This window comes from Kitasatospora sp. NPDC088264 (genome assembly GCF_040685715.1).
GTDB lineage: Bacteria > Actinomycetota > Actinomycetes > Streptomycetales > Streptomycetaceae > Kitasatospora.
The window spans coordinates 1-56,976 of record NZ_JBFBIR010000049.1 but is presented as its reverse complement, the minus strand read 5'-3'; the positions used below and the strand labels follow the sequence as shown (position 1 = coordinate 56,976).

The following is a 56,976-nucleotide window of genomic DNA, read 5'->3' as shown; positions in this document are numbered from 1 at the left end:
TCTCCGTACGCCCGGCGCGGGGAGCGCGCCGGGTGGTGCTCAGGTGGTGCGGGTGCGGGCCGGGTGGGGTCCGGCCCTGGAGGTCAGTGGCTCAGTAGCCCTGGCCCTGCTGCTGGTAGCCGCCCTGCTGGCCCCCCGCGTTGTAGGCGCTGTTGCCGGGCTCGCCGTACGGGCCCGGGCGCTGCGGCTGCATCGGGCGGACCGGCGCCATGGCCGGGCGCAGCTGGGCGCCGCCGAAGCCCTGGTCACCGCCCTGGCCCTGGAAGCCGGGGCCGGCCGGGCCGGGGCCGCCGAAGGACTGCTGGCCGCCGAAGCTCTGCGGACCGGCCTGCGGCTGGCCGCCCGGCTGCCCGGGGCCGAACGCGCCCGGACCGCCGATCGGCTGCGCGCCGAAGGACTGCTGGCCGCCCTGGCCGCCGATGAAGGTGTTCTGGCCGCCGAAGCTCTGGCCGCCGGTCGGCTGGTAGCCGCCGCTGGCGGTCTGCGCGAAGGCCGGTGCGGCGGGCTGCGGCCGCTGGTACTGCTGGGGGGCGCCGTAGCCGGGGACGGGCGGCTGGGGCGCGGAGGCGTACGCCGGCGCCGGCTGCGCGGGGATGTACGCCGTGGCGGGACCGGCGGAGGGGCCGCTGCTCGGGCCGGGGCCCAGGGCGAGGCGGGCGGGCGGCAGCGCGGGGAGGTTGCTGCCGGCGCTCTCGTACCCGTTGCCGTACCGGTTCTCGTAGGACGGGCCGGCGCCGGCCCCGTAACCGGACGACATGGCCGGCGGCAGGGCCGCCGGCACGTTGATGGGTGCGATCTGGGGGACGCCGCGCTCAGCCACGAGGCTGTCGTAGATCGGCGTGCCGGAGGAGAAGGACGGAGAGGGGTAGCCGACTCCGTCGTAGGAGCGGGGCGAGGTCATGGGGCATACGGTAAGCCCACAACGCGCCTGCTGAGGAGAGCGGGAGGGGGAGCAGTTCGACTGTTTACACAGTCTTCGCTCGCGCAAAGGTTTCGAAAGTAGGAAGAACGGACATACCGGCGTTCAGTTCCGGACAACCTTGGCGTGCCGTCAGTGATCGAACAGTACCCGGACGGCGGCGCGGCGAACCCTTGCGGTGACCGGGCGGTGGACGGTTCGGGGCCCGCCGGAGAAACTTTTGCGGACAGGGCGTGCGCCGGCGCATTCGAGCCCCCGCCGACGGTCCGACGAGGGCTCGTGAATGTTTCGGGAATAAAGTCCCCGTCAGCGGCCTCGGGCCCGTGGTCAGCTCGCCTGCAACGCCTGCGCCTGCGCCGGGAGACCCGGCCGGCCCGAGACCTCCGAGGTGCAGAAGGAGCAGCGGGTCGCCGCGGCCGGAATCGGGCTCAGGCACTCCGGGCAGTCGACCTTCACGACCGGCGCCGGCTTGGCCGACTCGAAGCGCGCCTGCAGCTTGCCGACCGGCAGCACCACGGCGAAGTAGATCACCGCGGCGACCAGCACGAACCCGATCAGCGCGTTGACGAAGACCCCGTACGGGAACCGGGCGCCGGCCACCTCGAAGGTCTTCTGGGTGAAGTCGCCGACGGCGCCGGTGGCGACCCCGATGAGCGGGGTGAGGAAGGCGGTGACGAACCCGGTGACCACGGCGGTGAAGGCCGCGCCGATCACGATGCCGACTGCGAGGTCCACCACGTTGCCGCGCAGCAGGAAGCTGCGGAATCCCTTGAACACCGGGTGACTCCAAATCCGTACGGGGAAGGGGGAGATGAGGCAGCGTGACGGGCGCCCCGGCCGGACATCCTGCCGACCGGGCCGGGCCGAGGTCCAACCGCGTTCACCCGATCCGCGTAACGGGCCGCAGGACTCGCCGGCCGGTTCCGGGCGGAGCCCGGGCGCTCCGCGTACGGGTCGATCCGGCCGCCGCCGGGCCGGAGGGGTCAGAGCGGCCGCACCCGCAGCGCGCGCTCGTAGAACTCGACCATGTGCGCGGACACCTGGGACAGCGTGAACGAGGCCAGGAACCGCGCCCGCGCGGCCTTCGCCCGCACCCGCGCCGCCGCCCGGTCGTCCAGCGTGTCGACGACCGCCGCCGCCAGTTCGGCCGGCCGCTCCGGTGCCACCAGCCGGGCGTAGTCCTCCGAGCCGACCGTCTCGCGCAACGCCGGCACGTCCGCGCAGACCAGCGGCACCCCGACGCCCATCGCCTCGATCGCCGTGCCGCCCTGGCCCGCCCAGCGGGACGGCACGGCGAGCACGTCGGCAGCGGCCATCAGATCGGCCACGTCCTCGCGCGGCCCGAGCAGGCGGACGCTCCCGGCGGACTCGGCGAGCGCCCGCAGCCGTGCGCTCTCCGGGCCCGCCGCGCCGGCGAGCAGCAGGACGGCCCCCGGCTGCGCGCGCCGGACCGCCGGCCAGGCCGCCAACAGCACGTCCAGGCCCTTCCGGTGGTGCTGGCCGGCGGCGGCCAGCACCACCGGCACGTCCTGCGCCAGCTCCAGGGCACCGCGCACGGCGGCCCGCCGCTCCGGGGTGGCCGTGCCCAGCAGCTCCGGGTCGAGCCCGCGCGGCACCACGTCGATCCGCCGCCGGGGGATGCGCAGCCGCCGCGCCATCGTGCCGGCCACGTGCCGGGTGAGCGCGTGGAAGCGGCGGGCGCCCTGGGCGGTGGCCGCGTCCAGGGCCTGCGCGGTGCGCATCCGCCAGGGGCTCGCCCCGTGCGCCGCCGACTGCTCCGGTCCGTACGCGGGGTCGAGCAGGCTGGAAACCACCGGGGTGCGGGCGGCCAGGGCGGCGGCCCGGCCGAGCACGTCCGAGGCGTGGCGGGCGGTGTGGACGAGATCGGGCCGGCGTTCGCGGATCAGCCGGCGCAGCGCGGCGGCGGTGGCGGCCCCGGTCGGTCGGCCGACGCCGAACACGGCGGCGCCCGCCGCGGTCAGCTCTGGCTGCCAGCCGCCGGGGGAGTCGTAGAGGTAGGCGACGTCCAACGTGACGCCGGCGCGCACCAGTTGGGGAGCCATCGAGACCAGGGCGCGCTCCGCCCCGCCGGCCCGGTTCACACTGTCGACCACCAGAAGCACCTGCACCGGCCACCCCCGCCCGCTGCGGGCGCGTCCGTTCTCCCGTGCCGGACGCCCCCTGACTGGTGATCAGCATCGCAGGTGGCCGTCAGGCCCGCCAGCCGTACGGCGGCCGGGGTCGGACGCCGGGGTGCGGCGAGGCGAGGCGGGGCGAGGCAGGGCGAGAGGGGGCGGAACAGGGCGCACGACGGGAGCAACCGGCGCACGGCCGCAGTCGAGCAGCGCACATCAGGTGTATTCACGCGGGCGCACGGGCCACCACCAGGTTGCGCGAAGGGGCTGTACGGCGCGGGGCGCTGTGCCAAGGTCGGTCCATGCCCGACCATACGTCGGCCGACCCGGCCGGAACCCGTCCCCGCGTCCTGCACCTGATCAGTGATCCACGCCGCGGCGGCGCCCAGAACTTCGCCCGTGACCTCCACCGGGAACTGCGCCGCCGGGGCCAGGCCTCCGCGCTGTGCGCCCTCGCCCCGCACCCGGCCGCCGGGCCCGCCCTCCCCGGGCCCCGCGCCGCGGACCGCACCGGAGTTCGCGCCGGCGCCGGTCCGGGCGCCCGCCCCGACGGGCTCGACCGGCAGCCCGACCCGCACCCCGGCGCCTGCGCCGACGAGGAGGACTTACGCGCCGCCGTCCTCGGCTCCGGCCGTCTGCGCCCCGGCACCCTGCGGGCGCTGCGCGCGGCCGCCCGCGGCGCCGACGTGGTCCTCGCCCACGGCTCCGACACCCTGGCGGCCTGCGCCCTCGCCCTGGCCGGCACCCGCACCCCCTTCGTCTACGTCTCCGTCGGCCACCCCCGCTACTGGACGGCGAACCGGCTGCGCCGGGTGCGCGGCGGCGCGCTGATGCACCGCGCGGCAGCCGTCACCACGCTCACCGACGAGGCCCGCGCCGTCCTGGAGGGGCAGTTCCGGCTGCCCGACGGCAAGGTCCACGTGATCTCCAACTCCCGGGCCGCCGAGAGCTATCCGCCCGCCGACGGCCGGGCCGACCGGCGCGCCGCCCGGCACGCGCTCGGCCTGCCCGCCGACGTCCTGCTGGTCGCCTGGATCGGCGCGATCTCCCCGGAGAAGCGGCTCGACCTCGCCCTCGACGTCCTGGACCGGCTGCCGGACGTCCGGCTGGCCATCGCCGGGGACGGCCCGCTGCGCGAGACGCTGGCCCGCCACCCGGCCGCCGCCCGCGCTCACTTTCTCGGCGCCCTGCCCGACCCGGCGCCGCTCTACCGGGCCGCCGACGCGCTGCTGCTCACCAGCGACAGCGAGGGCGTGCCCGGCGCGCTGATCGAGGCCGCGCTGGCCGGCGTGCCCGCCGTCGCCACCGACGTCGGGTGGGTGCGCGAGGTGGTCCGGGACGGTGCCACCGGCGCGCTCGTCGCCCCCGGGGACCCGCTCGCCCTCGCCGAGGCGCTGGCCAAGGTGCTGGCGTGCAACCGTGCGGGCCTCGGCGCGGCCGCCCGGGCGCACGCGTTGGAGCACTTCGAGCTCGGCGCCGTGGTGGACGCCTGGCAGGGGCTGGTCGCCGAGGTGTGGGCGGGGGGTGGCCCGGGGGTGCGCACCGGTCCGTGACAGACCCGCGGCGGCGGGCCGGGCCGGGCGTCGAGTCGCGCGCCGGGCCGGGCGCCGGGCTGGGCGTCGGGCTGGGCCGATCGGGCGAATCCGGGCCAGCGCGCCCGGCCGAACTCGACGGTAACGAACCGCCGCCAGCACACTGCCCGGTGTGAACTCGAAGTCGCTGCTGCGGTCCACCGTCCTGTTCGCCATCGCCGCCGGGATCGCCGTATCCCCCCTCCAGGCCGGCGCGGTGAGTCACCAACCCCCCTCCGAGGGATCCCAGTTCGTCAAGCTCGACCATCCGCAGCCGGTGCGCGAGAGCGTCCGCACGGAGGCGGCCGAGTTCTTCTGGTACGACTGCGTCCACTCCCAGCAGCTCGAACAGCCCTTGCAGGCCTGGGCCGAGAAGCACCGCGCGGACGTCGCCCTGCGGCGCGTCCCGGCGATCTGGCCGGGCAGCCCGGACGAGGGCGCCCAGCGCGGCCACGCGCGCCTGTACTACACGCTCGAGCGCCTGGGCCTGGTCGAGCGCCTGCAGAGCAGCGTCTTCCGCTCGGTGCACACCGACCAGACCGACCTCACCACCGAGGCCACCGCCACCGACTGGGCGGTGCGCCACGGCGTGGACGCGCAGCTCTTCCGCCGGACGTACCGCTCCGACGAGGTGGCGCGGTCGGTCGACGAGGCCGCCGTCGAGTTCGTCCGCTACGGCGTCAACGAGCTGCCGACGGTGGTCGTCCAGGGCGAGTACCGGACTTCGCCGAGCAAGGCCGGCGGCGTCGAGGCGATGCCCGAGGTGCTGGACTACCTGGTCCAGCAGGAGCAGTTGCGCGGGCACTGAGCCCGCCGCGGGCCGGGACCGAACAGCCCTCCGGCGGCCCGCTCCGCCGGGCGGTCAGTCCCGGCGCAGCAGGTACGTCACGAAGCCGAGCGTCCCCCGGTAGCCGTGCAGCCACTCCCGCCGGTGCCGGTCCGCGGCCTCCCGGGCGGCCGCCGCGTCGGGGTCGTCCGGGTGCTCCAGCGCCCACTCGGCCAGCGTGCCCGTCCACGCGAACTCGTAGTCGTCCCACTCCTGCCGGCTGCTCACGTACCCGGACACCGGTGTCCAGCCGTCCGCCAGCACCCGGTCGGTGGTGGTCGCCAGGTCCGCGTAGTCGTCCTGGGCCGCGCCCAGCCCGTCCAGGGCCGCCCGGGACGGCTCCCGCTCCCAGAAGCCCTCGCCGACCAGCACCCGCCCGCCCGGGGCCAGGTGCTCGCGGGCCGCCGCCAGCGTCGGCAGCAGCCCGCCGAAGGCGTGGGTGGCACCCACGCACAGCACCAGGTCGAAGGGCTCGACCGAGCTGAACTGCCGTGCGTCCACGTGGTGCAGGCCGATCCGGCGCACCACGCCGAGCGCGGTCGCCGCCTCCCTGGCCCGGGTCAGCGCCGCCGCGTCCAGATCCACCCCCACCGCCCGCCAGCGCGGACGCGCCGCCAGCGCCCGGACCAGCCACGCCCCCTCGCCGCAGCCGAGGTCCAGCGCCCGGCCGTCCGCCGCTCCGGCGGTCGCGCGCTCCAGCAGCAGGGCCACCGACTCGTCCGTCAGCGGCGCCGCGATCGGGTGGTGGGCATGGGCGAGACGGGAGATCCTCTGACGGTCCATCCGAGCAGTATGGAGCCGACCGGACTGCCGCGCCCGCGAATTCGGGCCCCGGCACGCTCAGGCCCGTGAGTACGTCCGGCCCTTCCACGCCGCGCCCCGGCCCCGCCAGTGCTGCACCGCCGAGTCCACCGTCATCAGCAGGTACAGCCCCGCCGTGAAGGGCAGCAGCAGCACGGCCGGCGCCGGCTGCCGGTAGTACCGCACCATCGGCAGGTAGGTGCCCGCCATCAGCGCCCAGGCCGCCCCGCCCGCCACCGCCACCGCCGGCGCCCCCGCGACCAGCCCGGCCGCCGCGGCCACCGGCGGCACCAGGTACACCAGCCCCAGCCCCAGCACCGTCCCGAGCAGCAGCAGCGGCGAATGCCGCAACTGGGCGTACGCGCTGCGCGACACCATCCGCCACAACTGCTCCAGCCGCGGGTACGGCCGGACGCTGTCCACCGCCCCGGCCAGCCCCAGCCAGGTCCGCCCGCCCGAGGACTTCACCGCCCGCGCCAGCGACACGTCGTCGATCACCGCGCCCCGGATCGCGGCCACCCCGCCGGCCCGCTCCAGCGCCTCCCGCCGCACCAGCGAGCAGCCGCCCGCCGCGGCCGCCGTCCGCCCACCGGGCCGGTTGCTCCGGCGGAACGGGTACAGCTGCGCGAAGAAGTAGACGAAGGCCGGCACGATCAGCCGCTCCCAGCCGGTCTCCACCCGCAGCCGGGCCATCTGCGACACCAGGTCCAGCCCGTTGCTCTCCGCCGCGGCCACCAGCTCCGCCAGCGAGTCCGGCCCGTGCGCGATGTCCGCGTCCGTCAGCAGCAGGTACTCGACGTCCGGACCGGCCAGCTCCACCCCGTGCCGCAGCGCCCACAACTTGCCCGTCCACCCCGGGGGCAGCGGGGGAGGAGTCGTGACGGTCAGCTCCAGCCCGTCCATCGTCCGCAGCTCCGCCGCCACCGCGCCCGTGCCGTCCGAACTGTGGTCGTCCACCAGGATCACCCGCGCCCGCCCCGGGTACTTCTGCGCCAGCAGCGTCGGCAGGCTCACCGGCAGCACCTGCGCCTCGTCCCGGGCCGGCACCACCACCACCGCCCGCGGCCAGCGCACCGGCGGACGGCGCGGCGGAAGCCGTACGTCGGTGCGCCAGAACAGCCCGTGGCAGCACGCCAACCAGAGCCAGACCAGCAGGGAGAACGCGGCGATCCACAACAGGACGGTCACTCCCGCAGTTTGCCGCAGAACCGGCCGGATCGGGCGGATCGACTAAAGTCTTGCCCCGTGAAGATCGCACTGATGGACTCCGGAATCGGCCTGCTGGCCGCCGCCGCCGCCCTTCGGAAGCTGCGCCCGGACGTCGATCTGGTGCTCTCCTCCGACCCGGCCTCGATGCCCTGGGGGCCGCGCACGCCCGAGGAGGTCACCGACCTCGCCCGAGGCTGCTCGCTCGCCGCCGCGGAGCTCGAACCGGACGCGCTGGTCATCGCCTGCAACACCGCCTCCGTGCACGCGCTCGCCACCCTCCGGGCCGAACTCGAACCCGGGCTGCCCGTCGTCGGCACCGTCCCGGCGATCAAGCCCGCCGCCGCCCTCGGCGGCTCCGTCGCCATCTGGGCCACCCCGGCCACCACCGGCAGCGCCTACCAGCGCGGCCTGATCCGCGACTTCGGCGGCACCGCGGACGTGACCGAGGTCGCCTGCCCCGGCCTCGCCGACGCCATCGAACACGGCGACGACGCCGGCATCACCGACGCCATCGCCGACGCCGCCGCCCGCACCCCCGCCGGCACCGCGGCGATCGTCCTCGGCTGCACGCACTACGAACTGGTCGACGACCGCATCCGTGCCGCCGTCGCCCCCACCGCCTCCCCGGCGCTCACCCTGCACGGCTCCGCCGACGCCGTCGCCGCCCAGGCCCTGCGCCGCGTCACCGACCCCACCCGTACCGGCGCCGGTACCATCACCGTGCTCCACGCCGGCGCCCCCGCCGCCCTCCCCCCGGCCGCACTCCTCTACCCCCAAGGGCGCACCCTCGCCGCCCTGATGCGCAGCACGCTGCCGGCGTGACCGCCACCCTCACCGCCGACGGGCCAAGTTTCGCCCGCCGGCGGTCCGCCCTTCAGCCCGAGCGGAAGGCCACCGCAGCTGATCCCCATCCGGGGCAGCCGCGGGCAGGTTCTCTGTCATGAGTTGAGGGGCAAATCTTTGCCCTCCAACTTCCGGGGGTTGGTCGAGGAGCCCCGTGGTGGCCGGCTGCCCCTGGATCGCCGCCCCGGCTGCGGCGGCTGATGCGGGAGGTCGGCCTGACCGACGTTCTGTGCCCGTGGGGCAAGAGTTTGCCCCACGGGCGGGTGGTTGGCCGCTGAGGCGGGGCCAAATTTCGCCCCCCAGGCGTACCGTGCCGATCGCCGGCGGGGCTCATTTTTGCCCCCGAATGTCTTTGAGTGCCCCTGCGTCCCCCTTGCGTGCCCCGGCCGGTCAGGCGACGGCTTGGCGGCGCCAGCGGCGGTAGGCGGGTTCGAGGCCGGAGAGGATGGTGTCGAAGCGGCGGGTGCTGGTGGTGGAGTCGACCTGGAGGCGGCTGATCTGGAGCGGGTGGGAGGGGATGCGGGGGCCGAGCCGGTGGTCGGAGAGGAAGCCGAGGCGGTAGCCGAGTTCCTGGAGGACGGTTTCGGCACGCGGGTCGTGCCCGCCGTCCGGGTAGGCGAAGGCGGTGGGGGGTTCGCCGAGCCAGCGGGTGAGGGCTTCGTGGGCGCCGGTGATCTCGGCGCGGACGGTGGCGTCGTCGCAGCGGCCGAGGCAGGGGTGCCCCTGGGTGTGGTTGCCGATGGCGACGCCGCCGTCGCGCAGGGCGAGCAGGTCGGCGGGGGTGAGCTGCTCCTGGCGGGGTGGGCGGCGGTCGGCGCTGACCCGGAGCTCGTGCAGGCTGCGCCGCCGGTCGGGGTCGGGCATGGCCTTGAGCCGGGGGAGCAACTGGGAGGGGTGCCCGCAGTCGAGCGAGCGGGCACGGCCGCCGTGCCGGGCGAGGAAGTCGGCCTCGTGCCACCAGAAGGGGCGTTCGGTGCCGATGAGCTCGGAGATGACGAAGGCGGTGGCGGGGATGCCGCGGGCGTCGAGGGCGGGCAGGGCGTGGGTGAGGACGCTGCGGTCGGCGTCGTCGAAGGTGACCAGGACGCTGCGGGGCGGCAGTGGCCGCTGTTCGGTGGCGGCTTGGAGGACGGCGGTGAGCGAGACCGGGGTGGCGAGTCTTCGGAGCCGGTCGAGCTGGGCGCCGAAGGACCGGTGGTCGGTGACGCCGTGGTAGGCGAGGACGGCGAGGCGTTGTGCGGCGCGGGCGCGGAACAGGGGTTGGACGGGGGCGAACCGCAGCCATTCGCCCCGCGCGTCTGCCCGGCCCCGGTCGGCGGTCGGGTGGCGGCGGGTGGCCGTCGGCAGCGGGCGCACGAACGGGACGGGCCTGGTGGGGGCCATGGAGATCGACGTGGTGGACTGGGACTGCGGCACGGTTCCCCCTCGGTCGCCGAGCGGCGTGGCGGTACCGCCGGAGGACGGAGCCCGGCCTCCGACCCCAGGAGGAGGCGGCTCCGCCTCCTGGGTATTCCGGTCCGCGGTGGGGGCTCGCACCCTTCCCGCGAACGGCTCCTGGATCGCTCAATGCCATTGAGACCGCTGCACCGAGCGGATGGTTGTACCGGGGGGACGAGGATTTTTCGTGGACTGATGTGGACTGATTGTGGAGCCGGAATGCACGACCGGGGCCGGGCCGCGGGGGGCTCGGGCGAGGTCGGCGGGCCGGTCGCACCGGGTGGTCGAACGTTCACTCCCCGCGGGCTGCCTCCGGCGTTCGCCGGGGGTACCTTGGGCTCATGGCAGATGCGGACCGTGATCCCTTCCACCTGCACGGCGCGACCAGGATGGCCCGTGCGTGGAGTGGTGGCGCCCTGGTCACCCACCAGCTTCCGCTGGCGATGGTGGGTTTGGCCTGCCTCGCGCTGGGCATTGTGGTGGCGGTGATCGTTCCGGACAGTGACGGTCCGGCCTGGGCGATGGCGGTGGCGGGCTGTCTGGCCGCGGGAGTGCTGCTGCTCGGCCGGATCGCGTTCGGGCTGCTGCGGTACCGGCGCCGCGCTGCGCTCTGACCGCCTCGGCGGCCGGCCGGCCTTCGGTGGACGGTTGTACTTCGATTGCCCTCGGCATTCCAAGCGGCAGATCGAGCAGCAGATCGAGCAATATTGGTCAGATCGACCGAATTTCGGCCTGTCGGACAATCCTCTGCCCACTTCTTTCACCATTCCCGGGCGACTGCTTCCGAGGCGCCCCTACTGTGAATGCGTTCTTGCGGCTCGACGGTGCCGTGGAGGGGAAGAGATGGGCGGCAGCGCCACGTCCGATCCGGGCGGAGAGCCGGGCGGAGGACCCGGCGGGAAGCCGGACGGCGCACCGCGCACCACCGTGTCCGCCGGATGAGGCGCGGCGGGGACCTCGCCCTCGCCGCCCTGGCGGGGATCGTCGCGCTCCCGTTGGCCCTGGTGATCGCCGCCCTGCTGCGCTGCACGGCGCGCGGCCCGGTGCTCCTGCGGCTGTCCCGGGCCGGACGGCACGGCCGGGAGTTCCAGGTCCTCCGCTTCCGGACCAGCCGGGGAGGGCGGCTCGGCGCCCTGCTCCGCCGGACCGGCCTGGACGAGTTGCCCCGGCTGTGGAACGTCGCCCGCGGCGAGATGGGGGTGATCGGCCCCCGGCCCGTCCGCCCCGACCAGGCGGTCCGCTACTCCCGCCGCGAGCGCTGCCGGCTCGACGTCCGGCCCGGACTGACCGGCTGGGCCCAACTCCAGGCCCGCCACCCGCTCGCCCGGCCGGACTGGGCCGAACTCGACCTCTGGTACGTGGAGCACCGCTCGCTCCGGCTCGACCTGCGGATCCTCGGGCTGACCGTGCTGGCCCTGCTGCGCCCGGAGGGCGGTCTCGCGCGATGAGCCTGCGCGCCGCGGGCCGCCCGTCGGTGGCGTCGGCCCGGGGCCCCGCCGGACAGGGCCTAGGCTGCGGCGCATGGCCATTCCCCCGTTCCTCGCCGATCTCCGAGCCCTGGTGGGCACCCGTCCGCTCTGGCTGACCGCCGTCGTCGCCGTCGTCCTGGACGACCGCGGCCGGGTGCTGCTGGCCCGACGGGCCGACGACGGGAGGTGGGCGCCGGTCGGCGGCATCCTCGACCCCGGTGAGCAGCCCGCCGACGGCGTGGTGCGCGAGTGCCTGGAGGAGAGCGGGGTGGTGGCGGTGCCCGAACTGCTCGCCTCGGTCACCGTCTCGCCGCAGGTCACCTACCCGAACGGCGACGTGACGCAGTACCTGGTGCTGACCTTCCGGTGCCGGGCGGTCGGCGGCGAGGCGAGGGTGAACGACGACGAGTCGCTGGAGGTCGGCTGGTACCCGCTGGACGGGCTGCCGCCGATGATCGAGGTCGAGCACGAGCGGCTGCGCCACGCGCTGGAGTGCGAGGGGTCGACGGTCTTCGTGTGGGAGGGCAAGGAGCGCCCCTGACCGGCGCACGGCGGACGGCCCGCATCCCCGCCTCCCCACCCCGGGTGGGCCGGGAGCCCGGACCCTTCGCCGATGGTGGTGGCCCGGTCACCCCAGGCGGCGGGAGTTCGCGAGGTCGCTCAGCCCTTGCGCTGCCGGTAGGCCTCCTCCGCGGCGTCCAGGACGGCGGCGAGGTCGCCGCCCGCGGTGGCGGTGGCGGTGGCCGCCACCGCGCCCTCGACGAACGGCGCGTTCGCGAAGCGGACCGGGAACGGGAGGCCGTGCTCGTCGGCGTCGGACAGCAGGGCGCGCACGGTGGTGACGGCGCTGCCCAGGTCGGCGAGCACCACGACCCCGTGGCCCTGGTCGACCCGGCGGGTGGCGGCGGCCACCAGGACCGCGCTGATGCCGGGACCGCCCTGGTCCCCGCCGGTCGCGGCGATCGGGGCGGGGGAGTCGGATCCGGTCAGTGAGAGCGCGAGGGTGCGCACCGCGATGGCCAGTTCCTGGCTGTGCGACACCAGGACGATCCCGACCCGGCCGTGCACGGGGGGCCGGCCGGAGGCGGGCCGGGGCAGCGTGGCGGGCGCGGGTGGCGTGCGGGGCGCAGGGGGGTGGGCCGAGGGGGCGTCGGAGATGGGGATGACATCGGCGCGGGTGCCGTCCCGGCGGCTCATCGGCTGCTCCCTCTGGGCGGTGGTGGGCGGTGCTGGGCGGTGCTGGGCGAGGTGGTGCGGGCCGCATCCGGTGCGCATCGGGTTCCGCGGGGCCGGGGCGGGGCCGGGACGGGCCGTCGAGGGCCCGCGTACGGCCGGCGGGGGGTGGTCCCCCGCGTTGCCAAGCACTCTGGCAGCTCCGGTGGCCCCCGTCGGGCGGGACACGCGTTGAGCGGGCCTCCGGCGGCGTCCGGGCCCGGCTGGTGGAGTCCTCGTCAACCCGCTGACCGGGGCGGGCGGGTGTGGTTAGGCTGGCCCGGAAAGCCGTCGGGAGGAGACCGGGTAGTGGCAGTCAACAGCGGGATCGACGTGGAGACGGGCGGCGCGGAGCCGCAGCTGGCGCCGAGCGGGAAGCCGAAGGTGGACTTCACCGGGGCGAAGTGGCTGTGCAGCAGCCAGGGCGTCGGGGATGTCCAGATCGCGTTCGTGGACGGGTACATCGGGATGCGGGACGGCCGTCAGGAGGACGGTCCGGTCCTGGTGTTCACGCCGGGGGAGTGGCGGGCCTTCGTGCTCGGTGCCCGGGACGGCGAGTTCGACCTCACCTGAGCCCGCGCGACCGTCGCACGACCGCGGAGCGGGCCCCGTCGGAACGGGGCCCGCTCCGCGGTCGATTTCGGCCCCGAACATCACAACTGATGATCTATTGAACGTGCCCCGTCAGAATTTCTGTTGACTGTTAGACAAACGCAGCTCAGAGTATGAGCACAGGCAGACGCCGTGCCCACCGCCCCCACGCGGCCAGACACGGCGCCTGCTGTGCGACCCGGCAGTGTTGCCAGGCCATCCTCCCAGTCATCCCCTGCGCACCGGGGTGCGCCGGCCGGTCCCGGCCCACGAGGGGCCGGCAGTCGCCGGGAGGCTGGCGTCGACGCCGAGAGCGACTCGGCGGCGACACCGTTTGCTCGGGACCCGCACGCCCCCACGCGGCGGCGTCCCGAGCAAGATCCGCGGGAGCGACGGGCCGGGGCCCCGCGGATCTGGCTTGTGGTGATGGAACTGTTGGCTTGTGTGCTGTGCTGTGTGCGACGACGAAGCTGGGTGCTCGGCAGTTCGGCACGACAATGTGCACAGTGAGGGAAACGCGTGTAGGGCCGCGTTGCGACATGCCGTCCCCCCGGAGGGTGAAACCCAGAACGGCTGTCGTGCTGAACCGAACGTAGCCCGGACGGTTGCTCAGAGTCAACATTGGTCTCTGAGCGTCGATCTCCCGACGGTGCCCCACCCACCTCGCGAGCGTGGTGTGCCGGGCACGTACGATGTTCCCATGTCTTTTCTCCGCCGTCGCTCCGGACAGCCCGCCGGCCCGGACTTCGACGTGCTCGCGATGGACCCGGGTGACTGGCCCGGCGACTTCGGTGCGGCCATGATGACCGGCCCGGACGGCTCCTGCCAGGGGATCTTCCTGCGCTACGACCTGTTCGGCGGCAGAGGCCCGGCGATGTTCATCGGCAACCTCCCCGAGGGCTCGCCCGCCCGGGAGACCGGCGACAGCGTGCCCTTCGAGGTGCGGCAGCTGCTCGCGGCGCTGGAGAACGACGAGCCGGTCGACTTCGTCTCGGCCGAGGACTTCCCGGTGATGCTCGGGGACGACCTGCTGATCGTGAAGAAGGTCAAGGTCAGCGAGGAGCGGGTGTTCTGCGCCCAGTTCGGGCGCAGCGACGGCGTCCAGGTCACCATCGCGTCCTGGGACCGACCGATTTCGGACGACCTGTATCAGCTGTTGAAGCCGCTCCCGGCCGACATGTTCCAGCAAGGCTGACCGGCCTCGACCAGGGCTCGGACGTAGCTTGACGGTTTCGATCACGGGTTCGTACAGTCGCGAACATGTCGTGCCGTCTCCCGCTGCTGACCCGTCGCAGCTATCTGGACCTGCGGCGCACCGCCAGCGCGGTGTGTCCGGGCCGCTGAGGGGGAATTCGTCCCCGAGGCGGCGGGCGGCCGGCCGTTCGTGGCCGGCGCCGAATCCGGGGGGCGGGCCGTGAACCGACCTCCGAGGCCGCCCGTCCGGTACCGCGCGCCCGTCCGGCGTGCCGCCCGCATCTGCCGCGCCCACGCTGCCGCCCGGAGGCCCCAGCACCATGACGACCACCGCCGCTGACCGTTCGCCCGCGGACCGCCCGTCCGACACCGCGGCCGCCGCCGTGCCCGGCGCCGCCGCGGGAGCGTCGGATTCCGGCCACCCCGCGCCCGATCCCGCGCCCGACCGCTCGGCCGTCGTCGCTGCCCTCGCCGGACTGCCCCGGGTGGTCGACCTGCTCTCCGCCCGCGCCGAGGAGCACGACCGCGACGCCACCTTCCCCTACCAGGGCATCGAGGCGGTGCACGAGGCCGGACTGCTCACCCTGACCGTCTCCCAGCGGTACGGCGGACCGGGCGGCACGCTCGCCGACACCGTCCGGGTGCTGGCCCAACTCGGGCGCGGGGACGCCTCGGTGGCCGTGGTCACCGCCTTCACGCTGCTCCAGCACGCCGAGCAGGCCCGCCGGGCGGCCTGGCCGACGGCGGGCTACCGGCGGCTGCTCACCGAGTCCCGGCGCGGGCCCGCCCTGGTCAACACGCTGCGCGCGGAGCCCGGCGGCCGGCCCGGAGCGCTGCCGGACACGGTGGCCCGGCGGGACGGCGAGGGCTGGTCGCTGACGGGCCGGAAGACGTACTGCACCGGCGCCGAGGCGCTGGCCTGGATGGCGGTGACCGCGCGGACCGACGAGGCGGAGCCGAGGGTCGGGACGTTCCTGGTCCGCGGCGAGAGCGAGGGCCTGGAGATCGACCCGACCTGGGACCAGGTCGGCCTGCGGGCCAGCGCCAGCCACGACGTGGTGCTGGAGCAGGTCCGGGTGCCGACCGAGCTCGCGCTCGGCCTCACCGCTCCCAAGGGCGGCGCGGCGGACGCGGCCGGGGCCGCCGAACTCTCCCTCGCCTGGCACGATCTGGCGCTCTCCGCGGTGGCGATCGGGGTGGCTCGCGCCGCCCAGTCCTGGCTGATCCGTTTCCTCAACCAGCGCACTCCGGCCAATCTGACCGAGCCGCTCGGTACCCTGCCCCGCTACCGCTGTGCCCTCGGCGAGATCGAGGCCCAGCTGATCGGCGCCGAGGAACTGGTCGAGGGGCTGGCCCCCCGGGTGGACCGGGGAGAGCCGGACGCGGTCGCGCGGACCGGCCCGGCCCACCTGCTGGCCACCCGGGCCGCGACGACGGCGGTCCAGCAGGCGGTCTCGCTCACCGGCAACCCCGGCCTGAGCCGGCGTCACCCGCTGGAGCGCTACCTGCGGGACGTCCTGAGCAGCCGGGTGCACCTCGCCCCGGACGAGGCCGTCCTGGAGGCCGCCGGCCGGGCCGCCCTGGAGCGCGGCGGCCGGCCGTAGCGGATTCCGGGCCCCGGGGGCTCGGGGCCCGGAGCCTCAGCGGGTGCCGACCGCGGCCCGGACGGCCCGGCGGGCGAGCGCGGCGTCGTCGTAGAGCCGGCGGATCATGATCCGCTGCTCCTCGCCGGCGCCCGGCACGTCGTACAGCCGGATCTCCCGCATCAGCACCAGCACCAGGTTGACCAGGAACGCGTCCCGGGCCAGCGTGCCGCCGCTCTGGGCGAGTTGGCTGATCTGGCGGCGCGCCGCGGTGTCGCCGGACAGCACGCTCCACAGCACCGCCAGGTCGTAGCCGGGCAGGTACCAGCCGGCCTGCTCCCAGTCGACCAGCACCGGGCCGGACGGCGCCAGCAGCATGTTGCTGAGCAGGGCGTCGCCGTGGCAGAGCTGGAGCGGGGTGTGGCCGAGGCCGTGCAGCAGGCCGCGCAGGTCGCCGGCGTCCCGGTCGGTGAGCTGGCCCACCGAGTGGTAACGGGCGATCTCCATCGGGTAGTCCATGCGTGGCTGGAACACGTCGGTCGGCGGCCGCCACAGGTTGAGCGTCCGGACGGCGGTCAGCAGCGCCCGCACCTCGCCCGGGGTGGGCGCGTTGACCGGGTGGCGCTCCCGCGCCGCCGGGCGCCCGGGAACGCGCTCCATGACGAGCACGCAGCGGTCGTGGTCGGCGGCGACCAGCCGGGGCAGCCGCACCGGCGGGCGGTGCCGGACGAACGCCCGGTAGACCGCGACCTCGTGGTGGAAGTCGGCCACCAACTGCTCGAAGTACCCACTCCGCACCGCCTGCGGCGCCAGGCACTTGGCGACCACCGGGGCCCGCCCGATGGTGCCCGCCACCAGGATGTGGCGGCTGCCCTCGCGCAGCACCTGGCGCGGGGTGAACGCGGGACATATCCGCGCGACACTCGCCAGCGCGGCCCGCACCGCCGGGGTCTGCAGCGCCGACGGGTCGATCCGTTCGGGGCCGGCGCCGACCTGGCCGGGCCGGTGCGGCGGGCGCAGCACCCGGCCGTCGGCCTGGCGGGCGAGCGGGAGCCGGCCGCCGACGGGCGGGGCCGCTTCGGGGCCGCGGAGCCCCAGCGCCGTACGGCCGGACGGGACCCGGGCGTCCGTGGACCGGCCGTCGGTGCCGTGCGGAGCCACCGGGCGGCTCGACGGGGGCACCTGCTTCGGCCCGGGGCGCCCGGCGGCTGCGGTGGGGGGGCGCAGCGCGGTGCGGGTCGCGGTCGGCGAGGGGGTCGTCGCTGAGGAGTACATGGGGTGAGGGTGGTCCCTTTCTGTCCGTCGGCAGGTGCGCCCCGCGGTGCGGGGAGGGCCGGTGCCGCGTGCTTCCTGGCGTGACGGCGGCCCTGACTCGGTGCGGTGGGTGGTGCGCGGGCGCCGGGCACGGACGCGGGGTCGTGAGACCCGGACGACGGCGGTGCTCCGGCCGTCCGCACCCTGGGGAGTACGGTCGGCCGGACTGCCGTGGCCGTGCCCGGCGCCCCCGCGCCACCCGGCCGCGCCACCCCCTCGGGTGAGGACCGGGAGCGTCCCGTGCCACGGTCGGGGGACTGCCCCGACGCCGGTGGGACGCCGCCCGACCCGGGGGCGAGGTGGCGCACCCCTACAACACACCCGCGGCGCACTGGCTTAGTAGTCTGGCGGGCCCTGGCGAACGGTGGCGAATGCTCGCCTGGCACTTGCCGGAGCCTCTAGCCTCGAATCAGCCGAGGAACCTGGGGGCTTCGTTGAGCAGGGAACCCAACACCCGACTCGCTGACTTGTTCGTCCTGACCGGTTGGTCGAAGGGCGAACTCGCGCGGCTGGTCAACCGTCGGGGTGCCGCGATGGGACAGCAGCAGCTGTCCACCGACACGTCGAGGGTACGGCGCTGGATCGAGCAGGGGGAGATCCCCCGGGATCCGGTGCCGAGGGTGCTGGCGGCCGTGTTCACGGAGCGGCTCGGCCGTGTCGTCACCACTGAGGACCTCGGTCTGGAACGACACCGGCCCACCAGGTCCGGAGCGGCGCAGTCCGCAGCAGTGCCATGGTCGCCGGATCGAACGGCCGCGGTCCTCACCGAGTTCACGGGAATGGACCTCATGCTGAACCGACGTGGATTGGTGGGCGCGGGTGCCGCGCTCACGGCCGGAACGGTCATCGCCGATTCGTTGAAGGGCTGGCTCGGGGGGGACGCGGTCGCGTACGCGGCCTCGGTCCCCGGGCCGCGCCAGGTGATCACCCAGGGCGGGGTGCGCCCCGCGGTGGACGTGTACGACGCGGGCCCGGTCGGGCTCGACGAGGTGGAGTCGCTGGAGCGCTCGGTCCTGGTGTTCCGCGCCTGGGACGCGGCGCGCGGCGGCGGGCTTCAGCGCAAGGCGGTGGTCGGTCAACTGAACGAGGTGGGAGGCCTGCTGACGCACCGACATGCCCCGGCGGTGGAGCAGCGGCTGTGGCTGGTCGCGGCCAACCTGGCGGTGCTGGCGGGCTGGATGTCGCACGACGTGGGCCTGGAGCCCACCGCCCAGCGGTACTTCATGATCGCGGCGGAGTCGGCCAAGGAGGCCGGCGACCGGCCGCGGGCCGGCGAGGCGATCTCCCGGGCCGCACGGCAGATGGTCCACCTGGGCCGGGCCGACGACGCGATCGACCTGATGTCGGCGGCCAAGGCGGCCGGCGGCCGGGTGCTGCCGAGAACGCGCGCGATGCTGAACACCGTCGAGGCCTGGGCGCACGCCTCGATCGGGCACTCCCAGGACACCTGGCGGCTGCTCGGCGAGGCCGAGGACCTGTTCGCCGAGGGCGCGCCGGAGCCGCCGCCGTCCTGGATGCAGGTGTTCGACGAGGCCGAACTGCGCGGCATGCAGGCGCTGGTGCTGCGCACGCTGGCGGAGCACGACCCCTCGGCGGCGGCGCAGGCGCAGCGGCACGCGGAGCGGGTGATCACCCTGCGGGAGGGCACCGGGCAACTGCGCTCGGCGCTGTTCGACCGGATCACCCTGGCCTCGGTGCACTGGTTGAGCGGCGAGCCGGACGCGGCGGAGTTCCAGGCCAAGATGGTGATGAACCTGATCGGCCAGAACTCCTCGCACCGGACCTGGGACCGGTTGCGCGAGATGTACCGGCTGACCGCGCGCTACCGGGGCCTGCCGGTGGTGGACGAGCTGCGGGCCGAGTTGGGGCGGGAGTTGCGGGCGGCGGACGCGAAGAAGCGGCCGAAGCGGTCCTGAGGCCCGGAGGCCCGGAGGCCTGAGCCTTGGGTGTCCTGAGCCTTGGGTGTCCCGAGGCCCGGAGGTTCTGAGGCCCCGGCGGGCTCCGGTCAGTTCGGGGGCGCCGGCCGCAGCAGCATGCGCAGGGCGGTGACGGTGCCGTCCGTGCCGAGGACGGGCTCGCCCGCGCACTCGACGCTGGCGTGCGGGGCGCCGTCGCGGCGGATCCGCAGGGTGCCGGCGGAGGTGCGGCCGTGGACCAGGGCGTCGGTCATCATCCGGCGCAGCACGGGCCGGTCGGCCTCGGGGAGGCGGTCGGGCAGCCGGTCGAGGCTGAGCGGGCCGTTGCCCGGGTCGCAGCCGAGGAGCTGGTAGGTGTCCGCGTTCCAGTGGACGCGGTCGGTGAGGAGGTCCCATTCGGCTGAGCCGATGAGGTGGTCGCGGACGCCGCCGGCGTCGGGTCCGTCGCCGAGGTCGGGGTTCTTGGACGGCTCCTGCGCCGTGCCGTCCACTCTGCCGTCCGTTCCGCTGTCGGCGTCGCCGCTCGGCTCGCCGCGCGCGCCGTCGTCCGTCGCGCTCGCCGGGGCGCCGTCCACCGTGGCGGTGTCCGGCGGGCGGGCGGCGCCTGTGGGCATCTTCATGGCGGGTCCATCGCTCGGGGGTGGCCCGCCGCGTGCGGGCCGTCGGTGGTGAGAAGACTGTGGCACAGCGCCCTCGCCCCTGCGGGCGATTTGGACATAACGCAGGCAAAATTCCCCTGGCATATGCCACTGTGGCAGCAGCCGTCGTCGCCCTGTGTGCGGAAGGTGGCGCGAGGCGGTAACCTTCGGTGATTCCGGCGCCCGGGCGCCCACCGCAGTACCGACCAGAGACCCCGGCGACGGAAATCCCGTTGCCACTACGACCGCCGCAACGGATGCTGACCTCATGTTCGAGCCAGTGATAGCACCCAGTGCCAGCCTCCTCGGCCTCCTGCAGCGAGGCCGCGGTGACGGGCAGCTCCACGCGCTGGCCGCCGACCGTACCGAGGCCATCGCCGCGCTGGAGGAGTGCGTCACCAGGGATCCGCGAGCCGACTGGCAGGTCGAGAGCCGCTCCCTCTACTACGCCCGTCTCTACATGGAGCTGGAAGCGCCCCTCGACGGCATCGAGGACCATCTCCACTCCGCCGAGGACCTCGTCAGCGACGACGAGAACCGCACCGGCCTCGCCCTCTCCGTCCTGGGCCACCTCGCCGCGTACGGCCGGCGCGACGCGCTGCTGATGCTGCGCGAGTACACCGCCACCGGTGCCAACTGGGCCTGGGCCCTCGACGAGCTCGCCCTGCGCGACGACGACCGCGGCCTGCTGCTGCTCGGCACCGCCGTCCTGGACCGCTTCGCCCCGGGCCCCGAGGGCGACGCCGAGCTGCGCGAGTTCATCCGCAACGCCTACGAGCCCCGGCCCTGGCGGCTGTGGGCGGCCTACCACCCGAGAGTGGCGGCGGCCAGCGAGCAGTCACCCTTCGACCTCTGGCAGCGCCAGCTCAACCGCGGCGGCGTCACCCCGGGCTGGTCCACCGCCGACGTCCTGGCCTGGGCCGATCAGGGGAGCCTGGGCGCCCTCGGGGCCGACGCCTTCCTCGGCGGAGCCGACAGCCGGCCCGAGCCCGCGCCCGCCGCCGCCGATCCGGCCGCGCCCGACGCCGTGGACCGCCGGGCCGCCGCCGCCGCCCGCTGCCTGACCGCCGTCGTCCGGCCCGAGGACCGCCCCGCCGTGCTGGAGGCCGCCCGCGGCGGCCTGCCCGGCGCCCGCCGGGCGGCACTGCGCTACCTGGTCGACCAGCGGGACCCGGCCGCCGTCGAGCTGATCGAGGCCGCCGCCGTCGACGTCGACGACCGGATCGTGCGCGCGGCCCTGGAACTGGTCGGCCGGATGCGCGGCCCCGAGGTCCTGGCGCAGGCCCGCCGCTGGGCCGACCCGGCCACCGGGGGCGCGGACAGCGCGCTCGGCGAGGCCGCCGTCAAACTGCTCGCCGACGCCGGGGAGCCGGCCGACGCGCCGTTCGTCGTCGACGGCCTGCGCCGCTGGGTGTCCGTCCGCGGGGTCAGCGGTACCGGGCTCGGTTCGCTGGTCGACGGTGCGGGGCGGCTGGTCGCCGCCGACGCCGTCCCCGTGCTGCGCCATATCTACGGGGAGGCCGCCTCCTCCGAACTGCGCGGCCGTGCCGCCCGGGCGCTCGCCGTGACCGATGTGCACTTCCCCGAGGGCCCCGCCGTCGAGTGCCTCTGGGACTGCGAGGAGGCCACGCGGGAGCTCGCCGCGCGCCATGTCGCCACCACGGGTGACGCGCGCGTGCTGGAGCGCCTGCGCCGGCTCGCCGCCGATCCGGCCGAGGAGGCCGAGGTCCACGCCGCCGTCCGCGGCCGGCTGACCGCCGCCCGGGAGTTCGGGCGGTAGGTCCCGGCAGTCCGGTGGCTGCCTCCCCGCTTCTGGCGAACGACGGGCCGGGACACCCCCTCGGGTGTCCCGGCCCACTGCTGTTCCGGGGGCGTGCTGGAACGCGGTCCTGGTGGAACGCGGTTCTACTTCACGACGCCCGCGTCCGGGGCCAGCACGCCGCCGGCCACCAGTCCGATGATCAGGACGCCGAGCAGCACCCGGTAGACCACGAACGGCAGAAAGCTGTGGTGCGAGATGTACTTGAGGAACCAGGCGATCGCCGCATAGCCGACCGCGAAGGCGATCGCGGTGGCCAGGATGGTCGGCCCCCAGGCCGGTGCCGGGCCCTCGCCGATCTTGAACAGCTCCAGCGCCCCCGAGGCGAGCACCGCCGGGATCGCCAGCAGGAAGGAGTAGCGGGCCGCAGCCTCCCGGCTGTAGCCGAGCAGCAGGCCCGCGCTGATCGTGCCGCCGGAGCGGGACACCCCCGGGATCAGTGCGAGCGCCTGGGCGAGGCCGTAGGCGCACGCGTGCGGCAGGGTGAGGTCGGTGATCGGCCGGGCGTGCCGGACCGCGCGGGTGCGGTCGGCGAAGGCCAGCAGCAGGCCGAAGACGATCAGCGTGGTGCCGATGATCCGCAGATCGCGCAGATGGGTCTCGATGGTGTCCTGGAACAGCTTGCCGAGGATGCCGATCGGCAGCGTGCCGATGATCACGAACCAGCCCATCCGGGCGTCCGGGTCCGAGCGCAGCGCCGGGCGGAACAGTGACAGCGTCCAGGTCCGCACGATCGAGACGATGTCCCGGCGGAAGTAGATCAGCACCGCGGTCTCGGTGCCGAGCTGGGTCACGGCGGTGAAGGCCGCGCCCGGGTCGTCCCAGCCCAGCAGGGCGGAGAAGACCCGCAGGTGGGCACTGGAGGAGACGGGCAGGAACTCGGTGAGTCCCTGGATCAGGCCGAGGACGGCCCCGTGGAACCAGTCGATCACCAGACACCCACCGGGGGTATCCGTGGGTCGTCGTACATGTGCGGTCCTCGCAGGTCGGAGCGGGCGTGCGGGCAGGCGGGCAGGCCGCGACCCGCACGGCCCTCGGGCCGCGCACGGGCGGGCGCGCGGCCGATGGTACGGGGTGAAGATGACTATTCTTTGTTCACCTTTTGACCCGGCTTTGCCCGCCGGCGCTTCCGTGCCCCGCCGACTCGTCCGCCTGCCCTTCCACCTGCCCTTCCGCCTGCCCTTTCGCCGCTCAGCCGGCGGGTCGGACGCGGACCCAGGTGCGGTCCTCCGTCAGGTAGCTCTCGACCGTCAGACCGGTGTCCGCCAGCGCCCGGTCGAACGCGGCGGTGGTGAGCGGCCGGGAGCGGAAGGTGTGCGTCCAGCGGCCGTCCGGGAACTCGTACTCGGCGTGGACGGAGTTCACGCCGTCCCCTACCGGCGTCGAGGAGACGATGCGCGACACGCCGTCGGTGCCGAGCCTGCCCTCGCGCGGCACGTTGAGGTGCCAGTCCTCGCCCTCCCGCTGCATCAGCACGCAGCCGTCCGCGGCGACGTGGCGGCGGCAGGTCTCCAGCAGGCCCTGGCGGACCGCCTCGTCGCCCGCGTGGATCAGGAAGGAGGCGAGCAGGACGACGTCGAAGCGCTCGCCGAGGTCCAGCCGCTCGATCGGGCTGCGCACGGTGCGGATGCCCGCGCGCACCCTGGCCAGCATCTCGGCGGACTCGTCCACCGCCGTCACGGTGAAGCCGCGGTCGGTCAGCGGGTGCGTCATCCGGCCGACGCCGCAGCCCAGTTCGAGGATGGTGGCGCCGGCCGGCACCGCGGCCTCGATCACGTCCGGGGCGTCGCCGACGGGGAGCCGGGCCCAGAGCTCGACGGCGCAGCCGTCCGGGGTGATCGCGCCCGGGCCCGTTCCGTCGTGCCCCTCGCGTCGTACGTTGCCGGTGTGCGTGTCGTTACCCATGGGCGTCATCGGAACACGGGCAGGGCGGGGAGGGAAGGCACCGCAGCGGGTTTTCGGTCAGTCCGTGAGTCCGTGAGTCCGTGAGTCCGTGAGTCCGTCAGCCCGTGAGTCCGTCAGCCCGTGGGTCTCGTTGGCCCGTGGGTCCGTCAGGCCGTCGGTACGTCCTCCAGTTCGGTCAGGGTCGAGTGCAGCCAGGCGAGTTCGGCCTCGCTGGTGGCGCGGGCGATCAGCAGCAGGCCGCGGCGGAACGGGTCGGCGAACTCCTCGGCGCCGACCGGGCGGTCGCCGTCGTAGAAGAAGCTCGCCGGCTCGGAGAGGAAGGCCAGTCGGCGGCGGAGCACGGCGGCCTGGGCGGCGGGGTCGGCGAGGTGGCGCAGGAAGGCGAGCAGGGTGAACCAGCGGTTCTCGTCGCTGATGTCCAGCGGCTCGGGCGCGCGCAGCTGGTCGAGCAGTGCGGCGCGGCCGGCCTCGGTGAGGTGGAGGGTGTGCCGGGGTGCGGCGGCGCTGCCGGGCTCGGTCTCGCGGACCAGCAGGCCGTCGGTCTCCAGGCGCTTGATCGCCGGGTAGAGCGTGCCGTCGCTGATCGGGCGGACGTGCCCGGTGAGTGCGGCGAGGTGGCGGCGCAGCTGGTAGCCGTGCAGCGGGCGGTCGTAGAGGAATCCGAGGATCGCGAGCTTCAGCATGGGGCCACTCTCGCAGATTCGTCCCTCGAAGCCTCGGTATATCGGTTCCGTGATACCTCGATGTCGAGGTATGGTCTGGGCGTTCCCAGCCCCTGATGTCTCAGCCCTTGATGTCCCAGCCCCCGCTGGAGGAGGAGTCCCCGTGCTGCGCCACGCCCCCGTCACCCCGAACGGCGACCGGATCCGATGGGTCGAGCTGCCCGGAGTCGAGCCCGCCCGGCTCTACCTGCACGGCCTCGGCGCCAGCTCGCCCGCCTACTTCGCGGCCGCTGCCGCCCACCCGGGGCTCGCCGGGCGCCGCTCGCTGCTGCTCGACCTGCTCGGCTTCGGCCTCAGCGACCGACCCGCCGACTTCGGATACACCCTGGAGGGGCACGCCGACGCCGTCGCCGCGGCCCTGGCGGAGGCCGGGCTCGCCGGAGTCGAGGTGATCGGCCACAGCATGGGCGGCGCGATCGCCGTCGTCCTCGCCCACCGGCATCCGGCGTTGGTCTCCCGGCTCGTCCTGGTCGACGCCAACCTGGACCCGGTCACCCCCGGCCGCGGCCCCGGCAGCAGCGGTATCGCGAGCTTCACCGAGGAGGAGTTCCTGGCCGGCGGCCGGGACGAGGTCGCCACGTGGGTCGGCCCGTCCTGGTGGTCCACGATGCGCCTCGCCGGGCCCGAGGCGCTGTACCGCAGCGCCGTGCACCTGGCCCGGGCGACGGTGCCGACGATGCGCGAACTGCTGCTCGGCCTCGACCTCCCGCGCACCTTCCTGTACCCGGAGGCGGGCGGCGAGCCGCGCGGCGCCGACCAACTCCGGGAGGCGGGCGTCCGGTTGGCGGCCGTCCCGGACTGCGGGCACAACATCATGCTCGACAACCTCGACGGCTTCGTTTCGGCGGCCGGCCTCGAACCTCGACCGTAGGCTGGGGGGTCGGAGAGGAGCCCGCACAATGCCCTTTGAAGTCCCGCCTGTTGAGGTCCCGCCCGGGCTGGCCGCGTCGCTGGAGCAGTCCCTCGGCCCGGACGGTCGCGCCTGGGTGGCCCGACTCCCCGCTCTGGCAGACGAGTTGCTCGACCACTGGGAGCTGCGCCTGGACGGCCCGCCCGCGCACGGCATCCACGCGCTGGTGCTGCCCGTGCGGCGCGCCGACGGCACGCCCGCGGCGCTCAAGCTCCAGCCGGTGGACGAGGAGACGGAGGGCGAGCCGGTCGCCCTCCGGGCCTGGGGTGGGCGAGGGGCCGTTCGACTCCTCGGCCACGAACCGGCCTCGGGCTCGATGCTGCTGGAGCGCCTCGACCCGGGGCGTTCACTGCTGGATGTCGCGGACGACCGGGAGGCGCTGCACGTCCTTGCAGGCCTGCTCGGGGAATTGACTGAACGTCAGGTCGAAGTCCCGGACCTGCGCCGGCTGGCGGACCTCGCCGACGATCTGCTCGCGCGGGCCCCGGCAGCGGCAGCGGCCCTCGCCGACCCGGCCGAGCGGCGCTTGCTCGCCGACTGCGCCGCGGCCCTGCGCGAGGCCCGCACCGAGCCCGGCGACCGGCTGCTGCACTGGGACCTGCACTACGGCAACGTCCTCGCCCCGCCCGAAAGCGGCGGCCGCGCCCCCTGGCTCGCCATCGACCCCAAACCGCTCGTCGGGCACCCCGGCTTCGAACTCCTCCCGGCGCTGCGCAACCGCTGGGCCGACGTCCTGGCCACCGGCGACGTCGCCCGGGCGCTGCGGTGGCGGTTCGACGTCCTGGTGGAGGCACTGGAACTGGACCGCGAGGCGGCGCTCGCCTGGACGCTCGCCCGGGTGCTGCAGAACGCCGTATGGGCGGCGGAGGGCGGGGAGTCGGCGCTCGACCCGGGGCAGCGGGCGGTGGCGGAACTACTGTCGGGGCGTTGAGCGGAGCGCACGCAGCGAGCGGAAAACAGCGAGCGGAAAACAGCGACCGGCAAACAATGACCGGCAAACAATGACCGGAAACAACGAAGGCAAGGAGGTCGTCGACTCTCCTTGCCACTCTCAAGGTATAGCGCGCCGGGGGGCTTGCCGCAAGGCCCCGGTCGTGCCGCAGAATGACCGGCCGAAGCCGGGATCTGCGGGCATACCTGGGGGTTTGTGATGATTGACGTGATCGTGGTCGGTGCCGGGCCGACCGGGTTGATGCTGGCCGGCGAGTTGCGGTTGCACGGCGTGCAGGTGCTCGTGCTGGAGAAGGAGACGGTGCCGCCCCTGCCGGCCCGGGCGCGCGGACTGCACGCGCGCAGTCTTGAGGTGATGGACCAGCGCGGCCTGCTGGAGCGGTTCCTCCCGCTCGGCCGGAAGTTCGCGGTCGGCGGCTTCTTCGCCGGCATCGGCAAGGAGTGGCCGGAGCGGCTGGACACCACCCAGGCGTACGTCCTGGCCATCCCGCAGGCGGTCACCGAGAGGCTGCTGACCGAGCACGCCACCGAACTCGGCGCCGAGCTCCGGCGCGGCTGCGAACTGGTCGGGCTGAGCCAGGACGAGGACGGGGTGAGCGCCGAACTGGCCGACGGCACACGGCTGCGCTCGCGCTACCTCGTCGGCTGCGACGGAGGCCGCAGTGCGGTGCGCAAGCTGCTCGGCGTCGGCTTCCCCGGGGAGCCCTCCAGGGTGGAGACGCTGCTGGGCGACATGGAGCTGGCTGAGGAGCCGGAGACGATCGCCGCCGTCATCGCGGAGGTCCGCAAGACCCAGCTGCGGTTCGGCGCCGTTCGCGAGGGGGATGGGGGGTACCGCGTCATCGTGCCCGCCGAGGGGGTGGCCGAGGACCGTACGGCCGCTCCGACCTTCGAGGAGTTCAAGCAGCAGCTGCGGGCCGTCGCGGGCACCGACTTCGGGGCGCACTCACCGCGCTGGCTGTCGCGCTTCGGCGACGCCACCCGGCTGGCCGAGCGCTACCGGGTCGGCCGGGTGCTGCTGGCCGGCGACGCGGCGCACATCCACCCGCCGACCGGCGGGCAGGGGCTCAACCTCGGTGTCCAGGACGCGTTCAACCTCGGCTGGAAGCTGGCCGCCGAGGTCGATGGCTGGGCGCCGGAGGGGCTGCTGGACAGCTATCACGCGGAACGGCACCCGGTGGCCGCCGACGTGCTGGACAACACCCGCGCGCAGATCCACCTGATGTCCCTGGAGCCCGGCGCCCGGGCGGTGCGCCGGCTGCTGGCGGAACTGACGGAATTCGAGGAGGTGAACCGGTACCTGATCGAGAAGATCATCGCGATCGGGGTCCGCTACGACCTCGGCGAAGGGCATGAACTGCTCGGCCGCCGGCTGCGCGACGTGGAGCTGAAGCGCGGCCGGCTCTACGGGCTGATGCACGGCGGCCGCGGGCTGCTGCTCGACCAGACCGGCGGGCTCTCGGTGGCGGGCTGGGCGGACCGGGTCGAGCATGTCGTCGACGTCAGCGACGAGTTGGACGTGCCCGCGGTGCTGCTGCGCCCGGACGGCCACGTGGCGTGGGTCGGCGAGGACCAGCAGGGCCTGCGCGGCCACCTGTCCAGGTGGTTCGGCGCCCCCGCCGCCTGAGTGCACCGCCGCGGCCTCGGCGGCGTGCGAACAGCCGTCGCGCCGGGAGCGCCGGAAGGCGTGCGGGCGGGCGCTCAGCGCTCCCGCAGCGGTACGAAGCGCACCGGCGTGCCCGGGCGTGCCTGGGCGGCCGCCGCGAGGTCGGCGGCGGGGACGACGCCGATCACCGGGTAGCCGCCGGTGGTCGGGTGGTCGGCCAGGAAGACCACCGGCCGCCCGTCCGGCGGGATCTGCACCGCGCCCAACACCATGCCCTCACTGGGTAGTTCACCCGCCCGGGCGCGGGTGACCGGCGGGCCCTCGGTGCGCAGCCCGATCCGGTTGCCGGCCGGGGAGACCAGGTACCCGTCGCGGGCCAGCCGGGTCAGCGCCGAAGGCTTGAACCAGTCCGCGTGCGGGCCCAGCCGCAGCCGCAGCACCAGTTCGGCCGGGGGAGCGGGCAGCGGCACCAGGTCGGGCCGGGGGCGGTCGGGCGGAGGCGGGCCGATCGGCAGCCGGTCGCCGGCGGCGAGCGGGGCCGGTCCGAGGCCGGAGAGCAGGTCCGTCGAGCGGCTGCCCAGGACCGGCGGGACGGCGATCGCACCCGCGACCGCCAGGTAGCCGCGCACCCCGGCGGTCGCCGCCCCCACCTCCAGCACCGCCCCGGCCGGCACCGCGACCGGCGCACCCCACGCGGCCGCCCGTCCGTCCACCCGGACGGGCGAGGGTGCTCCGGTGACGGCCACGACCACCGGCCCGAGGGCGCGCAGGGCGACCCCGCCGAGCGTGGTCTCCAGCCCGGCGGCGCCCGGCTCGTTGCCGACGAGCCGGTTCGCGGCCCGCAGCGCGGGCTCGTCCAGCGCTCCGGCCCTGGGCACTCCGAGGTGGGCGACGCCGTGCCGTCCGAGGTCCTGGACGGTGGTCAACGGTCCGGGCCGCACCACCAGCAAACCGCTCAACGCCCCCATCCCGTCCGCCTCGTCCCCCGCCGTCCGGGGCCCGCGCGCCGCCCGTCGTGGGCCCGCACCCCCGCTACGCCCGTTCCGCCGTGAACCGCACCCGCACCCCGGGCGCCAGCAGCGCCGCCGGCTCGCGCCCGGTGTCCCAGAGCGCGAGCCCGGTGCGCCCGATCAGCTGCCAGCCGCCGGGGGAGGAGCCCGGGTAGACGCCGGTGTACGGGCCGGCCAGGGCGACCGAGCCGACCGGGACGCTGCTGCGCGGGGTGGCCCGGCGCGGGACCTCGTAGCGGGGCGGCAGCCCGGTCAGGTAACCGAAGCCGGGCGCGAACCCGCAGAAGGCGACCACGTACTCGGGCCCGGTGTGGATCCGTACGGCGGCCTCCTCGGACACCCCCCACAGCGCGGCGACCTCGGCGAGGTCGGCGCCGTCGTACACCGTCGGCACCTCCACCAGCGGCCCGGTCGCCGCCGCGGCCGCCGACGGACGGGCCGTGCGCAGCAGGGCCGCCAGCGCGTCGACGTCCGCGACGCCGTCCAGCAGCACCGTGCGCGCGGCCGGCACGATCTCCTCGACCGCGCCGAGCGCCCCGCTCTCCTGCCGCTCGCGCAGCCATCCGTACAGCGCGGCGACCTGCGCCGTGTCGTCGAGTTCGACCAGCAGTGCCCGCTCGCCGACCCGCCGGACGGCGGCGGGCGTCACGTGAACGCCTCCACCCGGACCCCGGCGGAGGCGAGGGCGCCGCGGATCCGCCAGGCGAGCTGGGCGGCGCCGGGGGTGTCGCCGTGGACGCACAGGGAGCGGGCCTCGACGGCGATCTGTTCGCCGCCGACGGCCTCCACCGAGGCGTCCCGGGCGATGCCGACGGCGCGGGTGATCACCGATTCGGGGTCGTGCACCACGGCGTCCGGGTCGCGGCGCGGGACGAGGGTGCCGGCCCAGGTGTACGCGCGGTCGGCGAAGGCCTCGGCGACGACCGCGAGGCCGACGCCCTCGGCGACGGCGAGCAGCCGGGAGCCGGGCAGTCCGAGCACCGGCAGCGGTCCGTCGCAGACCGCCCCGGCCCGCAGCACGCCGGCCACCACGGCCTCGGCCTGTTCGGAGTCGGTGACCACCCGGTTGTAGAGGGCGCCGTGCGGTTTGACGTAGGAGACCCGGGAGCCGGCCGCGCGGGCGAAGACCTGGAGGGCGCCGATCTGGTACGCGATCTCGTCGGCGAGCTCCTCCGGGGGGACGTCCATGGCCCGGCGGCCGAAGCCGGCCAGGTCGCGGTAGGAGACCTGGGCGCCGATCCGGACGCCGCGTTCGGCGGCCAGCGCGCAGACCCGGCGCATCGTCGACGGATCTCCCGCGTGGAAGCCGCAGGCGACGTTGGCACTGGTCACCACGGACAGCAGGGCCTCGTCGTCGGTCAGCGTCCAGCGTCCGAACCCCTCACCGAGGTCCGCATTGAGATCGATCACCGCATCGGCCACGCCCGTCCGCCTTCCAGCAGCTGTTGAGCCAGATGGTAGGGCCTGCGGATGAAGGCCGTTGCCCGTGACCCGGGCCCGGGGGGCCCACCGGCGTGCGACCCCTGGTCACACGCCCTGGGGCGGCGCCGGGCGGCTCCGGCTCAGGGCGCGGCCACCGGCCCCTGGAAGGAACGTTCCAGCGGGCGCAGCGCCCGCAGCACGATCAGCAGCGGGACGACGCCGACGATTCCGAACGACATGTCGATGAATCGCCAGCTCAGGGGAATCCCCCGCAGCGGTCCGCAGACCAGGGCCAGGGGGATGACGGCGCCGCAGGCGAGCACCGCCCAGCGGATCACCCAGATGTTGCGGACCGGGTCCTTGATCGGGCCCCAGAAGGCGGCGGCGATCACCAGGTGGGCGAAGGCGAGCCAGTCGGTGCCGTAGGCCAGGAAGGGGTAGCGGTCATTGGTCTCCGCGACGCCGGTGCGGACGCGTTCGATCCAGTCCAGTGCGGCCGGGAAGCGGTCGGCCAGCGGCGCGGCCGGCCCGGTCGCGAGGTCGGCCAGCCAGCGGGTCTCGGTCTCCAGCGGGAAGGCCGTCAGGCCGCTCAGCACCAGGCAGACCACGAAGATCCAGAGCCAGTGCCGGACTCTGCGCAGTACCGCCGCGGGACCGGTGCCCGGATTGGTGTCCATGGTGCGAACCTCCATGCCGAAGAGCAGGCGGGGTCTTGTCCCGTCTGTACGGAACCGACTCTAGACCCTGCTTTTGAACGCGTTCAACTAGCCCCTGACGTGCGGGCACGCCCCGGACGCCGGGCGGGCGCGCACCCCCGGACGCCGGGCCGGCGCGCGCCCCCCGGACACGCCGATGCCCGGGTGCCGGAGCACCCGGGCATCGGAACCGCCGGGACCGCGCGGTGTACGTCGGGACTACGCGGTGTACGTGAAGGTCACCGGGGCACTGGTGCCGCCCGCCGTGGTCACCGTGACGTCCACCGGGCCGGGGCCCACCGCCGCCGGGGAGGTGGCCGAGCAGAAGGACGGGCCGCAGGAGACGTGCGCGGCCGGCACCCCGCCGAACGCGACCGTCCCGTACGTCAGGTTGGTGCCCTGGAGGTACACCTGGGTGCCGCCGGCGGCCGGGCCGCCGGCGTTGGCCAGATTGCCGACCGTCGGCGCGGGCGGCGGCGGGGGCGGGGCGCCCGTGTAGTCGAAGGCGGCCGGCGCCGCGACCGTGCCGCCGGGGGTCACCACGGAGACGGGTGCGCTGCCCGAGCCGCCGGGCGTGGTCACCGTGCAGGCGGTGTCGGTGCAGGTGCCGGCCGCCGGGACGCCGCCGACCAGCACCATGCCGTGCGCCAGGTTGCCACCGCTGACGGCCACCGCAGTGCCGCCCGCGCCCGGGCCGGTGGTGGTGTCGAGGCCGTCGACCGTGGGCGGCGCCTGGACGACCGGCGCCGGGGTGGTCCCGTCGACCGACAGGGCCGTCACGTGGCCGGTCGGGTCGGTGTCGTTCGGATTGGACACGGTCACGACGATCTGGCCGGTCAGCTGCTGGGTGTAGTCGCGGCCCACGTTCAGCTTCATGAACTCGTAGCGCCCGGGCCTGCGGGTGCCGATGAGGACGGCGTCCAGGTGGCGCCCGTCGGGCGAGACGGACTCGGTGAAGGTGTAGTCGTACGGGGTGGAGAAGAACATGCCGAGCTCGGTGGTGAGCCCGGGCGGCAGGTCGACGGTGATGTGGGTCGGCCCGGTGAGGTCCTGGGTGCCGGCGGAGGTCCAGCCGACCGATAGCTTGCCCGGTCCGGGAGGGGTGGTGCCCGGCAGGAAGCCGTTCAGGGCCGCGGTCACGTGCTGCCCCTGCACGGCGGGGGCGTCGGCGGGGGCGGCCGACGAGGCGGCGGCACCGGTGGCGAGGGTGGTCACGGACAGCGCGGCGGCGAAGCCTGCTTTGACCAGTCGAGTGATCATAGGCCGATCATCACGGTGGCGACGCGCCACCTTCACGGGTTTCCCGAATATCGGTTCGGGAATGGCGGAATCCCGTCGAAACCCCGTTCTGAATTCACCCCCGACACGCCCTCCGGCCTGCCGCGCAGCCCGCCCACAAGGCCCGTTTCGGTCGATGTCGGTGCGAACCTCTAATCTTGTCCACCGTGACCGCCATCGCTGACCCGCCCACCCTGCCCGGCCCCCGGCCGCCCGCCGGGTCCGTCGCGGCGAGGCCCGCGCCCGGCCCCGCCGCCGACGAGGGCCTGGCCCGCCGGCTCAAGGCGCTGGCCTGCACCGCCCCCCTGCACGACCTGGACAACCGCAAGGTCAACCTGGCGGGCGAGTACGGCGGCTACGCGATGGCCGAGGTCGGTCTCGCCGCGATCGACCTGGTCACCCTGCACATGGACTTCGACACCGGCGCCGACCGCGACATAGTGCTCGCCCGCCTGCTGCCCCGGGTCGCCGCCCAGGCCGCCGACCGCCCCGCCGCCGAGCACGAGCGGGTCGCCCGCTGGGTGCTGGAGTCGCTGATCAACGTCGGCAGCGTCGACCGGGGCTTCCGCGCCGTCTACGGCACCTTCGGCGCGGACGGCGCGTACGTCCGGCGCGACTACGACTTCAAGCTGATCGAGGAGGTCCCCGGCCCCGACGGCGGCGTCTACCTGCGCACCACCGACGAGGCGGTCAACGTCCTGGTCGGCGCGCTCGACACCGACGTCACCTCGGCCCAGATCGCCGCCGAGGTCAAGCTGGAGGTGCTGATCCGCCGCGGCCGCCTGGCCGACGCCCAGCTCGCCGCCGAGCAGGCCCGCTACCGCACCGTCCAGTACGCCGAGACGCTGCGCCGCGCCCTCGACGCGACCCGGCGCAACGTCCGCGCCGTCGACTGGATGCGCGCCATCCCCGACCTCATCGACGAGGCGCTGGACCACATCGCCGACCGCTACCGGCACGAGAACGCGATTCTCACCAACATCCGCAAGGCCCGCGACGAGGCCGAGCCCCACACCCCCGAAGGGGCCGAGCACAAGCGCCGCGCCGCCGAGCTGCTCGACATCGTCAAGGACTGCATCCGCCGGCACACGAAGCTGCAGACCCGCCTGCTGGAGGCCGGCCCGCTGTTCCGCGCCGAGCAGGACCGGCAGGCCTTCGCCACCCCCGGCGCCCGCAGCGGCATCGACCTCTACGGCCAGCTGCTCGCCCCCGTGCTGCGGCTGCCGGTCGAGCAGGCCGTCGGCCCCACCGGTGCCTTCTTCGCCCGCGGCGCCGGCCTGCGCACCCCCGTCTCCGTCCGGGTCGTCGACCTGGTCGACCTGCTGCTCACCCCGCCGGTCGAGCGCGAGCACCTCGGCGCCGAACTGCCCGACCCGGACCTGGTCGCCACCCCGGACGACAGCCGCTTCTCCGAAGCCCAGCTGGAGGCCGCGCTGCTCCTGCTCGACCTGCCCGCCGACGCCCCCCGCCGGCTCTCCGGCCTGCTCGCCGAGGCCCGCGAGCAGGACCCGGAGCTGCCGTACCTCGTCGCCCTGCTGGCCGTCCACGCGGCCAGCCCGCCGGTCGGCACCGCCTACCGGCAGGGCGAGGAGCGGCTGCTGTTCGCCGTGGACGACGGCACCCCGCTGCGCGACCCGCAGTTCGGCGGCGCCGACCTGATCGTCGGCAGCGCCCTGCTCGACGCGGCCGGCATGGCCGCCGACCGCAAGGACGCCGGCTGACCAAGCCGCCGTCTTGACGCACCACCAGATCGCCCGTACCAGCAACAGCCCCGAGGAGCACCGCCCGTGACGACCCACCACGACGCGTCCTGGGCGGCCGAGACCGAACCCGCGGCCCCCGCCCCGATCACCCCCGGCGACGTCGCCGACGCAGCCCGGCTGGTCTCCTTCGGCCTCCAGGCCAAGCTGCTCCCCGCCCGCGACGCCGAGTACGCCGAACTCGTCCGCCGCCACCGCGAGGACCCGCCGTTCGCCCGGCTCGCCGACGCCGTCGCCACCGGCATGGGCCTGGTCGTCCTGGAGGTCTCGCCGCGCGCCGGCATGGCCGTCGCCGCCGCCGAGGACTCGGTGTTCGCCGTCCGGATGGGCGACTACTCGCGCCGCGCCGCCACCGAGTCCACCGACCGCTTCCTGCACGGCCTGGCCCACCTCGCCGTCGCCGCGATGGCCTTCCCCCGGCCCGAGGACCTCGCCGACGACGGCTACCTCGGCCGGATCACCGTCAACGGCGTCGACGCCTTCGTCCGCCAGGCCTGCCGCCGCCTGGAGGAGCAGGCCGCGACCGAGGGCGACAACACCGACCCGCAGTCCGACGCCCCCGGCCTGGAGGCCGCCTGGCGGGTGTGGGCCCGGCGCACCGCCACCGGCGCCACCAAGGACGCCCGCCGGCTCTCCGGCTCCACCATCGGCATCGTCGCCAAGGCCGTGCTGTTCCTGGTCGACTCCGGCTTCCTGCAGAAGGTCTCCGACGACGCCGGCGGCACCTACCGCACCACCGCCCGCTACCAGCTCCAGGTCCGCGACCTGGCCGGCAGCGCGGCCATGGCCGAACTGCTCGACCTCGGCATCGTCCCGGTCTCCGACGGCACCGCCAGCCTGATGCCGCCGGACACCGGCGACGAACTGGTGGCCGACGCAGGCCTGCCGTTCCACTCGCTCTGAGCCCGAGTCCCGACCACCCCCCAGCCACGGAGAACCGCCGCACATGTACGAGCTCAACCGGGTCCGCCTCTACTCGATCGGCCCGGCCGGCGCCCGCTACGCCGACACGGTGCTCGACCTGCGCGGCGTCGGCGAGCCCGTCGCCGACCCGGCCCCGCAGCAGATCGGCCTGTTCGGCGAGGACGCCGAGGGCCCGGTCCGCCGCCCCGCCCCGGCCGGCGTGCTCTTCCTGGAGAACGGCGGCGGCAAGTCCGTCCTGCTCAAGCTGATCTTCTCGGTGATGCTCCCCGGCCACCGCAACACCCTCGGCGGCGCCAGCTCCGGCGTGCTGCGCAAGTTCCTGCTCGCCGACGACTGCGGCCACGTCGCGCTGGAGTGGCAGCACACCGTCACCGGCGAGCTGATCGTGGTCGGCAAGGTCAGCGAGTGGCGCGGCCGCCAGGTCTCCTCCGACCCGCGCAAGTTCGCCGAGACCTGGTACTCCTTCCGCCCCGGCCCCGGCCTCACCCTGGACTCGCTGCCGGTCGCCGAACGGATCAGCCTGGCCGGCGACCAGAAGGCCCGCGGCCGCCGCCGCACCATGAAGGGCTTCCGCGACGCCCTCACCGAGGCAGGCAAGGCCCACCCGCACCTCGACCTGGTCTTCGAGGACGGCCACGACCGCTGGACCGAGCACCTCGGCGAACTCGGCCTCGACCCCGAACTCTTCCGCTACCAGCGTGAGATGAACGCCGACGAGGGCGAGGCCGCCGGCCTCTTCGCGGTCAAGCACGACAGTGACTTCACCGACCTGCTGCTGCGCGCCGTCACCGACACCCGGGACACCGACGGCCTCGCCGACCTCGTCCACGGATTCGCCGCCAAGCTCGGCCGCCGCGCCGAACTCACCGCCGAACGCGACTTCACCGCCGGCTCCCTCGACCTGCTGGAACGCATCGTCGAGGCCACCGGCGCCCGCGAGAGCGTCCGCGAGGCCCACCGCACCGCCGAACGCCGCACCCGCCGCCTCGCCCACGCCCTCACCTCCCGCGCCGCCGCCGAACGCGACCGCGCCCAGGACCTCGCCATCGAGGTCGCCGCCGCCGCGGGCGCCGTCACCGCCGCCGAGGCCGACCGCACCCGGCACACCCTCATCACCGCCGAACTCACCCACCGGCACGCCACCCTGGGCCTCGCGGCGGCCACCGCCGAGGCCGCCGCGCTGCGCCGCGAACTCATCGACGCCCGCACCCTGCACGCTGCCTGGCAGGCCGCCGAGACCGTCCTGCGCCAGCGCGCCGCCGCCGACCGGGTCACCCGGGTCGCCGCCGCCATCCGCGAGGCCGAACTCGACGCCGCCCCCGCGCTCGCCGCCCGCGCCCGCGCCGCCACCGCCCTGGCCCGCGCCCTGGAGGGCGCCGCCGCGGCCGCCGAGGCCCGCGCCGACACCGAGGAGCAGCGCGCCGGCGAGCTCCAGGACGACGGCGCCAAGGCCCAGTCCGACGCCACCGAGGCCGCCACCGCCGCCCAGAAGGCCCGCAGCGAGGTCGACCACCTGCGCCAGCGCCTCGCCGAGGTCGAGCAGGAGACCGCCGCCGCCGTCGAGGCCGGCTTCATCGACGCCGACGGCGACGTCGACCCGGCCCGCGCCGCCCTGCACGCCGCCGACGTCGAGAAGGCCGCCGGCGCCGCCCTCGCCCAGGCCCGTACGACCGCCGAGGCCTGCGCCGCCCGGCTGCGCGAGGCCGCCGCCGCCACCGGCCGCGCCGAACTCGCCGCCGAACGCGCCGGCGACGCCCGCACGGCCGCCGCCCGGGCCCTCGCCGCCGAGCAGCGCACCGCCGCCCTGCTCGCCACCGAGCAGCGCCTCTCCGACCTGCTCTCCCTGACCCCCGCACCCACCGACTGGAGCGACGACGGGTCAGGGGCCGAGGAGGACGCCGGCTTCCTCACCCCCTCCATCCTCGACCGCAACGCCGAGTACCTGCGCGAACTCCTCGACGAGTCCATCGCCACCGCCGAACGCACCCTGTTCGACCTGCGCACCGCAGCCGCCGACGACTCCCGCATCCTCGCCGCCCTCGGCGACGGCGGACTGCTGCCGCCCGGCCCGGACGTCCTGGCCACCGTCGAGTACCTCGCCGAGCACGGCATCCCCGCCCTGCCGGGCTGGCGCTACCTCGCCCAGTCCGTCGACCCGGCCGACCACGAGGCGATCCTCGCCGCCCGCCCCGAACTCGTCGACGGCGTCGTCGTCACCGACCCCGCCTCGCTGGAGCGGGCCCGCGAGGCCTTGCAGGCCGCCGCCCTGCTGCCCCGCTCCACCGTCGCCGTCGGCGCCGCCGCCTCCCTGATCGCCCCGATCACCGACCAGCCCGCGTTCTTCCTGGTGCCGCCGAACCCGGCCATGCACGACGAGTCCGCCGCCGACGACGAGCGCCGCGAACTGCGCGCCCGGGCGGGCGCCCGCGAGGAGCACATCCGCGAACTCGCCGCCCGCCTCGGTGCCGACCGCGCCCTCGCCGCCCGCCTCGCCTCCTGGCACGCCAGCTGCCCGCCCGGCACCCTCGCCGAACTCGCCGCCGCCGCCGAGGCCGCCCGCGAGCACGCCGAGCAGGCCGCCGCCGCCCTGGCCACCCTGCGCGCCGACCACGACGAGGCCGAGACCGACCACGCCGCCGCGGCCGCCGCCCACGAGGAGCACCGCGAGGCCGCCCAGCGCGCCCGCCGCCGCGCCGACGCCCTCTCCGGCCTCGCCTTCCGGCTGCGCGAGCGCGCCAACTGGGCCCGCCGCCAGCGCGAACTCGCCGAGGACGCCGCCGAGTGCGACCGCCGCCAGGCCGTCTGCGCCGAACGCGCCCGCACCTGCGACGAGGACCGCCGCGCCGCCCAGCGCGCCGCCGACGACGCCCGCCGCACCGCCCGTACCGTGCGCGCCGAACGCGCCGAGATCCCCGCCGCCGAGCAGGCCGACGAGCCCTCCGAGACCGCCCCCGCCGCACTGCCCGCCCTGCGCGAGGCCTACCGCGCCGCCTCCCAGCTGTACGAGAAGGTCGGCGTCGGCGCCGACCTGCGCGCCGAGCAGGCCCGCGCCGAGGGTGACGAGGCCGCCGCCGCGACCGAACTCGACCGCCTCACCAACAAGGTCCGCACCCGCGCCGAGGAACTCCTCGGCAGTCCCGACGGCGCCGACGGCCCGGCCCGCCAGGCCGCGGCCGCCCGCGCCGAGGACCTGGTCGCCACCATCGAGGCCCGCTCCGCCGCCGCCAGCGAGCAGCTCGGACGCCTGCGCGGCGAGGCCGAGCGCTCCGCCCCCGCCGACGGCGAGGCGCACACCGAACTGCCCGAGGACCTCGTCCCCGCCGACCCCGAGCACGCCCAGGTCCTGCTGCGCACCGCCACCAGCCGGCTCGCCGAGCGCCGGGAGGCCCTGGACGCCGCCCGCACCGCGCACGCCGACCTGCAACGCACCTTCGACGCCGCCCAGTCGGCCGCCGCCGACTTCGACGAAATCGCCGGCCAGCTGCGCGACGGCCTGCGCGAGCAGCAGGAGGACGACGGCCAGTCCGTCGAGCCCTACCTCGGCTCGCTGCCGGAGGCACGCGGCACCGCCGCCGAGGCCCGCCGCGCCCTGCGCACCGCCGCCGGCGAGCTGTCCTCCGCCGAACTCGCCGTCCGCGACGCCTCCGACGCCCTCGTCCGGCACGCCAACGCCGCCCGCTACGAGGCCGTCCGCACTCCCGCCCGCCAGCAGATCCGCGAACTGCCCGCCGCCGCGCTGCCCGAGCACGCCGCCGCCTGGGCCGCCGCCTTCGCGCCCCGGCTGCGCGTGCTGACCGACGAACTCGCCCAGCTGGAGCGCAACCGCGGCTCGATCGTCGACCGCCTGCGCGGCCTGGTCGAGTCCTCGCTCACCACCCTGCGCGCCGCCCAGCGGCTCTCCCGGCTGCCCGAGGGCCTGGGGGAGTGGTCCGGCCAGGAGTTCCTGCGGATCCGCTTCGAGGACCCGGACCACGCCACCCTGGTCGAGCGCCTCGGCGAGGTCATCGACGAGGCCACCCGCGCCGCCGTCCGCAAGAACAGCGACCTGCGCCGCGACGGCATGTCCCTGCTGCTGCGCGGGGTCGCCGCCGCGATCGGCCCGAAGGGCGTCAGCGTCGAGATCCTCAAGCCGGACGCGGTGCTGCGCGCCGAGCGGGTCGGCGTCGGCCAGATGTCCGACGTCTTCTCCGGCGGCCAGCTGCTCACCGCCGCCATCGCGCTGTACTGCACGATGGCCGCGCTGCGCGCCAACGACCGCGGCCAGTCCCAGCTGCGGCACGCCGGCACGCTGTTCCTGGACAACCCGATCGGCCGCGCGAACGCCACCTACCTGCTGGAGCTCCAGCGGGCCGTGGCCGATGCGCTCGGCGTCCAACTGATCTACACCACCGGTCTGTTCGACACCACCGCGCTCGCCGAGTTCCCGCTGGTCATCCGGCTGCGCAACGATGCCGACCTGCGGGCGGGCCTCAAGTACATCTCGGTCGAGGAGCACCTGCGCCCCGGCCTGCCCGCCCCGCAGGACCCGGACGGCCCGGCCATCCACGGCGAGATCACCGCCACCCGGATGTTCAAGCGTCCGGCCGAGGTTCCGGTGCAGTCCGCAACTGACTAGCGTGGCGTCCATGCTGACGATCGCGCACTTCAGTGACATCCACCTCGGGCAGGAGCACCGCCGGGACGGCGGCAGGCGCGCCCTGCGGCGGGCCGGGCAGGTGATGGCGTACCTCGACGCCCTGCCCGGCCCGCTGGACGCCGTGCTCGTCACCGGGGACCTCGCCGACCACGGCCTGGCCGCCGAGTACGAGCAGGTGGCCAAGGTGCTGGACTCCCGGTATCCGGTGCTCACTTGCCCCGGCAACCACGACCGCCGGGCGCCCTACCGGGAGGTGCTGCTCGGCGAGGCCCCCGCGGACGGCCCGGTCAACCGGCTGCACCAACTGCCCGGCGCCGACGTGCTGATGCTGGACTCCTCGATCCCGGGCCGCGACGACGGCCTGCTGGACGAGGAGACGCTGGCCTGGCTGGACGCCGAACTGGCGGCCGGCCGCGCCGACCTGCCCGCGCTGGTGGCCTTCCACCACCCGCCGGCCGTCCTGCACCTGCCGAACGTCGACCCGATCCGCCAGTTCGGCGAGGAGGCGCTCGGCGCGGTGCTGGCCCGGCACCCGCGGGTGGCCGGCCTGCTCTGCGGCCACTCCCACACCGGCGCCGCCACCACCTTCGCCGGACTGCCCCTGCTGGTCGCCCCGGGTGTGGTCTCCACCGTCACGCTGCCCTGCGAGGGCGGGCCCGGCATCTCCTTCACCCAGCCGCCGATGCTCGCCTTCCACGTCCTGGACGACACGGGCCGGCTCACCACCCACTACCGGGCCGTCCCGGAGGACTGACCCGCGGCGCCGGCCGCAGGTGTCCTACGCGGCCGGCAGCCGCGGCTGACGCTGCGGCCCGCCGGGGCGGGGGAGCGGCCGGGCGGCCAGCGGGTCGGGCGCCCGGCCGCCCGCCATCGGGTGCGCGGAGCCGGGCGCGCGCTGCCGCTGGGCGGCGACCTGGCGCGAGATCAGGATCTCCAGCAGGCACCACATCGTGCCGAACACCCCGAGCCCCATCGCCATCAGCGCCGGAGTCATCAGCCAACTGTCCGCGTACGAGGCGAGCGTGGCGACGACCACGCCGACCAGCGTGAAGGACAGGCAGAGCACCGCCCGGACGGCGGCGGCGCGCACCTCGTCGGGCAGGCGGCGACGGCGGCGTGGCACGGACATCGATCGACCCCCAGGCGCGGACTCGGCGGCGGACACGGGACGGGCGCACGCGAAAAGCGCCCCCTCGCCTCACTCTGCCCCGTCGAACCAGGACTATGCGTCCGAATCCACCGAACTGCCGTCAAAGCGCGTGATCCGGGCAGCCGGCAGCGGGCGGCCCGCCGCCGGGGGAGGTCAGCCCAACTGCTGGTTGAGCTCCTCCAGGGCGCCCGCCACGATCGTCCGCATGGCCTGCTCGGCCTGGACGGCGTCCCCCGCGCAGATCGCGTCGGCGACTTCGCGGTGCAGCCGGATCGCGTACGGCTCCGGCTGATGGGGCATCAGATGGTACTCGGTCCGCCCGGTGAGCACCGCCCCCACGGTGTCGCCGAGGTGGGCGAACATCTCGTTGCCGGAGGCGCGCAGCACGGTGGCGTGGAAGTCGATGTCGTGCCGGAGGAAGGTGGTGAGGTCGGCGGCCCGCGCCGAGACGGTCAACTCCACGGCCAGTGAGCCGAGTTGGCGCCGGTCATCGTCGCTCGCGTGCACCGCGGCGAGCGCGGCCGCGGCCGGCTCGACGGCCACCCGCAGCGAGCCGAGCGAGCGCAGCTGGGCCGAGCGGTCCGCGCCGGCCAGCCGCCAGCGGATCACCAGCGGGTCGAAGACGTCCCAGAGCGACCTGGGCTGCACGGTGATCCCGACCCGCCGCCGGGACGCCACCAGGCGCATCCCCTCCAGGATCCGTACCGCTTCCCGGACGACCGTCCGGGACACCCCGAACCGCTCCTCCAGCTCCTCGCCGCGCAGCACCGCGCCCTCGGGAATCTCCCCCGACGCGATCGCCGGCCCGAGCTCGTCAAGCAGCCGACCGGGCAGCCCCTGGATCTCCATCCGCCCAGCGTAGACGCCCACCCCGCCGCCACCACCGGCGCGTACCGGGTCCTGCGTCCTGCGATCTACCCCACAGCCCAAAAGTATGACGATTTGGTTTCCGCCACTTGAATACGTCATATCTTTGAGGCGATAGTGGCGGCCAGGCAACGAAGGAGCACCACCCATGGCTCTCAGCGTCGAGAACCACGACCTCCCGGACACCCCTCTCACCATCGTGGTGATGGGCGTCTCCGGTGTCGGCAAGACCACCCTGGCCCGCCTGCTGGCCGAACGCCTCGACCTCCCCTACGCGGAGGCGGACGACTTCCACCCGGCGGCCAACATCGCCAAGATGTCGGCCGGCATCCCGCTGGACGACGAGGACCGCGCCCCCTGGCTGCGCGCCCTCGGCGCCTGGCTCAAGGAGCGGGCCGAGGACGGCACCGGCGGCGTGGTCACCTGCTCGGCGCTGAAGCACCGCTACCGCGACACCCTGCGCGCGGCCTGCCCGGGCGCCTACTTCCTGCACCTCAGCGGCGGTCACGAGCTGGTCGAGGACCGGCTCGCCCACCGCACCGGCCACTTCATGCCGCCGTCGCTGCTCGACTCGCAGTACGCCGCCCTGGAACCCCTGGGCGCGCACGAGCGCGGCGCCGTCCTGGACGTCGGTCCGTCCCCCGAAGAACTCGTCGAGATGGCCGTGGCGCTGCTGCGGCCGGTCAATGGAGACCTCGCGTGAGTATTGCCCCCACTCTGCTCGCGGCCGCCCCACCGGCCCTGCCGCACACCAGCAGCGACTCCCAGCTGCTGATCGCGGTCCTGCTCAGCATCGGTGTGATCGTCCTACTGATCACCAAGCTGAAGCTGCACCCCTTCCTCGCCCTCACGCTCGGCTCCGGCCTGCTGGCCGCCGTCGCGGGCGCCCCGTTCGACAAGCTGCTCAACAGCTTCTCCACGGGCTTCGGTTCCACCGTGGCCGGCGTCGGCCTGCTGATCGGGCTGGGCGCGATGCTCGGCAAGCTGCTCGCCGACTCCGGCGGCGCCAACATCATCGCGGACACCGTGCTGGCCCGGTCGGGCAACAAGGCGCTGCCCTGGGCGATGGCGCTGATCGCCGCCGTCCTCGGCCTGCCGCTGTTCTTCGAGGTCGGCGTCGTCCTGCTGATCCCGATCGTGCTGCTGGTCGCCCGCCGCGGCAACGTGCCCCTGATGCGGATCGGCATTCCCGCGCTGGCCGGCCTGTCCGTGCTGCACGGCCTGGTGCCCCCGCACCCGGGCCCGCTGGTCGCCGTCGACGCCCTGAAGGCGGACCTCGGCATCACCCTGGCGCTCGGCCTGCTGATCGCGGTGCCCACCCTGATCGTGGCCGGCCCGCTGTTCTCCCGGCTGGCCGAGCGCTGGGTCGGCCCGCTGGAGATCCCGAAGGCCACCGCCCCCGAGGAGACCACCAGGCCCGAGCACACGCCGTCCTTCGGCGCGGTGCTGGCGACGATCCTGCTGCCGGTCGTGCTGATGCTCGGCAAGGCCCTGACCGACGTGGTGGTCGACAACCCGAAGGCGATGGCCCAGCGGGTCTTCGACTTCATCGGTTCGCCGCTGATCGCGCTGCTCGCCGCGACCCTGCTCGGCATGCTGACCCTCGGCAAGGCGGCCGGCTTCGACAAGGCCCGGATCTCCGACACCGTCGGCAAGTCGCTCGGCCCGATCGCCGGCATCGTGTTCATCGTCGGCGCCGGCGGCGGCTTCAAGCAGACCCTGATCGACGTGGGCGTCGGCAACGCGGTGAGCGAGTGGTCCGGCAAGTGGCACATCTCGGCGCTGCTGCTCGGCTGGCTGATCGCGGTGCTGATCCGCCTGGCCACCGGCTCGGCGACGGTCGCCACCATCACCGCCGCCGGGATCGTCGCCCCGCTCGCCGCCGACATGTCCTCCACCCACGCGGCCCTGCTGGTCCTGGCGATCGGCGCCGGCTCGCTCTTCCTGTCGCACGTCAACGACGCCGGCTTCTGGCTGGTGAAGGAGTACTTCGGGATGAGCGTCGGGCAGACGCTGAAGTCCTGGTCGGTGATGGAGACGGTGATCTCGGTCGTCGCCATCGCCCTGATCATGCCGCTCAGCCTGATCATCTAGGCCGGACGGCGCCCGCCGCCGCCGACATCCGCCGAGGGGCGGTACCCGTACGGGTACCGCCCCTCGGGCGTGTCCGACGACCGGGACTCAGCCCAGCAGCCCCGACAGCACGGCCGCCGTCGCGTCCAGCAGGTCCTCCGCGGCCGCGCCGCCCGCCGCCGTCCGGGCCAGCAGCCCCCGCGCGCGGCCAGGACCACCTCGGCGGTCTGCCGGGCGGTGGCGGGCGGCGGTACCAGCTCGGGCAGCGCCCGTTCCAGGACGGCGGCCGGGTCCAGCCCGCCGCCGACGTGCTCCGCTCGGCCACCACGACCGCCGCCCGCTCGGCCTGGAGGGCCGGATCGGCACCCTCGCCCCGGGTGCCCACGCCGACCTCCTCCTCGTCGACGGCGACCCGCTCGCCGACCTCACCGTCCTCACCCGCCCCGACCGCCGCCTCCGCCACGTCATCAAGGCGGGCACGCCGATCTGAGCGGCCGGCCGGGAGCCCCTTCGTACCCCGCCCGCGAGCCGGGCGCACGAAGGGCGGGCACCCGGAGAACCCGGGTGCCCGCCCTTCGCGAGGCTCTGCCCAGCTGGCTGTGCTTACTTGGTTCCGCGCTTCGCGAGGCTGTGCTTACTTGGTTCCGCGCTTCGCGAGGCTGTGCTTACTTGGTTCCGCGCTTCGCGAGGAAGGCCTCGACCTCGTCCCGGATCTCCGGCGTGTCCAGCCCGCGCACGGTCATCGTGGTGCGGCGCCGCAGCACGTCGTCCGCCGTGTACGCCCACTCGCTGTCGGCCGCGTAGGCGACCTGCGCCCAGACGTCCGGGCCGTCCTCGTGGATCGGCCGGCCCAGCTCCGGGTTCTCGTCGATCATGCGGGCGATCTCGAAGGACAGTGTGCCGTAGTGGCTGGCCAGGTGCTTGGCCACCAGCGGCTCCATCCGGGAGCCCGGGTCGCGGTCGATCAGCAGCCGGTGCGCGACGGCGTTCGGCGCGCCGACGCCCGGCAGCGGCACGGTCGCCGCGATCGGGGACATGTCCTCGCCGAGGCTGGTGCCGGGCACGTGCGCCAGCTTCTCCAGCACGGTGCGGCCGATGTGGCGGTAGGTGGTCCACTTGCCGCCGGCGACCGACAGCATGCCGCCCTTGCCCTCGGTGACGACCGTCTCGCGCTTGGCGGCGGCGGTGTCGCCCGGGCCGCCGGGCAGCACCCGCAGGCCGGCGAAGGAGTAGGTGATCAGGTCGCGGTCGAGGTGCTCGTCACGGATGGCGTGCGCGGCCTCGCCCATGATCTGGTCGATGTCCGCCTCGGTGGCCCGGACGTCCTTCGGGTCGCCGGTGTACTCCTCGTCGGTGGTGCCGAGCAGGACGTGGTCCTCCCACGGGATGGCGAAGGAGACGCGGTACTTGTCGATCGGGATGGTCAGCGCGGCGCGCCACGGCGAGCGGCGCTTGACGACGACGTGCGCGCCCTTGGAGAGGCGGATCGACGGCGCGGCGCCGGCGTCCTCCATCTTGCGCAGGTGGTCCACCCACGGGCCGGTGGCGTTGAGCACCAGGCGGGCGTCGATGCCGAACTCGGTGCCGTCCAGGCGGTCGCGCAGCTCGGCGCCGGTGACCCGGCCGGCGGTGAAGCGCAGGCCGGTGACCTCGGCGTGGTTGAGCACCACGGCGCCGGCGTCGACGGCGGCGCGCACGGTCATCACGGCGACGCGCGAGTCGTTCATCTGGTGGTCGCCGTAGACGGCCACCGAGCGCAGTCCCTCGGTGCGCAGCGCGGGCACCTGCTGGGCGGCGTGCGCGGCGGTGGAGACCCGGCCCATGCCGTCACGGAAGGCGGACAGCGCGGAGTACAGGAAGACGCCGGCGCCGAGCTTGGGCGCGCTGTGCGGGCCGCCCTTGTAGACCGGCACGAAGAAGGTCAGCGGGTTGACCAGGTGCGGCGCGACGTCGGTGGCGAGCGCGCGGCGCTCCTTGTGGTTCTCGGCGACGAGCTTGACCGCGCCGGTCTGCAGGTAGCGCAGACCGCCGTGGACGAGCTTGGAGGAAGCGCTGGAGGTGGCGCCGGCGAAGTCGCCGCCGTCGACCATGGCGACCTTGAGTCCGGCCTGGGAGGCGGTCCAGGCGACGGCCGTGCCGAGGATGCCGCCCCCGATCACCAGCAGGTCGTAGGTGGCCTTGCCGAGCAGCTCACGGGTCTCGGCGCGGGAGGCGGTGTGGCCGGCGGTGCGCTCGGCGCCCAGGGTCGGGATGGTTGCCATGGTGGTTGTGTACGGCGCGCGGGTCAGGCGGCGCCGTTACTCCTCTCGTGTGCGGTGCGGCCTCTGCTGAGAGGCCGGTCGGCCCGGTGCGGCGGGCCGGTGAAACGCGGTGACACCCGCTGCCGGAACGGCGGGCGGCCGGTCGGGGCTCGGGGCCCCGACCGGCTTGTCGGTCAGTCGGTCTCTTCTTCCTCCACCCACCCCATGGTGCGCTCCACGGCCTTGAGCCACTTCTTGTACTCGCGCTCCCGGGTGGCCTCGTCCATGCGCGGGGTCCATTCGGCGGCGCGGTGCCAGTTGGCCCGCAGGGTGTCGAGGTCGTTCCAGAAGCCGACGGCGAGTCCGGCCGCGTAGGCGGCGCCGAGGGCGGTGGTCTCGGCCACGTACGGGCGCTCGACCGGGGCGTCCAGGACGTCGGCGATGTTCTGCATGAGCAGGTTGTTGCTGGTCATGCCGCCGTCGACCTTGAGGGCGGTGAGCTCGACGCCGGAGTCCTTCTGCATGGCGTCGACGACCTCGCGGGTCTGCCAGGCGGTGGCCTCCAGGACGGCCCGGGCCAGGTGGCCCTTGGTGACGTACCGGGTCAGGCCGGCGATCACGCCGCGGGCGTCGGAACGCCAGTACGGGGCGAACAGGCCGGAGAAGGCCGGGACGAAGTAGGCGCCGCCGTTGTCCTCGACGGTGTTGGCGAGGGTCTCGATCTCGGCGGCGGTGGAGATGATGCCGAGCTGGTCGCGCAGCCACTGGACGAGCGAGCCGGTGACGGCGATTGAGCCTTCCAGGGCGTAGACCGGGGCCTGGTCGCCGATCCGGTAGCCGACGGTGGTCAGCAGGCCGTGGTACGAGTTGACGATCTTCTCGCCGGTGTTGAGCAGCAGGAAGGTGCCGGTGCCGTAGGTGGACTTGGCCTCGCCCTCGTCGAAGCAGGTCTGGCCGAACAGCGCGGCCTGCTGGTCGCCGAGCGCGGAGGCGACCGGGACGCCGGCCAGGTCGCCGACGGCCTCGCCGTAGACCTCGGCGGAGGAGCGGATCTCCGGCAGGACGGCCATCGGCACGCCGATCGATTCGGCGATCTTCTCGTCCCACTGCAGGGTGTGCAGGTTCATCAGCATGGTGCGGCTGGCGTTGGTGACGTCGGTGACGTGCTTGCCGCCGTTGACACCGCCGGTGAGGTTCCAGATCACCCAGGTGTCCATGGTGCCGAACAGGATGTCGCCGGCCTCGGCGCGCTCGCGCAGGCCCTCGACGTTGTCCAGCAGCCAGCGGATCTTCGGGCCGGCGAAGTAGCTGGCGAGCGGGAGGCCGGTCTCGCGGCGGAAGCGGTCCTGGCCGACGTTGCGGCCGAGCTCGCGGCAGAGGCCCTCGGTGCGGGTGTCCTGCCACACCAGCGCGTTGTGGACCGGCTCGCCGGTGTTCTTGTCCCACAGGACGGTGGTCTCGCGCTGGTTGGTGATGCCGATCGCGCGGATGTCGTCCTTGGTCAGGCCGGCCTTCTCCAGCGCGCCGCGGACGACCGACTGCACCCGGGTCCAGATCTCGGCGGCGTCGTGCTCGACGTAGCCGGGCTGCGGGAAGATCTGCCGGTGCTCCTGCTGGTCGACGGCGACGATCCGGCCGTCGGCGCCGAAGATGATGCAACGGCTGGAGGTGGTGCCCTGGTCGATCGCGGCGATGTAGTTGCCAGTGGAGGTCATCAGAGGGTCCTCGGCTCAGGATTCGGGGGTTACGGGGTGGGTGGGCCCGACACAGTGGTCGGTCCCCGTGCTCGGCGGGTTCGAACCCGGCCCGTCAGAACATCGCGTTGTACAGACCGCCGGCCAGTGCGCCGCCGATCAGCGGGCCGACGACCGGCACCCAGGCGTACGACCAGTCGGAGCCGCCCTTGTTCGGGATGGGCAGCAGCGAGTGCACGATGCGCGGGCCGAGGTCGCGGACCGGGTTGATCGCGTAGCCGGTGGGGCCGCCCAGTGAGAGGCCGATGCCGACGACCGTGAGGGCCACGATCAGGGTGCTGAGGCCGCCGGCGGCCAGACCGTCGTTCTTGCCGAGGGTGAGGATCGCCATGCAGAGGATGAAGGTGCCGATGACCTCGGTGACGACGTTCTGGATCGGGTTCCGGATCTCGGGCCCGGTCGAGAAGATGCCGAGGGTGGGCTCCTCGTTGGCCTGGAACTGGCCGAGGTAGGTGAGCCAGACCAGCACGGCGCCGATCATCGCGCCGAGGAACTGGGAGCCGAGGTAGAGCGGCACCTGGCTCCAGTCACCGCTCTTGATGGCGAGCGCGACGGTGACGGCCGGGTTGAGGTGGGCGCCGGACTTCGGAGCCGAGATGTACGCGGCGATCAGGACCGCGAAGCCCCAGCCGAAGGTGATCGCCAGCCAGCCGGCGTTGAGGGCCTTCGACTTCTTGAGGGTCACGGCGGCGCAGACGCCGCCACCGAGAAGTATCAGGGCGGCGGTGCCGAGGGTTTCGCCGACGAAGACGTCGCCGTTGGAGAACGCGGACACAAAGACTCCCTTGTCCATATGGCCCGGAGGTGTGGGTGGGGGCGGCCGGCCGATCGTTGTGCGGGTGAGCGCATCGGGGGAGTGATCTTCCCGGCCATCGTTCGACAATGTCGACCGTTATGCGGAAGCTTCCTCCCCTGGTTGCCCTCACGTCAAGGCAGGGTTACGGAGCTGTGACCCTTCCCCCGAAGTTACCCAGCGGAGCGGGCCAAACCAGGGCAAAACGCCAAGGCGCGGACAGGCCGATGCCCGTCCGCGCCTCAGCGTGACGATGTGGCCGCCGGTGCGGCCTCGGGTTTCAGAAGCGCCCGGCGCCCAGATCGCGGGAGATCGCCCGTGCCGCGCTGCGCACCGAGGCCACCAGCGACGGCTTCACGAAGCCGTCCTCGCAGACCCGCTCCACCGGGCCGCTGATGCACACCGCGCCCACCGGGTTGCGCCGCCGGTCCTGGATCAGCGCGCCGATCGAGGCCACGCCCTCCCAGGTCTCCTCGATCGAGTCCGTCCAGCCGCGCTCGCGGATCAGCGCGCACTCGGCGTCCACGTCGGCCGCCTCGGTCAGCGTCCGCAGGGTGTACGACTCGTACGGCCCGTCGCCCAACTCGCCGCGCGCGACCGGGTCGTAGGCCACCAGCACCTTGCCCAGAGCGGTGCTGTGCAGCGGCTGCATCGAGCCGACCTCCAGCACCTGCCGGGTGTCGTCCGGCCGGAAGACGTGGTGCACGACCAGCACGCCCTGCTGGTGCAGCACCCCCAGGTAGACGGTCTCGCCGGCCGCCCGGGCCAGGTCGTCCGCCCAGACCAGCGCCCGTGCCCGCAGCTCGTGCACGTCCAGGTAGCTCTGCCCCAGCCGCAGCAGTTCGGCGCCCAGCTGGTACTTGCCGCTCTCCGGGTCCTGCTCGACGAACCCCTCCTGCTGGAGCGTGCGCAGGATGCCGTGCGCGGTGCCCTTGGCGAGGTCCAGCGACGTCGCGACCTCGGACAGGCCCAGGCGGCGCTCACCGCCGGCCAGCAGGCGCAAGATCGCGGCGGCCCGGGAGAGCGACTGGATCGGGCCGGGCATGGGGACCTCCGCGCTGACAGGCGGTCGACATTGTCGACCGCGGTGGTAACGGGACGAGTCTGCCAGGCCGTCGCCGGTCCGTGCACCTTCCCCCTCGGTAACCCGCGCTCGGCCGTTTGTTAACCTCCGCCCGCCCGCCGACCCGCCGCGCCGCTCACCCCCGGACGTCCCTCACTCCTCGACGCCGTTCGAGCGCCCCCGCCGCACCGCGACCTCCGCCGCCAGCGCGGCGATCCCGTCCGGCCCCACCCGGCAGCAGCCGCCCACCAGCCGTGCGCCGCCCGCCAGCCAGCCGCCCACCCGGGCCGAGCGGAACGTCGGCTCGCCGCGCCAGTCCCGGCGCGCGGCGTCCCACTCCTCCCCGCTGTTCGGGTACACCACCACCGGCTTGCCGGTCACCTCGGCCGCCAGCGCCACCGCCCGGTCCGCGTCCTGCGGGGTGCAGCAGTTCACGCCCACCGCCAGCACCTCGTCCACCTCGGCCGCCAGCGCGAACGCCTCCGCCAGCGGCTGGCCCGCCCCGGTCCGGTCGCCCGCCACGCTGAACGACAGCCAGGCCGGCACGCCCAGCTCGCGCACCAGCTCCAGCAGCGCCCGCGCCTCGTCCGCGTCCGGCACCGTCTCCAGCGCCAGCACGTCCGGCCCGGCCGCCGCCAGCGCCTCCAGTCGCGGCCGGTGGAAGGCCACCAGTTCCGCGGTGCTCAGCCCGTACCGGCCCCGGTACTCCGAACCGTCCGCCAGCACCGCCCCGTACGGCCCCACCGACGCCGCCACCCAGCGCCGCCGCCCGCCCGGCTCGGCCCGCGCCGCCTCCCGGGCCAGCTCCACGCTGCGCGCCAGCAGCCGCGCGGCCTGGGCCCGGCCCGTTCCGCGCCGGGCGAAGCCCTCGAAGCTCGCCTGGTAGCTCGCCGTGATGGCGACGTCCGCACCGGCCGCGAAGTACGCCCGGTGCGCCGCCACCACCGCCTCCGGCGCGTCCGCCAGCAGCCGCGCCGACCACAGCTCGTCGAGGAGGTCGTGCCCGGCCGCCGCCAGCTGGTTCGACATCCCGCCGTCCAGCACCAGCGGACCGGCCGCCAGCGCCGCGGCGAAGTCCGGCGGGGGAGCAGTGGGCATGGGGCCTCCTCGGGCGCGGTCGTTCCTGGTCACAGCCTAGAAGCCGGGCATCCCCGCGGACCCGGAAAACCATTTGCCGCCGGGGAACGGAATCGCTACGTTGTGCTCAGCCAGAGAACGACAGCACCCCGTACGGCGGCGAGCGCGGAGAGGAGCCGGTGATGGAAGCGGACGACCCGGCCACCCCGCCCCCGACCACGCCCGCGAGCGAGCAGGAGTGGCTCGCCGTCTACGACCCGCGCGCCTACGCCCCGATCGCCGTCACCGTCGACGTGGTCGCCCTGACCTTGCGCCACGGCGGCCTGCACGTCCTGCTCGTCCAGCGCGGCGCCCCGCCCCACCAGGGCTGCTGGGCCCTGCCCGGTGGCTTCCTGCGCGCCGGGGAGGAGAGCCTGGACGAGGCCGCCGCCCGCGAACTGGCCGAGGAGACCGGCCTGCTCGGCGGCTCCGAGGTCGAGGCCGCGCTCTGCCGCGTCCACCTCGAACAGCTCGGCACCTACGGCGCCCCCGAGCGAGACCCGCGCATGCACGTCGTCTCCGTCGCCTACCTCGCCTTCGCCCCCGACCTGCCCGACCCGCAGGCCGGCACGGACGCCGCAGCTGCCACCTGGCACCCCGTCGCCGACCTCGACCTGGGCATACGGCCCTGCGGCCGACCCCGAGCCGCCGGTGCGCCCGCCGACACCCACGGGGGTGGTGTCGGCGGGCCCACCGGCCAGTCCTCCCGCACGCTCGCCTTCGACCACGCGCGCATCCTCGCCGACGGCCTCGACCGCGTCCGGGCCAAACTCGAGTACAGCCCGCTCGCCACCGCCTTCCTGCCCTACGACTTCACCATCCCCGACCTGCGCGCCGTCTACGAGGCCGTCTGGGACGAGAAGCTCCACCCCGGCAACTTCCACCGCAAGGTCCTCTCCGTCCCCGGCTTCGTCGAGAGCACCGGCGCCACCACCGCCCGCGGCGGCGCCCGCGGCGGCCCCCGGGCCCGCACCTACCACGCCGGCGACGCCAGCCTCCTGCACCCCGCCCTGCTCCGCCCCACCCGCGACGGCGAGCTCCGCTGACGGCAGCCGCGCGCACCCGGCTACCATCCGGCCATGACCACTGACGACCCGACACGCGCGGTCAACCAGCCGTTCTCCCACTGCCACTTCTGCGGCACGCCCTACCCGGCCGGCACCGACCACTGGCCCCGCACCTGCCCCGGTTGCGCCGAGATCAGCTACCGCAACCCGCTGCCCGTCGTGGTCACCCTCCTCCCGGTCACCCGCCCCGACGCCGACCCCACCCTCGTCGTCATCCGCCGCACCATCGAGCCCGGCTACGGCCAACTCGCCTTCCCCGGCGGCTACGTGGACTACGGCGAGAGCTGGCAGCAGGCGTGCGTGCGCGAACTGCGCGAGGAGACCGGCATCCTGGCGGACGCCGCCGACATCACCCTGGTCGCCACCGACTCCGACGCCAGGGGCGGCTTCCTCTGCCTCTTCGGCCTGCTCCCGGCCCGTCCGCTCGCCGACCTCCCGCCCTCGCGCCCCACCGACGAGACCGACGGCTGGCAGCTCGCCGCCCCCGACACCCCGCTCGCCTTCCCCTTCCACACCCGGGTCTCCCGCTCCTGGTTCGGCGGCGAGTTCAGCGGTGAGTCCGGCGGCGGGATCTCCGGCCGCTGACCGGCCCGGCACCCACCGGGCGGACCCTGGCGCGGCGGCCGCTCGCATGGCATGGTCTGCACCGACAGCCCAACCGGACGGGCCTGCCACAAGCACTCCCGTCCCCACCACCGGCCGGGAGACCACCACCGTGAGCACCCCACCCCAGGACCAGCCGCTCTGGCGCCCCAACCCCGCTCGCGCCGCAGCCACCAGCCTGGTGGCCTTCCAGGCCTGGGCCGCCGGACACCACGGCGCCCCGGCCGCCCCGCTCGCCCCGGCCGCCGACGACCAGCAGGCCGCCCAGCGCTACGCCGACCTGCACGCCTGGTCCACCGCCGACCTCGACCGCTTCTGGACCGCGATCACCCAGTGGTTCGACGTCCGCTTCACCCAGGCCCCCGAGGCCGTCCTCGCCGACCCCGCCATGCCCGGCGCCCGCTGGTTCCCCGGCGCCCGTCTCAACTACGCCGAACACGCCCTGCGCGCCGCCGAGGACCCGGCCAACGCCGACCGCCCGGCCGTCCTGCACCTCGACGAGACCACCGAGCAGCCGGCCGTCCTCACCTGGTCCGAACTGCGTCGCCAGGTCGGCTCGTTGGCCGCCGCCCTGCGCGCCCGGGGCATCGGCCCCGGCGACCGCGTCAGCGCCTACCTGCCCAACATCCCGCAGGCCGCCGTCGCCCTCCTCGCCACCGCCGCCGTCGGCGCGATCTGGACCAGCTGCGCCCCCGACTTCGGCGCTCGCAGCGTCCTGGACCGCCTCCAGCAGATCGAACCCGCCGTCCTCTTCGCCGTCGACGGCTACCACTACGGCGGCAAGGACCACGACCGCACCGAGGTCGTCGCCGAACTGCGCCGCGAACTCCCCACCCTGCGCACCGTCGTCCACGTCCCGCTGCTCGGCGCCCCCGCCCCCGAGGGCGCCCTGCACTGGGACGACCTGGTCGCCGCCGACGTCGAGCCGGTCTACGAGGCCGTCCCCTTCGACCACCCGCTCTGGGTGCTCTACTCCTCCGGCACCACCGGCCTGCCCAAGGCCATCGTCCAGAGCCAGGGCGGCGTCCTGCTCGAACACCTCAAGCAGGCCGGCCTCCACCTCGACCTCGGCCCCCAGGACCGCTTCCTCTGGTACACCTCCACCGGCTGGATGATGTGGAACTTCCTGCTGGCCGGCCTCCTGGTCGGGGCCACGATCGTCACCTACGACGGCAGCCCCGGCCACCCCGACACCGGCGCCCTCTGGTCGGTCGCCGCCCGCACCCGCGCCACCGTCCTCGGCACCTCCGCCGCCTACGTGATCGCCAGCCGCAAGGCCGAGCTGCACCCCGGCCGCGACCTCGACCTCTCCGCCGTCCGCTGCATCGGCACCACCGGCTCCCCGCTCCCGCCCGACGGCTTCCGCTGGATCTACGAGGAGGTCAAGGAGGACGTCTGGCTCGCCTCCGTCAGCGGCGGCACCGACGTCTGCTCCTGCTTCGTCGGCGGCGTTCCCACCCTGCCCGTCCACCTCGGCGAGATCCAGGCCCCCTGCCTCGGCGCCGCCGTCGAGTCCTGGGACGTCCAGGGCCACCCGCACACCGACACCGTCGGCGAACTCGTCGTCACCAAGCCCATCCCGTCCATGCCCACCGGCTTCTGGAACGACCCCGAGGGCACCCGGTACCACGACAGCTACTTCGACATGTATCCCGGCGTCTGGCGCCACGGTGACTGGATCACCGTCACCTCCCGCGGCACCGTCGTCATCCACGGCCGCTCCGACTCCACGCTCAACCGCCAGGGCGTCCGGATGGGCTCCTCGGACATCTACGAGGTCGTCGAGCGCCTCCCCGAGATCGCCGAATCCCTGGTCATCGGCCTGGAGGAGCCCGACGGCGGCTACTGGATGCCGCTGTTCGTCGTCCTCGCCCCCGGCGCCGAGCTCGACGAGGGGCTGATCGGCCGCATCCGCACCTCGCTGCGCACCGAACTCTCCCCGCGCCACGTCCCCGACGAGGTCATCGCGGTGCGCGGCCTCCCGCACACCCTCACCGGCAAGCGCATCGAGGTCCCGGTCAAGCGGATCCTCTCCGGCACTCCGCTGGAGCAGGCCGTCAACCCCGGCTCCGTCGACGACATCGACCACCTGCGCTTCTTCGAGCAGCTTCGCCGCGACCGGCAGAGCCCCGCCTGACCGGACACGCCGAAGGGGTGCTCCCACCGGCCCGGTGGGAGCACCCCTTCCTGCTGTTCGCCTGTCCTACTCGCCCGACAGCACCTGCTGCGCGGCGGCCCGCGCCTCCTCGGCGCTGTCCGTCGCCCGGGCCGCCTCGGCCGCCCGGCGGCACTGCGCCAGCGTGTACTTGGCCAGCGTCGACCGCACGTAGGGGATCGAGGCCGAGCCCATCGAGAGGCTGGTGACGCCCAGACCGGTCAGCACCACGGCCAGCAGCGGGTCGGCGGCCGCCTCACCGCAGACGCCGCAGCTCTTGCCGGTGGCCTGCGCCGCCTCGGCGGCCGCGGCGATCAGGTCCAGCAGCGCCGGCTGCCACGGGTCCTGCAGCCGGGCCAGCGCGCCCACCTGACGGTCGGCGGCGAAGGTGTACTGCGCGAGGTCGTTGGTCCCCAGCGAGAGGAACTCGACCTCCTGGAGGATCGACCGGGCCCGCAGCGCGGCCGACGGGATCTCCACCATCGCGCCGAACTTGGCCTCCAGCCCCGCCTCGCGACACGCCTGGGCGAAGTCCTTGGCGTCCTTGCGGTCGGCCACCATCGGGGCCATCACCTCAAGGTGCACCGGCAGGCCCTCGGCGGCCCTGGCCAGCGCCCGCAGCTGCGTCCGCAGCACCTCCGGGTGCTCCAGCAGGGTGCGCAGACCGCGCACGCCCAGCGCCGGGTTCGGCTCGTCGGCCGGGGTGAGGAAGTCCAGCGGCTTGTCCGCGCCCGCGTCCAGCGCCCGGACCACGACCCGGCCCTCCGGGAACGCCTCCAGCACCTTGCGGTACGCCTCGACCTGCTTCTCCTCGGTGGGCGCCTTCGCGGAGTCGTCCAGGAAGAGGAACTCGGTCCGGAACAGGCCGACGCCCTCGGCGCCGTTCTCCAGCGCGGCCGGCACGTCCGCCGGGCCGCCCACGTTGGCCAGCAGCGGCACGCGGTGCCCGTCGGAGGTCTGCCCCGGGCCGGAGGACGCGGCCAGCGCGGCCTTGCGCTGGGCGGCGACCGCCCGCAGCTCGTCCTGCTTCTCCTGGGAGGGGTCCAGCAGCACGTCACCGGAGCTGCCGTCCACGGCGACGACGGTGCCCTCGGCGACGTCGGTCGCAGCGGGCAGCGCGACCACGGCCGGCACGCCCAACGCCCGCGCCAGGATGGCGCTGTGGCTGGTCGGCCCGCCCTCCTCGGTCACGAAGCCGAGCACCAGCGTCGGGTCGAGCAGCGCGGTGTCGGCCGGCGCCAGGTCCCGCGCGAACAGCACGTACGGCTCGTCGCTGTCCGGCACACCCGGCATCGGCACGCCCAGCAGCCGGGCCACGATGCGGTTGCGGACGTCGTCCAGGTCGGCGACCCGCCCGGCCAGGTAGTCGCCGGCGGAGGCGAGCAGGGCCCGGTAGGCGGCGAAGGCGTCGTACACACCGCGCTCGGCGCTGCTGCCGACGGCGATCCGGCGGGACACGTCGGCCATCAGCTCCGGATCCTGAGCCATCAGCGCCTGGGCCTCCAGGACGGCCTGCGCCTCGCCACCGGCCAGGTTGCCGCGGGCGATCAGATCCGCGGCGACCGCCTCGACGGCGGCCTGGGCACGGGCCTGCTCGCGGGGGGCGTCCTCGGTCGGGATCTGGGTGGCCGGGGGCTCCAGCACCGCCGTCCCCATGTGCCGCACCTGGCCGATCGCGACCCCGTGGCTGACACCCACGCCGCGCAGCGTCTTCTTCATGTCACCTGTCTCCGCTGAGAGGAGCGGCCCCGCCGGGAACCGCTGTGTGCCGGGCCGCCCCGACAGCTCCTGCGGGGCGGGTGTGTGCAAAGTAAGAGGTCAGCTCCAGCTGAACAGGGCCTCGCCGGAGACGGCCTCGCCGTCCTCCCGCAGGTCGCCGAGCGAGTCGGCGTTCGCCTCCAGCGCCACGATCGGCGAGATGGGCGACTTGCCCGCGGCCTCGACGGCGGCCGGGTCCCACTTGATGACGGCCTGACCGCGGGTCACCGTGTCGCCCTTGTTGACCAGCAGCTCGAAGCCCTCGCCGTTCAGCTGCACGGTGTCGATCCCCAGGTGGGTCAGTACACCGTGGCCCTCGGCGTCCACCACGACGAACGCGTGCGGGTGCATGGAGACGACGACGCCGTCCACCGGAGCGACCGCCTCGGTCGGCCGGCGCTCCGGGTCGATCGCGGTGCCGGGGCCGACCATCGCGCCGGAGAACACCGGGTCGGGCACGCCGGCGAGCCCGACGACCTTGCCGGTCAGCGGCGACGTCACAGTGGTCATGGTTCTGCCTCCCAAGTGAGCGGTACAGCGAGCGGCCGCGAGCAGCGGCAGGACGATCGACTGAAGCCTAAATCATGTCAACTTCGGACATCTGCTGACATTCCCGGGCGAAGACCCACACCCAGTCCGGCTCGTCGTCCGGCGGCTCACCGACCGTTTAGTGGTCTAGTCCTCTTAGTCGATGCGCCGCACTCTACAGGCATCTTGGCGAATCGGGACCATTGCTGTATATGCTCGCGAGAGCAACAAATCATGCCGCCGACCGGGTGACACCGGGAGCGCCCCGATTCGCACTCCGGCGGGTGACCCGCTATGGTTGGCCGAGTCGCCGCGACTTGGCGGTTAACACCAGATTTCAGATGCGAAAACCTCCGGTAAACGGGGCGGAAAACGTCTGGTAAGCTGGAACACGAAAGAACGAAGCGCCCGGAGGGCTCGCTGGAAGGCGGTCCGAAGGAAGTGTCCGTTCCTTGAGAACTCAACAGCGTGCCAAAAGTCAACGCCAGATATGTTGACATCCCCGGCCTCAGA

The 56,976-nt window shown here is 74.5% G+C and carries 48 protein-coding genes and 1 pseudogene; 23 read left to right on the top strand and 26 right to left on the bottom strand.

All coding sequences use genetic code 11. The annotated features are described in order from the left end of the window. Nucleotides 1-487 precede the first annotated feature (487 nt). From AB0O82_RS29035 to AB0O82_RS29025, 3 genes and pseudogenes are all read right to left on the bottom strand, one after another. Nucleotides 488-901 (bottom strand): annotated as a pseudogene (locus tag AB0O82_RS29035) (DUF6643 family protein); the annotation flags it as partial. 345 nt (nucleotides 902-1,246) lie between these two features. Continuing rightward, entirely contained in the window at nucleotides 1,247-1,696 is a 450-nt protein-coding gene (gene mscL, locus AB0O82_RS29030; RefSeq protein WP_363586878.1) for a large conductance mechanosensitive channel protein MscL, read from the bottom strand. Between the two features lie 206 nt (nucleotides 1,697-1,902). Continuing rightward, nucleotides 1,903-3,033, bottom strand: a complete 1,131-nt coding sequence (locus AB0O82_RS29025; protein ID WP_363586877.1) for a glycosyltransferase family 4 protein — start codon at nucleotides 3,031-3,033, stop codon at nucleotides 1,903-1,905. A 323-nt stretch (nucleotides 3,034-3,356) separates the two neighbouring features. On the opposite strand from AB0O82_RS29025, the gene AB0O82_RS29020 reads away from it, so the two are divergent. Together AB0O82_RS29020 and AB0O82_RS29015 are read left to right on the top strand one after the other, a co-directional pair. Next, nucleotides 3,357-4,607, top strand: a complete 1,251-nt coding sequence (locus AB0O82_RS29020; RefSeq protein WP_363586876.1) for a glycosyltransferase family 4 protein — start codon at nucleotides 3,357-3,359, stop codon at nucleotides 4,605-4,607. A 151-nt stretch (nucleotides 4,608-4,758) separates the two neighbouring features. Then, on the top strand, nucleotides 4,759-5,433 hold the full coding sequence (locus tag AB0O82_RS29015) for a thiol:disulfide interchange protein DsbA/DsbL (protein WP_363586875.1): 675 nt from the start codon (nucleotides 4,759-4,761) through the stop codon (nucleotides 5,431-5,433). A 54-nt stretch (nucleotides 5,434-5,487) separates the two neighbouring features. Here the strand turns inward: AB0O82_RS29015 and AB0O82_RS29010 are convergent, their stop codons facing one another. Beyond that, nucleotides 5,488-6,234 (bottom strand): class I SAM-dependent methyltransferase, encoded by a 747-nt coding sequence (locus AB0O82_RS29010; protein WP_363586874.1) that lies wholly within the window; start codon nucleotides 6,232-6,234, stop codon nucleotides 5,488-5,490. A 57-nt stretch (nucleotides 6,235-6,291) separates the two neighbouring features. Then, complete coding sequence (locus tag AB0O82_RS29005; RefSeq protein ID WP_363586873.1) at nucleotides 6,292-7,440, bottom strand: glycosyltransferase; 1,149 nt, start codon at nucleotides 7,438-7,440, stop codon at nucleotides 6,292-6,294. A gap of 57 nt (nucleotides 7,441-7,497) precedes the next feature. On the opposite strand from AB0O82_RS29005, the gene AB0O82_RS29000 reads away from it, so the two are divergent. Next, entirely contained in the window at nucleotides 7,498-8,283 is a 786-nt protein-coding gene (locus AB0O82_RS29000) for an aspartate/glutamate racemase family protein (RefSeq protein WP_363586872.1), read from the top strand. A gap of 411 nt (nucleotides 8,284-8,694) precedes the next feature. Here AB0O82_RS29000 and AB0O82_RS28995 read toward each other — a convergent pair whose 3' ends face one another. Continuing rightward, nucleotides 8,695-9,720 (bottom strand): polysaccharide deacetylase family protein, encoded by a 1,026-nt coding sequence (locus AB0O82_RS28995; protein ID WP_363586871.1) that lies wholly within the window; start codon nucleotides 9,718-9,720, stop codon nucleotides 8,695-8,697. A gap of 362 nt (nucleotides 9,721-10,082) precedes the next feature. Between AB0O82_RS28995 and AB0O82_RS28990 the strand changes: the two genes are divergently transcribed. The 3 genes from AB0O82_RS28990 (at nucleotide 10,083) to AB0O82_RS28980 (ending at nucleotide 11,751) form a co-directional block, all read left to right on the top strand. Then, nucleotides 10,083-10,355, top strand: a complete 273-nt coding sequence (locus AB0O82_RS28990) for a hypothetical protein (RefSeq protein ID WP_350884215.1) — start codon at nucleotides 10,083-10,085, stop codon at nucleotides 10,353-10,355. Between the two features lie 324 nt (nucleotides 10,356-10,679). Beyond that, nucleotides 10,680-11,189, top strand: coding sequence for a sugar transferase (locus AB0O82_RS28985; RefSeq protein ID WP_363586870.1), 510 nt, complete (start codon nucleotides 10,680-10,682; stop codon nucleotides 11,187-11,189). 73 nt (nucleotides 11,190-11,262) lie between these two features. Next, the gene (locus AB0O82_RS28980) at nucleotides 11,263-11,751 is read left to right on the top strand and encodes an NUDIX domain-containing protein (RefSeq protein WP_363586869.1); all 489 of its coding nucleotides are present in this window, start codon (nucleotides 11,263-11,265) and stop codon (nucleotides 11,749-11,751) included. Nucleotides 11,752-11,870: 119 nt separating this feature from the next. On the opposite strand, the gene AB0O82_RS28975 is transcribed toward AB0O82_RS28980, so the two are convergent. Further along, nucleotides 11,871-12,278 carry a PTS fructose transporter subunit IIA gene (locus tag AB0O82_RS28975; RefSeq protein ID WP_363586889.1) on the bottom strand — a complete coding sequence of 136 codons (408 nt, stop codon included), beginning with the start codon at nucleotides 12,276-12,278 and terminating at the stop codon, nucleotides 11,871-11,873. Between the two features lie 477 nt (nucleotides 12,279-12,755). Between AB0O82_RS28975 and AB0O82_RS28970 the strand changes: the two genes are divergently transcribed. From AB0O82_RS28970 to AB0O82_RS28960, 3 genes are all read left to right on the top strand, one after another. Further along, nucleotides 12,756-12,995, top strand: coding sequence for a DUF397 domain-containing protein (locus tag AB0O82_RS28970; protein WP_363586888.1), 240 nt, complete (start codon nucleotides 12,756-12,758; stop codon nucleotides 12,993-12,995). Nucleotides 12,996-13,713: 718 nt separating this feature from the next. Beyond that, nucleotides 13,714-14,208 carry a hypothetical protein gene (locus AB0O82_RS28965; protein WP_063350170.1) on the top strand — a complete coding sequence of 165 codons (495 nt, stop codon included), beginning with the start codon at nucleotides 13,714-13,716 and terminating at the stop codon, nucleotides 14,206-14,208. Nucleotides 14,209-14,527: 319 nt separating this feature from the next. After that, nucleotides 14,528-15,811 (top strand): acyl-CoA dehydrogenase family protein, encoded by a 1,284-nt coding sequence (locus AB0O82_RS28960; RefSeq protein ID WP_363586868.1) that lies wholly within the window; start codon nucleotides 14,528-14,530, stop codon nucleotides 15,809-15,811. A gap of 36 nt (nucleotides 15,812-15,847) precedes the next feature. Here the strand turns inward: AB0O82_RS28960 and AB0O82_RS28955 are convergent, their stop codons facing one another. Further along, complete coding sequence (locus tag AB0O82_RS28955; protein WP_363586867.1) at nucleotides 15,848-17,065, bottom strand: phosphotransferase; 1,218 nt, start codon at nucleotides 17,063-17,065, stop codon at nucleotides 15,848-15,850. 473 nt (nucleotides 17,066-17,538) lie between these two features. On the opposite strand from AB0O82_RS28955, the gene AB0O82_RS28950 reads away from it, so the two are divergent. Then, nucleotides 17,539-19,020 (top strand): hypothetical protein, encoded by a 1,482-nt coding sequence (locus tag AB0O82_RS28950; RefSeq protein ID WP_363586866.1) that lies wholly within the window; start codon nucleotides 17,539-17,541, stop codon nucleotides 19,018-19,020. A gap of 89 nt (nucleotides 19,021-19,109) precedes the next feature. Here AB0O82_RS28950 and AB0O82_RS28945 read toward each other — a convergent pair whose 3' ends face one another. Beyond that, a complete protein-coding gene (locus AB0O82_RS28945; protein ID WP_363586865.1) occupies nucleotides 19,110-19,640 on the bottom strand; it encodes a hypothetical protein in 531 nt (176 codons plus the stop codon). 286 nt (nucleotides 19,641-19,926) lie between these two features. Between AB0O82_RS28945 and AB0O82_RS28940 the strand changes: the two genes are divergently transcribed. After that, complete coding sequence (locus tag AB0O82_RS28940; protein WP_363586864.1) at nucleotides 19,927-21,438, top strand: HEAT repeat domain-containing protein; 1,512 nt, start codon at nucleotides 19,927-19,929, stop codon at nucleotides 21,436-21,438. Between the two features lie 125 nt (nucleotides 21,439-21,563). On the opposite strand, the gene AB0O82_RS28935 is transcribed toward AB0O82_RS28940, so the two are convergent. The 3 genes from AB0O82_RS28935 to AB0O82_RS28925 all read right to left on the bottom strand — a co-directional run bounded on the left by AB0O82_RS28935 (nucleotide 21,564) and on the right by AB0O82_RS28925 (nucleotide 24,065). Further along, a complete protein-coding gene (locus tag AB0O82_RS28935) occupies nucleotides 21,564-22,409 on the bottom strand; it encodes an undecaprenyl-diphosphate phosphatase (RefSeq protein WP_363586863.1) in 846 nt (281 codons plus the stop codon). Nucleotides 22,410-22,668: 259 nt separating this feature from the next. Next, nucleotides 22,669-23,382 carry a class I SAM-dependent methyltransferase gene (locus AB0O82_RS28930; protein WP_363586862.1) on the bottom strand — a complete coding sequence of 238 codons (714 nt, stop codon included), beginning with the start codon at nucleotides 23,380-23,382 and terminating at the stop codon, nucleotides 22,669-22,671. A 146-nt stretch (nucleotides 23,383-23,528) separates the two neighbouring features. Next, nucleotides 23,529-24,065 (bottom strand): PadR family transcriptional regulator, encoded by a 537-nt coding sequence (locus AB0O82_RS28925; protein ID WP_363586861.1) that lies wholly within the window; start codon nucleotides 24,063-24,065, stop codon nucleotides 23,529-23,531. A gap of 145 nt (nucleotides 24,066-24,210) precedes the next feature. On the opposite strand from AB0O82_RS28925, the gene AB0O82_RS28920 reads away from it, so the two are divergent. From AB0O82_RS28920 to rox, 3 genes are all read left to right on the top strand, one after another. Further along, nucleotides 24,211-24,975, top strand: coding sequence for an alpha/beta hydrolase (locus AB0O82_RS28920; RefSeq protein WP_363586886.1), 765 nt, complete (start codon nucleotides 24,211-24,213; stop codon nucleotides 24,973-24,975). 28 nt (nucleotides 24,976-25,003) lie between these two features. After that, complete coding sequence (locus AB0O82_RS28915; RefSeq protein WP_363586860.1) at nucleotides 25,004-25,945, top strand: aminoglycoside phosphotransferase family protein; 942 nt, start codon at nucleotides 25,004-25,006, stop codon at nucleotides 25,943-25,945. A 219-nt stretch (nucleotides 25,946-26,164) separates the two neighbouring features. Then, a complete protein-coding gene (gene rox, locus AB0O82_RS28910; RefSeq protein WP_363586859.1) occupies nucleotides 26,165-27,592 on the top strand; it encodes a rifampin monooxygenase in 1,428 nt (475 codons plus the stop codon). A 74-nt stretch (nucleotides 27,593-27,666) separates the two neighbouring features. On the opposite strand, the gene AB0O82_RS28905 is transcribed toward rox, so the two are convergent. From AB0O82_RS28905 to AB0O82_RS28885, 5 genes are all read right to left on the bottom strand, one after another. Next, nucleotides 27,667-28,530 carry a biotin-dependent carboxyltransferase family protein gene (locus AB0O82_RS28905; protein ID WP_363586858.1) on the bottom strand — a complete coding sequence of 288 codons (864 nt, stop codon included), beginning with the start codon at nucleotides 28,528-28,530 and terminating at the stop codon, nucleotides 27,667-27,669. Nucleotides 28,531-28,603: 73 nt separating this feature from the next. After that, nucleotides 28,604-29,230 carry a 5-oxoprolinase subunit PxpB gene (pxpB, locus tag AB0O82_RS28900; RefSeq protein WP_363586857.1) on the bottom strand — a complete coding sequence of 209 codons (627 nt, stop codon included), beginning with the start codon at nucleotides 29,228-29,230 and terminating at the stop codon, nucleotides 28,604-28,606. Continuing rightward, nucleotides 29,227-30,003, bottom strand: a complete 777-nt coding sequence (locus AB0O82_RS28895) for a 5-oxoprolinase subunit PxpA (protein ID WP_363586856.1) — start codon at nucleotides 30,001-30,003, stop codon at nucleotides 29,227-29,229. Before AB0O82_RS28895 ends, pxpB begins: the two co-directional genes overlap by 4 nt. Nucleotides 30,004-30,143: 140 nt before the next feature. Then, nucleotides 30,144-30,680 (bottom strand): hypothetical protein, encoded by a 537-nt coding sequence (locus AB0O82_RS28890; RefSeq protein ID WP_363586855.1) that lies wholly within the window; start codon nucleotides 30,678-30,680, stop codon nucleotides 30,144-30,146. Between the two features lie 237 nt (nucleotides 30,681-30,917). Continuing rightward, entirely contained in the window at nucleotides 30,918-31,958 is a 1,041-nt protein-coding gene (locus AB0O82_RS28885) for an IPT/TIG domain-containing protein (RefSeq protein ID WP_363586854.1), read from the bottom strand. Between the two features lie 194 nt (nucleotides 31,959-32,152). On the opposite strand from AB0O82_RS28885, the gene AB0O82_RS28880 reads away from it, so the two are divergent. The 4 genes from AB0O82_RS28880 to AB0O82_RS28865 all read left to right on the top strand — a co-directional run bounded on the left by AB0O82_RS28880 (nucleotide 32,153) and on the right by AB0O82_RS28865 (nucleotide 40,050). Further along, nucleotides 32,153-33,697 carry a hypothetical protein gene (locus AB0O82_RS28880; protein WP_363586885.1) on the top strand — a complete coding sequence of 515 codons (1,545 nt, stop codon included), beginning with the start codon at nucleotides 32,153-32,155 and terminating at the stop codon, nucleotides 33,695-33,697. A 66-nt stretch (nucleotides 33,698-33,763) separates the two neighbouring features. Next, nucleotides 33,764-34,639, top strand: coding sequence for a hypothetical protein (locus tag AB0O82_RS28875; protein WP_363586853.1), 876 nt, complete (start codon nucleotides 33,764-33,766; stop codon nucleotides 34,637-34,639). Between the two features lie 43 nt (nucleotides 34,640-34,682). Beyond that, entirely contained in the window at nucleotides 34,683-39,275 is a 4,593-nt protein-coding gene (locus tag AB0O82_RS28870) for a hypothetical protein (RefSeq protein ID WP_363586852.1), read from the top strand. A gap of 10 nt (nucleotides 39,276-39,285) precedes the next feature. Then, entirely contained in the window at nucleotides 39,286-40,050 is a 765-nt protein-coding gene (locus tag AB0O82_RS28865) for a metallophosphoesterase (protein WP_363586851.1), read from the top strand. 24 nt (nucleotides 40,051-40,074) lie between these two features. Here the strand turns inward: AB0O82_RS28865 and AB0O82_RS28860 are convergent, their stop codons facing one another. Further along, nucleotides 40,075-40,425 carry a hypothetical protein gene (locus tag AB0O82_RS28860; RefSeq protein WP_363586850.1) on the bottom strand — a complete coding sequence of 117 codons (351 nt, stop codon included), beginning with the start codon at nucleotides 40,423-40,425 and terminating at the stop codon, nucleotides 40,075-40,077. Between the two features lie 174 nt (nucleotides 40,426-40,599). Beyond that, the gene (locus tag AB0O82_RS28855; RefSeq protein ID WP_063350185.1) at nucleotides 40,600-41,295 is read right to left on the bottom strand and encodes an FCD domain-containing protein; all 696 of its coding nucleotides are present in this window, start codon (nucleotides 41,293-41,295) and stop codon (nucleotides 40,600-40,602) included. 166 nt (nucleotides 41,296-41,461) lie between these two features. Here AB0O82_RS28855 and AB0O82_RS28850 point away from each other — a divergent pair, with 166 nt between their 5' ends. Continuing rightward, a complete protein-coding gene (locus tag AB0O82_RS28850; protein ID WP_350884259.1) occupies nucleotides 41,462-42,016 on the top strand; it encodes a gluconokinase in 555 nt (184 codons plus the stop codon). 2 nt (nucleotides 42,017-42,018) lie between these two features. Next, a complete protein-coding gene (locus tag AB0O82_RS28845) occupies nucleotides 42,019-43,407 on the top strand; it encodes a gluconate:H+ symporter (protein ID WP_363586884.1) in 1,389 nt (462 codons plus the stop codon). Nucleotides 43,408-44,051: 644 nt separating this feature from the next. Here the strand turns inward: AB0O82_RS28845 and AB0O82_RS28840 are convergent. The 5 genes from AB0O82_RS28840 to mmuM form a co-directional block, all read right to left on the bottom strand. Further along, nucleotides 44,052-45,647: a glycerol-3-phosphate dehydrogenase/oxidase gene (locus tag AB0O82_RS28840; protein WP_363586849.1), complete on the bottom strand. Its 1,596-nt coding sequence runs from the start codon at nucleotides 45,645-45,647 to the stop codon at nucleotides 44,052-44,054. 173 nt (nucleotides 45,648-45,820) lie between these two features. Next, complete coding sequence (gene glpK, locus AB0O82_RS28835; RefSeq protein WP_363586848.1) at nucleotides 45,821-47,341, bottom strand: glycerol kinase GlpK; 1,521 nt, start codon at nucleotides 47,339-47,341, stop codon at nucleotides 45,821-45,823. A 94-nt stretch (nucleotides 47,342-47,435) separates the two neighbouring features. Then, nucleotides 47,436-48,155, bottom strand: a complete 720-nt coding sequence (locus AB0O82_RS28830) for an MIP/aquaporin family protein (protein ID WP_363586847.1) — start codon at nucleotides 48,153-48,155, stop codon at nucleotides 47,436-47,438. A gap of 298 nt (nucleotides 48,156-48,453) precedes the next feature. Next, complete coding sequence (locus tag AB0O82_RS28825; RefSeq protein ID WP_363586846.1) at nucleotides 48,454-49,218, bottom strand: IclR family transcriptional regulator; 765 nt, start codon at nucleotides 49,216-49,218, stop codon at nucleotides 48,454-48,456. Between the two features lie 171 nt (nucleotides 49,219-49,389). After that, the gene (mmuM, locus tag AB0O82_RS28820; protein ID WP_363586845.1) at nucleotides 49,390-50,334 is read right to left on the bottom strand and encodes a homocysteine S-methyltransferase; all 945 of its coding nucleotides are present in this window, start codon (nucleotides 50,332-50,334) and stop codon (nucleotides 49,390-49,392) included. Between the two features lie 161 nt (nucleotides 50,335-50,495). Here mmuM and AB0O82_RS28815 point away from each other — a divergent pair, with 161 nt between their 5' ends. From AB0O82_RS28815 to AB0O82_RS28805, 3 genes are all read left to right on the top strand, one after another. Beyond that, nucleotides 50,496-51,398 (top strand): NUDIX domain-containing protein, encoded by a 903-nt coding sequence (locus AB0O82_RS28815; RefSeq protein WP_363586844.1) that lies wholly within the window; start codon nucleotides 50,496-50,498, stop codon nucleotides 51,396-51,398. Between the two features lie 33 nt (nucleotides 51,399-51,431). Beyond that, nucleotides 51,432-52,004, top strand: coding sequence for an NUDIX domain-containing protein (locus AB0O82_RS28810; RefSeq protein WP_363586843.1), 573 nt, complete (start codon nucleotides 51,432-51,434; stop codon nucleotides 52,002-52,004). Nucleotides 52,005-52,134: 130 nt separating this feature from the next. Next, nucleotides 52,135-54,159, top strand: a complete 2,025-nt coding sequence (locus tag AB0O82_RS28805; protein WP_363586842.1) for an acetoacetate--CoA ligase — start codon at nucleotides 52,135-52,137, stop codon at nucleotides 54,157-54,159. A 66-nt stretch (nucleotides 54,160-54,225) separates the two neighbouring features. Here AB0O82_RS28805 and ptsP read toward each other — a convergent pair whose 3' ends face one another. Beyond that, on the bottom strand, nucleotides 54,226-55,896 hold the full coding sequence (gene ptsP / locus AB0O82_RS28800) for a phosphoenolpyruvate--protein phosphotransferase (protein WP_363586841.1): 1,671 nt from the start codon (nucleotides 55,894-55,896) through the stop codon (nucleotides 54,226-54,228). Between the two features lie 99 nt (nucleotides 55,897-55,995). Further along, the gene (locus AB0O82_RS28795; RefSeq protein WP_363586840.1) at nucleotides 55,996-56,445 is read right to left on the bottom strand and encodes a PTS glucose transporter subunit IIA; all 450 of its coding nucleotides are present in this window, start codon (nucleotides 56,443-56,445) and stop codon (nucleotides 55,996-55,998) included. Nucleotides 56,446-56,976: the final 531 nt, after the last annotated feature.

Coding starts and splice junctions, on each gene's coding strand:
- AB0O82_RS29020 (WP_363586876.1), top strand. CDS start 3,357: ATGCCCGACCATACGTCGGCCGACCCGGCCGGAACCCGTCCCCGCGTC.
- AB0O82_RS29010 (WP_363586874.1), bottom strand. CDS start 6,234: ATGGACCGTCAGAGGATCTCCCGTCTCGCCCATGCCCACCACCCGATC.
- AB0O82_RS28990 (WP_350884215.1), top strand. CDS start 10,083: ATGGCAGATGCGGACCGTGATCCCTTCCACCTGCACGGCGCGACCAGG.
- AB0O82_RS28985 (WP_363586870.1), top strand. CDS start 10,680: ATGAGGCGCGGCGGGGACCTCGCCCTCGCCGCCCTGGCGGGGATCGTC.
- AB0O82_RS28980 (WP_363586869.1), top strand. CDS start 11,263: ATGGCCATTCCCCCGTTCCTCGCCGATCTCCGAGCCCTGGTGGGCACC.
- AB0O82_RS28965 (WP_063350170.1), top strand. CDS start 13,714: ATGTCTTTTCTCCGCCGTCGCTCCGGACAGCCCGCCGGCCCGGACTTC.
- AB0O82_RS28960 (WP_363586868.1), top strand. CDS start 14,528: ATGACGACCACCGCCGCTGACCGTTCGCCCGCGGACCGCCCGTCCGAC.
- AB0O82_RS28955 (WP_363586867.1), bottom strand. CDS start 17,065: ATGTACTCCTCAGCGACGACCCCCTCGCCGACCGCGACCCGCACCGCG.
- AB0O82_RS28945 (WP_363586865.1), bottom strand. CDS start 19,640: ATGAAGATGCCCACAGGCGCCGCCCGCCCGCCGGACACCGCCACGGTG.
- AB0O82_RS28940 (WP_363586864.1), top strand. CDS start 19,927: ATGTTCGAGCCAGTGATAGCACCCAGTGCCAGCCTCCTCGGCCTCCTG.
- AB0O82_RS28930 (WP_363586862.1), bottom strand. CDS start 23,382: ATGGGTAACGACACGCACACCGGCAACGTACGACGCGAGGGGCACGAC.
- AB0O82_RS28925 (WP_363586861.1), bottom strand. CDS start 24,065: ATGCTGAAGCTCGCGATCCTCGGATTCCTCTACGACCGCCCGCTGCAC.
- AB0O82_RS28915 (WP_363586860.1), top strand. CDS start 25,004: ATGCCCTTTGAAGTCCCGCCTGTTGAGGTCCCGCCCGGGCTGGCCGCG.
- rox (WP_363586859.1), top strand. CDS start 26,165: ATGATTGACGTGATCGTGGTCGGTGCCGGGCCGACCGGGTTGATGCTG.
- AB0O82_RS28890 (WP_363586855.1), bottom strand. CDS start 30,680: ATGGACACCAATCCGGGCACCGGTCCCGCGGCGGTACTGCGCAGAGTC.
- AB0O82_RS28885 (WP_363586854.1), bottom strand. CDS start 31,958: ATGATCACTCGACTGGTCAAAGCAGGCTTCGCCGCCGCGCTGTCCGTG.
- AB0O82_RS28870 (WP_363586852.1), top strand. CDS start 34,683: ATGTACGAGCTCAACCGGGTCCGCCTCTACTCGATCGGCCCGGCCGGC.
- AB0O82_RS28865 (WP_363586851.1), top strand. CDS start 39,286: ATGCTGACGATCGCGCACTTCAGTGACATCCACCTCGGGCAGGAGCAC.
- AB0O82_RS28860 (WP_363586850.1), bottom strand. CDS start 40,425: ATGTCCGTGCCACGCCGCCGTCGCCGCCTGCCCGACGAGGTGCGCGCC.
- AB0O82_RS28855 (WP_063350185.1), bottom strand. CDS start 41,295: ATGGAGATCCAGGGGCTGCCCGGTCGGCTGCTTGACGAGCTCGGGCCG.
- AB0O82_RS28850 (WP_350884259.1), top strand. CDS start 41,462: ATGGCTCTCAGCGTCGAGAACCACGACCTCCCGGACACCCCTCTCACC.
- AB0O82_RS28840 (WP_363586849.1), bottom strand. CDS start 45,647: ATGGCAACCATCCCGACCCTGGGCGCCGAGCGCACCGCCGGCCACACC.
- glpK (WP_363586848.1), bottom strand. CDS start 47,341: ATGACCTCCACTGGCAACTACATCGCCGCGATCGACCAGGGCACCACC.
- AB0O82_RS28825 (WP_363586846.1), bottom strand. CDS start 49,218: ATGCCCGGCCCGATCCAGTCGCTCTCCCGGGCCGCCGCGATCTTGCGC.
- mmuM (WP_363586845.1), bottom strand. CDS start 50,334: ATGCCCACTGCTCCCCCGCCGGACTTCGCCGCGGCGCTGGCGGCCGGT.
- AB0O82_RS28815 (WP_363586844.1), top strand. CDS start 50,496: ATGGAAGCGGACGACCCGGCCACCCCGCCCCCGACCACGCCCGCGAGC.
- AB0O82_RS28810 (WP_363586843.1), top strand. CDS start 51,432: ATGACCACTGACGACCCGACACGCGCGGTCAACCAGCCGTTCTCCCAC.
- ptsP (WP_363586841.1), bottom strand. CDS start 55,896: ATGAAGAAGACGCTGCGCGGCGTGGGTGTCAGCCACGGGGTCGCGATC.
- AB0O82_RS28795 (WP_363586840.1), bottom strand. CDS start 56,445: ATGACCACTGTGACGTCGCCGCTGACCGGCAAGGTCGTCGGGCTCGCC.